Origin of the sequence: Thermoclostridium caenicola (assembly GCF_900142095.1) — a bacterium.
GTDB lineage: Bacteria > Bacillota > Clostridia > DSM-8532 > DSM-8532 > Thermoclostridium_A > Thermoclostridium_A caenicola.
Genome location: NZ_FQZP01000017.1, coordinates 1 through 43572 on the forward strand (window position 1 = coordinate 1; position 43572 = coordinate 43572).

Below are 43572 nucleotides of genomic sequence, written 5' to 3' on the forward strand. Positions count from 1 at the left end.
GCCCTTTATTTTATCGATTTTGGGCTATATTTTTGATATTTCAAAGAAAACAGGCATTCTCACCCACGTGAAAATGCCTGTTTTTCGACAATCTGAGGCCGCCTTTTCAGGCGGCCTTTTCAGATCCGGCCATATTATCCGCGCGTCCCTTTGCGGACATATACCCTGTACGCGGCGCCCATTGCCAGGCAGGCAAGAAACATGTATGCCGATACGCCCATCAGGACGCGGGATGCCATGAACTCCGGCATGACCACGGCAAAGACGCTGCAGAAGAGAATGCCATAACCGCCGAAGGCCAGGGAGAACAACGAATGAACGGTCGCACGGCCCTGCTCTTCGATCTTCTGCTGCAGCCAGTCTTCCACAAGGACCTCGGCCGATGCCATCATCAGGTAGAACAAACCGTAAAGGGGCAGCAGAAGCCATGAAGGCCGAAGGCCGAAAATGCCCATGCAGATTGCTGATACGATCGAAAGCGTCCATATGACCCCAAAGATGTCCCCGAAGCGAAGCCTGCCGGCCAGACCCTTCACGCGCCAGGCGATCCGGCTGCCCAACGCACCCAGCAGCAAGCGGCAGCCTTCCCATATGCCTATCCAGGTAAGATCCAGACGAAAGCTTTCGGCGATCAGCGGATCGTACTCATCAATAATGTTGGCAATGCCCACGATGAAGATGCCGGCCAGGGCCACCAGCAGGATTTTGTGCTGGCCTGTAAGGAACAGGGCAGCCTCTTTCAGGGTTTTCATCCCCTGCCTCAAACCCTGTTTCTTTCCGGTTTTGCTGTGATAGTAGTTGACTTCCTTCAGGAAAAAGGATACCAGGAAGCCTCCCATAACGCTCAGGACCGACAGCAGGAGGGCGTTGCCCATACCCAGCGCGGCGGACAGAAAGCCGCCGGTGAACATGGAAATAGCCATGCTGATACCGGCAAAGAAATTCGCCCTGCCATAGATCCGATCAAACTCATCCTCCTTGCCGCATGCTTTCAGGGTATCGAATAAAAGGCCCTCGAAGGTTCCCGAGAAAAACGACTCGCTGATGCCCCACAGGATAAAGCCCAGGGCGAAAAGGGCGAAACCTTCTGAAAAATACCACAGCATAAAGCCTGCGGCATTGAGCAAAAAGCCAAGGGTCAGCATATGCTTCCGGTTCCAGTTGTCGGCAAGGATGCCCGTGGGTATTTCCAGCACAACGGCGGGAACGGCCCAAATGGCAAGCAAAAGGGAAATTTCCCCCAGTGAAAGTCCCTTGGACTGGAACAGCAAAACATAAACCGGACAGATGGGTATCAGGTTTCTCAAAAAGTTCAGGATGTAAAAAAGCTTGATGTTTTTCATGCGGATCCTCCAATACTTGTGTTCTGATGAGTGACGGGCACGACGAGCGCAAGTATGGGGGACCTCGGGCAAGGATGTGTTACTGGCCTGTATCCCAGAAATCCAGGAAAACGAGCATTCCTGAGAACCTCCTTTTTATTTGGTCACATAATACCATCATTATAGCCGACGGCACGGGAGAATGAAAAGCCTTTTCAGGGGATTTTTTCCGTGGTTCCGGCCGCGGACAGGCATGCGCAATCAGCCCAAAAGCGTGATGATATGCAATTTCGCGGCCTTCGGGAAAATGGTTTTGAATAGTATATTGGGACAGGCTGCGGGAATACTTATGTAATGAGTACGGATATTGGAAAGTTGCGTGTGGATTTGGACACAAAAGGCTATTTCAGGTCAGATGATAAATTTGCCGCATTCAAGATAGCACGGGCGGTGTCCGAGCTGATGACCGCTGCCGGCTTGAAAAACAAAACGGAGCCTGGTCTTAAGCGGCCCGTGGTGGTGATGTGCATCGGCACCGACAGGTCAACGGGAGATTCCCTGGGTCCGCTGGTGGGCGACATGCTGAGCAGGTGGAGGCTGCCGGGGATCCATGTGCTGGGCACCCTTGACGAGCCGGTTCATGCCAAAAACCTGGAGGAAGTGCTGATCAAAACGGCCTACCAATATCCCTGCGCCTTTATTGTGGCGATCGATGCCTCGCTGGGCATCCTGGAGCATGTGGGCAGCATCTCGGTCGGGCGCGGCCCGCTCAAGCCGGGCGCAGGGCTGAAAAAGGATCTCCCGCCGGTGGGGGATATGCATATCACCGGCATCGTCAACACAGGCGGATTCATGGATTTCCTCGTGCTTCAGAGCACCAGGCTGTCGGTGGTCATGCGCATGGCCGACATCATTGCCCGCGGCATGTATATGGCCTTCAACGAGTTTATCACCTTGCCCATCCGCGATAACCTGACCCTGTCCAAATTTAATTGATCCCGTCGCTGGTTTTTCTTTTCCCGGAAAGGGTATATATTCATTGTTCAGGCAATACCATAATTGAGTATGCCGCCATTGGCGGAGCCGTTATTGTCAAATTGCCGTTTCAGAAAGGAGTATGGGTATGGAAAAATGGGTTTGCACGATCTGCGGTTATGTTTATGATCCTGAAGTGGGTGATCCCGATAACGGGATAGCGCCCGGAACACCTTTTGAAGAGCTTCCTGACGACTGGGTATGTCCCGACTGCGGTGTGGGCAAGGACATGTTTGAGAAGGAATAAAGCTTTATCAGGATGCAGCCCGTGCCTAACGGCGGGCGAGGAATGTTGCGGAAACCCCGGCTGGGCGCCTGACTGGGTTCAGCGCTTCAGCCGGGTTTTCGTGTTTCTTTGACATCATCCGCCGCCTGGGGGACGGGCACGGGCAGGGGGCAAAGGCCTTTTCCGGACGGCCTTCTGCCGGCGGAAACGTACAAGGGGAGCCAGGTTAGGATAAAAAAGGCTAAAAAATTTTTGATTTTCCGTATTGACAGGATGCCTAGGATTTTGTATACTGATAAAGCGCCGTCGGTGATACGAAAAAGTAACGGCGGAACCTTGAAAGATGGGAATATAGCTCAGCTGGGAGAGCACCTGCCTTACAAGCAGGGGGTCATAGGTTCGATCCCTATTGTTCCCACCATTATGGCCCGGTAGTTCAGATGGTTAGAACGCTAGCCTGTCACGCTAGAGGCCGAGGGTTCGAGTCCCTTCCGGGTCGCCACTCAATCCATAGAAGGCAGCGCTTTCTGTGGATGATTTGCCCAGATAGCTCAGTTGGTAGAGCAGAGGACTGAAAATCCTCGTGTCGCTGGTTCAATTCCGGCTCTGGGCACCAGGGATTTTTGTTGCAACAACAGAAATCCATACCTGCGGGATTAACTCAGTGGTAGAGTGTCACCTTGCCAAGGTGAAAGTCGCGAGTTCGAATCTCGTATCCCGCTCCAAAAGATAATTGCCGCAGAGAGTATATCGCGGGAGATGTATTTTCTGCGGCTTTTCATCATTAATAACTCGATCATGGCTGATGGCTGCAAAGCAGGCCGGATCGCATTTGGCGCCATAGCCAAGTGGTAAGGCAGAGGTCTGCAAAACCTTTATTCCCCGGTTCAAATCCGGGTGGCGCCTCCAAGGAAGAAATCCCTGAAAGCTTTGTGATATAGCTTTCAGGGATTTTTGCATGATTTGGGGGTCAGGCCGGACGTCCGGCGTTTGCCCTTCGGCCTTCAAATGCTGCCAAGCCTATTGCGGCGCAACAGAGGAGCTGTTTCAAGTGTACCTTGAGACAGCTCCTCTTTTCATGTAAAGCGCAGAAAGCTCGCCCGTCCTGTCTTATGGCGCCTATGTTTACGATGTCATGAGGAAGTTTGAGATTTTCAAAGAGGAATATTACAAAAGTCATGTCATTGTCATTACAGAAGGCAGGTGAAAATAAATGCCCGAAGGAATATGCTAAAGAAAAAAGGAGGGATCCGAATGAAAAGGTTACTTAGTGTGCTGCTGTGTACTGCATTGGTTCTCTGTTTACTGCTGACCGGCTGCGGTCAGTCGCAGCAGGCGACCGGAAGCAATGTCACCCCGACCCCCGCTCCGAGTGCGGGTACGACAGGCTCTTCACAAGAGCAAAAGCAGGCAGGGCCCCTTGGAGAGAGGCCGGCAGGCGGATGGACTTTCGGTTACACCTGTATGGATGGTACAAACCCGTTCTTTGTCATTCTTGAAGAAACCATCCGAAAAGAAGTGGAAGCAAGAGGGGATAAGCTGATCACCACTGACCCTGCCAATGATGTTACCCGTCAGATTACACAGATTGAGGACATGATCACGCAGGGAATCGACGCCATCTTCCTGAACCCCGCCGAAGCCGAAGGTATTCTGCCCGCCCTTGACATGCTGAAGGAAGCCGGAATACCCATCCTCAATTTTGACACGGAAGTGGCCGATCTGTCCTATTGCTTCTCATACGTTGGTTCGGACAACTATAATGCCGGTTACGTATGCGGCGAGGACCTCGTCAAGAAGGTGCCGGGCGGCGGCAAAATCATCATCCTCGATTCTCCCACAATGAACTCCATTAACGACAGGGAAAGAGGCTTCAAAGACGCCATTGCAGGAAAGGGCTTTGAAATTGTCGCAGAACAGGATGCCAAGGGTAACCTTGAAGTGGCAATGGGTATCGCGGAAGACCTGCTGCAGGCACACAGCGACGTAGTGGCAATCTTCGGCGGAAATGACCCGACCGCACTTGGTGCCCTGGCAGCAGCCAATGCCGCAGGACTTAAGGATGTGCTCATTTACGGTGTTGACGGTTCCCCTGACATCAAGGCCGAGCTTGCCCGCGGAGATTCCCTGATTGAAGGTACCGGCGCCCAGTCTCCCATCAATATAGCCAAGATCTCGGTAGAAGTGATGTATAAGTATCTGGCCGGTGAGAAAGTGGATGCCAGGTATCCTGTTCCAACCTTCCTTATCACATCTGAGAATGTGAAGGAGTTCGGCATAGACTCCTGGCAATAATTCCTCAATGTGGGCTGTTGCAAAACGTACTGCATATCCATTTACTGTCGGGCGTTTTGCAACGCCCTGTTTTTTAAAAAAGTCGGAGGAAAGTGGGTGATCGGTTGGCTAACGGTGTATTGCTGCAAATGAAGAACATACATAAAACCTTCCCCGGCGTTTATGCATTGAAAGCGGTCGATTTTGAGCTCAGAGCGGGCGAAGTTCATGCCATTCTTGGCGAAAACGGTGCCGGGAAATCCACGCTGATCAAAATATTGGGCGGCATCTATACCGCCGACCAGGGAGAAATATATATTGAAGGAAAGAAAGTGGACATCAGGGAAGTCCACGACGCGCAAAAATACGGGATATCCATTATCCACCAGGAACTGGTGCTGGTCCCTTACATGACAGTGGCTGAAAACATTTTTCTGGGCCGGGAACCCGTGAAGGGGGGGCTTGTGAATGCTGCCAGGATGTATGAGGAGGCGCAGCGGTTAATTGACAGCTATGGCGTCAACATCAGTGCCAAATCCATGATTCGGGATTTGACGATTGCGCAGCAGCAACTGGTGGAGATCATCAAAGCCATATCCTACAATTCAAAAATCCTTGTCATGGACGAACCGACCTCTTCCATTTCCGAAAAGGAAGTCAAGTTCCTTTTTGAAACCATGCGCAATCTTACCGCCAAGGGAGTAGGCATTATCTATATTTCACACAGAATGAGCGAACTTGCGGAAATCTGCGACCGGGTGACCGTCATGCGCGACGGTTCGTATATCGGAACAAAGGTGGTCAGGGAAACCACCAATGACGAGCTGATAGCCATGATGGTGGGCCGCGAGCTGAAGAATTACTATACCAGGGATTTCAAAAAAGACGGGGAAGTCATCTTAAAATGTGAAAACATCTCCGACCGTAAAATGGTCAAGGGTGTCAGCTTTGAAGTCAAAAAGGGAGAAATCGTCGGTTTTGCAGGACTGGTGGGCGCCGGAAGAAGCGAACTGATGAAATGCCTCTTTGGCCTTACCAGGGAATATACCGGAGATATTTATATCGATGGCAAAAAGGTGGTCATCCGATCGCCTGCCGACGCCATAAAACAGGGGATAGCCCTGGTGCCTGAGGATCGCAAACTTGAAGGGCTGTTCCACGTGCAGAGCGTCAGGTTTAATTCAACCATTGTGGTGCTTAAGGAGTTTATCAGGGGTATTGCGGTCAATCGCAGGAAAGAAGAAGAAATTACACAGGCATACATTGACCGGATGTCTACAAAAACGCCTTCCATGGAACAGGCGATAGGAAAGCTTTCGGGCGGAAATCAGCAGAAGGTGATGATTGGCAGATGGCTGGCCACTTCTCCCAAAATATTGATCCTGGATGAACCGACCAGGGGCGTGGACGTAGGCGCTAAATCGGAGATATACGCTATCATGAATGACCTTGCAAAATCGGGTATGGCCATTATCATGATATCTTCTGAAATGCCTGAGCTCATCAACATGAGCGACCGGATCTACGTGATGTGCGAGGGAAGGATAACAGGGTGCCTCAACCACGAAGAGGTGACGCAGGAAAAAATCATGAGGCTGGCGGCAAAATAGTCTGTTTAAGGAGGAGAGGTATGGAAAGAGCGGCAAGCAGCAAAAAAAGCAACGTTGCCTATTTGGCAAATGGTATTAAGCATTGGTTTAAAGACAATCTGGGAATCATTATCGCCCTTTTGGTGCTGTGCGTGGCGCTGTCCGTAAATCCGATTACTGCGAAAACATTCCTGACCGTAAAAAATATTTTTAACGTGCTGAGACAGATTTCAACAAACCTGTTTCTGGCTTGTGGGATGACAATGGTCATCATCCTGGGCGGAATCGATCTGTCGGTGGGTTCGATCATTGCCTTGTCAGGCTGCCTTGCTGCAGGTGCGGTTGTGCGATATAATCTGCCCCTTGGCGTTGCGCTGCTGATAGGCGTACTGGTAGGTTTAACCATCGGCCTCTTTAACGGCGTGGTCATTTCCAGGACAACAATTCCTCCTTTTATTGTCACATTGGCCACCATGAATATCGCCAAAGGCCTGGCCTATGTTTACACCGGGGGCTCACCCGTAAGGGTTGTCACGAAAGAATGGCAATTCCTCGGAGCAGGTTACATCGGTTCCGTTCCGACGCCGGTCATCATCCTGATAGTCGTTCTGATCGTAACGGCAATCATTATGAACAAGACCAGAATGGGCCGGTACATATATGCGGTGGGTGGCAACGCGCAGGCAGCCGAATTTTCGGGTATAAAAGTGTCGCGGGTCAAGTTCTTCGTCTATGCCTATTCCGGCTTGATGGCAGGGCTTGCGGGAATCGTCCTGGCCTCCAGAATGTACTCCGGTCAGCCAACTGCGGGCGAAGGTGCTGAAATGGATGCCATTGCTGCCGTTGTCGTCGGCGGAACCAGCATGGCAGGCGGTTACGGTAAAATTGGCGGTACTATCATCGGCGGCTTGATCATAGGCATACTCAATAACGGATTGAACCTTTTGAACGTGAACTCTTTCTGGCAATACGTTATCAAGGGTGCCGTCATCCTGCTGGCTGTATTCATTGATTACCTCAGGCAGGAAAATAAAGACAGAATCAAGGTCAGCGTAAAGTAATCTGTCGATAGATGCACCGTACATGTTATGATAAAGGTAGAGACGGCCATCGGAACAAGAGGTATGGACAGATGCTGAAAAAGGTTAGCGGGAAGCTTTTGCTGTTTATTGTGTTCATATCCGTTGCCCTCATCGCTTTACTGGGATATATCGAACTGTTCTATCGTGTCCAGAAATCAAGCAACACCCCAAGAAAATTCGGCGCAACCTACATGACCATGAACAATCCATACTTCTCGATACTTAACGGCGGCATCAACGAGGTGGTGGAGGCAAACGGGGATTTCTTAATCACCAGAGATCCTGCCCAGGATCAGGAAAAACAGAACAGCCAGATATATGAGATGATCGAGGAAGGGGTTGCGGCCATTTTTCTGAACCCCGTTGACTGGAAAAAAGTCGAACCTGCTCTGATTGCCTGCAAGGAAGCGGGTATTCCCGTATTTAACGTAGACACCATGGTTTACGACAAGGAATATGTCGTATCCATCATTGCATCGGACAACTATAATGCCGGAGTCCAGTGCGCCCTGGACATGATGTCAAAGCTGGACTCCGCGGAAATTGTCATATTGGACCAGCCCATCATCAACTCCATTACCCAAAGGGTGCAGGGGTTCCTGGATACCATTAAGGGGAATGACAATTACAAAGTCGTCGTCCAGAAAGCCGCCGGCGGGGAACTGGAGATTGCGATGGAAGTGATGGATGACATTATCGAATCCGGAGTATCCTTCAATGTGGTATTGGGAGGCAACGATCCGACGGCTTTGGGCGCGCTGGCTGCGCTGGCATCCCATCATATGACCGGCGATATTCTCATATACGGCATTGACGGCTCTCCCGACGGAAAAATGATGATCAAGGAAGGATACCTGGAAGGCACGAGCGCCCAGTATCCCCATCAAATGGGAAAGATTGCGGCGGAAGTGGCCTATGCGTATTTAAACGGGGAAGAAATCGAGACAAACATCGTTGTTCCGGTGACTCTGATAACAAAAGAAAACCTGGATGAGTTTTCAATTGACGGATGGCAATAAGGCGATTTGATCGAAGGGCGGTTTATGCAGGCGAAAAAGTTTACATATTTTAAAGTATTGCTGATAGCCATCAACTTAATAGCTGTACTGTTTGTAACCGCATTCATCTATATCACCACCCAGAAGATATGCAATAACTTTATTGCAAGGGAATTTCTCGGCAGTGTCAGTGCTTTGCCGTGGAAGCCGTACGTCAATATTTACCTGTCGGTCGGCTTGTTCGGCATACTGATATTGACTTTTATTGTCCGTGAATTCATCTATCCGAACAACGGCAGGATAGTATACCTTACACTGCTTATCGATTTTATCCTCAGTATTGTCATTGTCTCTGTTCTGAATTTTAACTATAACGGAATACTTTTCCTTGTCATTGCCAATATCATCGCCTATACAAAGGGGACAAGGGGAAAGTATGTCCTGATGTTTATCTCGGTTCTGAGTATTGTTATTACTGATTATGAGATGCTCTCAATCAATTTCAGGCTGTACTCCATCAACGATTATATCAGCTTTTATGATGCCATGACGCAGCAGTACCTGCTGGGATTCTACAACATCGTTGTTTCTACCAATATACTGATTTTTATTGTCTATTGCATCTATGTGATCCAAAACCAGAGAGGAACCATCGATGAGGTCAACAGCCTGTACGAGCAGCTGAGAAAGGCCAATGAGGACCTGCAGAAAGCCAATGAGCAGCTCAAGGAGTATTCCAGGCTCATGGAAAAGATGGGTGAAACAAAGGAACGCAACCGCCTTGCAAGGGAAATCCATGACACCATAGGGCATACCCTCACCGGCATATCGGCGGGGATTGACGCATGCATTACCATGGTTGAAAAAAATCCTCAGGAAACCAAAAAGCAGCTTGAGATGATCTCAAAAGTGACAAGGGAAGGCATCAATGAAATACGCCGATCGGTGAATAAGCTTAGGCCCGACGCCCTGGAAAGGCTGAATCTGGAGTCGGCCATTCATCAGATGATCATTGAAACCGAATTGATGACAAACACCCATGTGTACTTTGAAACCGATGTCAATCTGCATTTTGCCCCGGATGAAGAAGATGCCATATACCGGGTCATACAGGAAAGCCTGACCAACGCCATCCGCCATGGCAAAGCCTCTCAGATATGGGTAAACATCAAAAGCGGGGAAGGTGAAATAATACTTACAGTCAGGGACAACGGCATCGGCTGTAAGGATATGAAAAAAGGATTTGGTACAAGGCATATCATGGAAAGAATAAAAATGCTCAATGGTACTGTTGAATTTGACGGTACGAATGGTTTCACGGTAACTGCGCGGATACCGATAAGGTGGGGTGAGGAATATGATTAAAGTATTGGTTGCTGATGACCAGGAACTCATTCGTACAAGCCTGCAGATTGTCCTGAATAACCAGGAGAACATCGTGGTCACCGATGTTGTTGCAAACGGGCAGGAAGTTATCCAAAGCATACGTAAAAAAAGACCCGATGTCATCCTGATGGATATCCGCATGCCCAAGATGGACGGCGTGCAGTGCACCAAGATCATCAAAGAAAACTATCCCGATATCAAAATCATCATATTGACGACCTTTGATGACGACGAATATGTCTATAACGCCTTGAAATACGGCGCGAGCGGCTATCTTCTGAAAGGCGCTTCAATAGATGAACTGGTAAAAGCAATCCATACGGTATACAGCGGCAGGGCGATGATCAATCCCGACATCGCAACCAAGGTGGTCAAATTATTCTCTCAGATGGCCAAGGGCTATTATCCCATTGAGGTAGGCAAACAGGACATAGAGGAATTGACAAAGACCGAATGGAAGATCATTGAACAGGTTGTTTACGGGCTTTCCAACAAGGAAATCGCCGATACGCTCAACTTGTCCGAGGGAACGGTTAGAAATTACCTCAGCACCATATTGAGCAAACTGAAATTAAGGGACAGGACCCAGCTTGCCATCTGGGCGATCCAGTCAGGCGTTGGGAAAGTAAAGATGGAGCATCACTATGAGTAGGCGCAAATACATAATCATAACAGCCATATTGGCTGTGCTGGCACTTGCTTCAGGTTTATATTTCCATGCCGGGACCCGGACCATTGTTCTTGAATTCGGGATGTTTGCCGGCAGCAATTGGGATGTGGCCAATGCCAACAGCTATGTCATTATTGACAAGGCCATCCAGCTGTTCGAGCAGAAGCATAAAAATGTGAAAATTCATTATTACAGCGGCATTCTCAAGGACGATTACTCGGAATGGCTTTCCAAGCAGGTGCTGCTTGGGAAAACCCCAGATGTCTTTATGATACTGTCGGACGATTTCAACCAGTTTGCTTCGCTGGGAATATTAAAGAGCCTGGATGAACTGATAGAAAAAGATGCATCCTTTGACAGAGACAAATATTTCAAAACGGCCCTGATATCGGGCGAATACCATGGCATTCAATATGCGCTTCCCTATGAAACGGTTCCCACCCTGATGTTTGTCAACAAGACGCTGCTTGAAAAGGAAGGAATCGGTGTGCCAAGCAGCGACTGGACATGGGATGATCTGTACGATATATGCCAAAAAGTCACAAAGGATATCGACGGCGACGGGATTCTGGACCAGTTCGGCATCTATAATTACGATTGGCTGGATGCGGCATGCACCAACGGAGCCGCCCTGTTTGATGAAGATGACATGAAAATCGATCTTTCCGATGATAAAGTGGTGGATGCCGTAAAGTTTATCAAAATGCTGTATGATCTGAACAATAAACAGAATGTTACGCAGGAGGACTTCGACAAGGGAAATGTCGTGTTTATGCCCCTTTCCTTTGCGGAGTACCGGACGTACAAGACCTATCCGTACAAGATCAAGAAGTATCTTAATTTCCAATGGGACTGCATCACGTTTCCGGCCGGCAAGGACGGCGGGAACATCTCCGAAGTCAATACGCTCTTGATGGGGATAAGCAGCAAAACGGCCCATGAAGAGCTGGCCTGGGAGTTTCTGAAGCTCCTGACCTATGATGAGGAAATCCAGATGGATATCTTCCGGTATTCCCAGGGCGCATCGGTATTGAAAAAGGTGACCAGCTCAAGGGAAGCCGAGTTGATCCTGCAGGAAGACATGGAAGAAAGCGAAAAGGTTATCGACAAAGTCCTGCTGAGCAGGGTGATCGAGGAAGGGACCGTCGCTCCCAAAATCCTGAAATACAACGAGGCCATTGCCATAGCCAACGGGGGCATCCAGGAGATCATCCGATATGATAAGAATGTCGAAAGTTCCCTGAAGATACTGGAAAGAAGGATCAATCAATATCTGAAACAATAAAAAGCAGGAGGAGGTGGGGGCTATGGAAAGGGGCATTTCAATAGCAGGCACCATAACGGTGGACTATAACAAAGTCATCGATCGCTATGCCGAGAAGGGCATGTTAAGCAATATCCTGTCATGCACAAGAAGTGTGGGCGGCTGTGTGCCCAACACCCTTATCAACCTTTCAAGGATGGATCCTGCCATTCCGCTTTATGCCTACGGCGGCATCGGCAACGATGAAAACGGTGAGTTCGTATTAAGCGTTCTTAAGGCACACGGGATTCACACAGAGGGCATCAAAGTATTTGACGGGGAACTGACCGCGTTTACTGACTGCATGACCGTCGAATCTACGGGGGAGAGGACCTTCTTTTTTGCCAGGGGCGTGAGCAGGCGTTTTTCCATGGAAGATATGGATTTTGACGCCATTGAAACGGATATGTTCCATATGGGATATGCGCTGCTGATGGAACCTTTTGACAGGGAAGAGGGTGAGGAATTATGCTGGTCAATTTACAGGCAGTTATGGCTTATGCCGAAAAAAATCGCTGCGCGGTCGCAGCCTTCAATACCCCTAATCTGGAAAGCATTATGGCCGTCTTGCAGAATGCTGAAACTTATCAGGTTCCGGTGATCATTGCCCATGCACAGGTCCATGAAAGCGTGATGCCCCTGGAAACCATTGGCCCCATCATGGTGCTTTGCGCCCAAAAAGCCAGGGTTCCGGTATGCGTTCACCTGGATCACGGGGAATCGCTGGATTATATCGAAAAAGCTTTGGAGCTGGGATTTACTTCGGTGATGTATGACGGTTCAAGGCTTGCTTTTGATGAAAATGTGGAGAATACCCTGAAGGTGGTCAGGATGGTCAGAAAATGCGGCGCAGGCATCGAAGCTGAAATCGGGGTAATGGGTTCGGGTTCCCACAGCAGTGAAGGTGCCGGTGAAAAAAAGGGGGTTTATACCGAGCCCGAAGTGGCAAAAAGGTTTGTGGAAATGACGCATATCGATGCCCTTGCCGCTTCTTTCGGGACAGTCCATGGCATCTATACGGAAAAACCCAACCTGGATTTTGAGCGGATCGGGAAAATCAAGGAACTGACCCGAATTCCCCTGGTCATGCACGGCGGTTCGGGCCTGAGCCGTGAAGATTACATGGCGGCAATCAACAAGGGCATCCGCAAGATCAACTACTACACTTATATGTCAAAAGCGGCTGTGCATGCGGCCAGGGAACTGCTTGACGGAAAGGAAAGCGTACTGTTCCACGATGTTGCCCTCGCCGCGCTGGAAGCCATGAAAAAGGATTCCGAAAAAGCGATGAAAGTCTTCTATGGCAATGTTCTGGGCTGAATTGTCCGGGAAAGCCTGAGTCCCGAATCGAAATGGCATGAAAGAAAGGGTGTGTGATCCATGAAACGTTCGGAGATCAACAGGATTATTCAGGACGGCATCGAATTTTTCAAGGCACACCATTTTGCATTGCCTCCCTTTGCTTTCTGGTCTCCCGAAGAATGGCGCTCCAGGGGGAAGGAGTATGACGAAATCAGGGATAACCACCTGGGATGGGATATCACCGATTTCGGAAGCGGGGATTATCAGCATACGGGTTTGTTCCTTTTCACCTTGCGAAACGGAAATATCAACATACCCAAATACCGGAAGACCTATGCCGAAAAAATCATGATTGTAGGTGAAAGCCAGGTTACCCCGTTCCATTTCCACTGGAAAAAGACCGAGGATATCATCAACCGTGGCGGCGGGAACCTGATGATTCGGCTGTTTAACGCAACAAGTGACGGGGAATTTGCAAATACTCCGGTAACGGTACATAGCGATGGAAGGGAATACCAGGTACCGGCAGGTGCAACCATAAAACTGGTGCCCGGAGAAAGCATCACCCTCTATCCCGGCCAATACCATTCGTTCTGGGGAGAACCCGGCAAGGGCCGCGTACTGGTTGGCGAAGTTTCGGAGTGCAATGACGATTACACCGACAACCGCTTCCATGAGGAAATCGGAAGGTTCCCGACCATTGAGGAAGACGAGCCGCCCCTGTATTATCTTGTGAATGATTATCCGGAAGCATCCGAATAGGACTTCATTCTGACATAAAAAAGGGTTGCCCCGAAAGCAGCATAACTCCGGGATAGCCTTTTTTGGTTTTGCATACGTCGATGTCCTTATACCCTGAACACCGACACAGCCTCCATGAGCTTGTCTGCGCTTTCCTTCACCGTCTTGACCTGCTCCAGCACTTCGCTTGCCCTGGAGGCCACCAGGTTTGCTTCATTGGCCATATCCATGGTATCGGAAGCACCGTCCACGGCCGCCTGCGAAACATCGTTGATGGCCTTGAGGATGCTCTGGACCGAAGCGTAAAGCTGTTCGGAAGTGGCGCTGAATTCGGTAACCATATCGTCAATCATGCGGGCATCCCTGTTGTACTGCTCGCCCGTCTGTACCAGCATGTCATAGTCTTTCGCAACCTTATTGTCCAGGAATTGCAACACTTGCTCGGAGCATTCGGACAGGTGCTGCACCGACTCCAGGACCTGCTGGGTCACGTTTTGGATCTCTGTGGCGGTTTCCTTGGAATTCTCGGCCAGTTTCCGGATCTCTTCAGCCACAACCGCAAAGCCCCTGCCCGATTCGCCTGCCTGCGCGGCTTCTATGGAAGCGTTCAGGGCCAGCAGGTTGGTTTGGGTGGCTATCTCCAGGATGGCGTCCGAGAGCAGGTGGATGCGCTCAACGGCCCTGGATTTCTCGATGGCCTCCCTGAGCTTGGCCGAATTGTTCCTGCGGATGTCCTGGGCGCTTCTCTGGGATTCCTCTGCGTTGTGCTTCAACTCCTGTGCCCTGTGGCTCACTTCGCTGGCTGATTCCGCCCCTTCCTGGGCTTTATGGGCAATTGATTCTATGGCGGCCTCGATTTCGGTAGTGGTGGCGTTCATCTCTTCAGCCATGGCCGATGTTTCCTGCATTTTTGAAGACAGGGCCTGTGTGATGGAGGCGATGACATGGATTTCCTCGGTCAGTTTGGCCATGTTTTCGCCGGTTACCGAATTGGCGTGATCCACGCTCCTGGCTTCCTGGACAACTTTCCGGATGATTTCGGCCACATTGTCGTTAATCTTTTTGAATCCCCTGGCCAGGGCGCCTATCTCATCGCGCCGGCTGGCATATTTATCATTTGTCATGGGCGTAAAGTTACCTTCGGACATGGTCAGGCACTGATTTGTTAAATCTGTAACAGGCTTGGATATATTTTTTCCCATGAAGAAGGCTACCAATATGCCGGCGATCAGGAAGAAACCGGATATACCCAGGGTTGCGCTTTTCAGCTTACCCAGTGAGGCCATGAATTCATCCTGGTCTACCGATATGGCAATAGACCAGCCATAGCCTGGAATGGGCGCAAAACCGGTCAGTTTGGTGATGCCGTTGTACTTGTATGTATCAAAGCCTGTTTGCCCTTCGGTCATTTTTTTCTGCACATCGGCAAAATTCTCGAATCCCAGATCATTGCCGTCCAGTTCCCTGATGGTTGCGGAGGTCATGCTGTCCACATCATCTGATGAAAGAACCTGGGTGGCTCCGGTTGTGGCGTCTGCCGAACGGTTTGTGATGATGCCCAGCAAAAGTTGTGTATCCGCATGGGCGATGGTTCGCCCCTGCCTGTTGATGATGAAGGCTTCGCCCGTCTGTCCAAATTCGATCCGCCGGGCGAACTCGCTGAGTTCCAGTCCGTCACGGATGGCCATCAGCACGCCTGAAACAGCATTATTGGCCATCACCGGAACAGCGTAGGTCATCACGATATCGGTTCCGCCGCTTTCGCGGTGCGGATCGGAGACGACGCTCCTTCCCGAGAGCGCTGCCTGGAACAGGGGATCGTCTTTCATGTCCAGGATATCGCCGGTGTTAGTGACAGCCTTTCCGTTCCTGTCGATCAGGATCATCCGGAGATGTCCTGCCCTCTTGGATTCCTCATCCAATGCTGATATAATGTTGCTGTAATCGTCATCGGATAATGCTTTGCTGATTGTATCCAATGAGGCTACCAGACTCAGTACATTGAGATGGCTATGGATGCTGTCTTCAATGGTTAATGCTGCTTCGGTTGCGAATTTGGGCATGGTTTCGTCAAGAACGCTGTTCAGCGCCCTGGCCGACGTTATATAGGATGCCGACCCAAGGCCCATGCCGATAAACAGGATCAGGATGCTGAACGATACGATGATACGTGAGCTGATACTTCTCACAGAGCCGTTCCCCCCTTCGCAGGTACATGAATGGTGTAAGTCTGTTGCAATACCATTTTTAAATACGAGTACAATCAAATACAATTATAATTGATATAATAAGTTCGACGCAATTAAAGAATATCCTTGTTGCAGTTTTAAGGTTTTTGTCATAATATTTATGATATTGTTTTTCAGCGAAGAGGCCGATATTATCTATAGTTTAGCTGAGTCCTTGCCATATACATAAAGATAAAAGGGTTCATTCAAGGTGAGACCGACATGAAGCTTGCTGTACAGAAGGCAAAGTCATTCATGGCGCTGCGAACGATCATGAGCCTCATCGGGCTTTTGTCCTTTATCGCCCTTATGGCGACAAGCATCGCCATGACCGCTGAAGTAGATAATGCTGCGCTTTGCAGAATTGTGATCATCGTTTGCGCCATATTGTATGTCGCAAGCTTCTGCTTTGAATTTGCCATGTCACGAAAAACGGCCAGGGAGCTGGAGGATCTGGCGAGAATCCTTTCGGACATCGGGGGCGAGATCGGGGTATCCCTTGAACGGGACGAAGGGACACAGGCTGTCACGGTTTTGTCGGACATGCTCAACCGGTCGCTGAAGTTCCTGGATGAGAAAAACCTCCGGCTGGAATCGGAGCTCAAACGGAACGAGCGGCTTTCGGAAAGCATCTCTGATTTTTACAGCCAGATGAGAACCCTTAAGGAGACCGGGGTAAGGATTGACTTTTTCGAATATGATTATGTCCATCGGATCTTTGTCTTCGCCACCGGGTTGTTTACCTTCCTTGAGGATAATGAGGACATTTTCGAAATCACCGCCGATGATCTGTTCGAGCGGTTCAGTTTCAGCATCTCCAAAGAGACATTCGAACAGCTGGTCAACAGGTGCGTCAGCCATCAGGAGCCGCTGGATCTTGAATTCAGCGTGGCGCGGGAGGATGGGAAAATCCGCTGGCTGAAGCTCTGGGGGCGGTTGAGCGCCGATGGCGCCCGCATTACAGGAGCCATTATGGACATCACCCGCGAGGTGGTTCAGCGCAACCTGGAAAAGGAACGGGCCATCCGCGACAATATGACCGGGTTCTACAACCGGAACGCCCTCACCGAGGTGGCGGGCAAAGCCATGGCCGAGTGTGCGGATGGGGAAATGGTGGCCTTCGTCTATATCGGACTGACGGGCTACCAGGAGTTCCAGGAAAGATACGGCATGATCGCCGGCAACTCCTATATCCGGGTCTGTGCCGAGGTGCTCAGGAAATTCCTGACCCCTTGCCTGATTCCGTTCAGATGGCTGGGGGCCGATTTCCTGCTGCTGGCTACCCATGTCAGAAGCCTGGAATCCTTCCGGGAAGAGATGGAGGGGATCATCCAGAAGGTTCAGAAGTACATGGGCGATGTGGACGGCATTGCGGTGAGCTTCCAGCTTGCCGTGGGATATGCCCTCTCGGGCATCGACGGGGATGTGCCGGCGGACCTTTTGGAGTACGCGTCCTTTGCCGAGAATGAGGTCTTAAGGGGGGAAAGGGAAAGCCCCAACCCGTTCAACCGGGAGCGCTACGAGGAAGCCAAGCGGGCAGCCCTGCGCCGCACGTTCATCAAGGATATCATCGACAGAAACCAATTGAGCATTGTCTTCCAGCCCATTGTTTCCCTTAAGACCGGTGAATTGTACGGTTTTGAGGCCCTCTCCAGGCCGACAAATCCCATATACCGGAACATCGAGGAGCTCATCGAGGATGCCGAGGCGACGGGCCATTATGCCATCCTTGAAAAACGGATGGTGTACAATGCGCTGGATGCCTATATGCTGCGCGATGAACACTTCCGTGACCATTATCTTTTCATCAACACCGCGCCTTTTGCCACCCTGGAGGAGCAGGACTACAACGACATCCGCGATCGCTATTTCGGCCATATGAAGGTTGTTTTCGAGGTCATGGAAAGAAAGCGGATGGATCCGGACGCGATCAACCTGAGAAAGTCCATCGTGATCAAAGCGGGCGCAAAATTCGCCCTGGACGATTTCGGCTCAGGCTATTCCAATCACCTGGCCCTGCTGGCCCTTGAGCCCGATATCATCAAGATCGACAAGGAACTCGTGCGCGGAGTCAATTCAGATCTACGCAAGCAGCATATGATAGAGGACATCATCAGCTATGCCCGCTACAGGGGAACGCGGGTCCTGGCCGAGGGCATTGAAACCAGGGAAGAACTGGAGACCCTGTGCAGGATGGGAATTGACTATGCCCAGGGCTATTTCCTGGGCATGCCCTCCAGTGAGCTGACAGAGCCCTACGAACAGGCCCGGGAGATCATCCGGGCTATGGGGAAGCACCAGTTGGTGGGTCTGGGGAACCTGCTCATTCTGCTCAGGGAATCCATGGCCGGCGTTGACTCTGAAATGGCGTGCCATGCGGCCGTAACTGCCTATCTGGTCCTGAAGATGGGCCTGAAACTCAGGATCAGGGGAGAAAGGCTGGCAGGCCTCATTACGGCGGCCATGCTGCGCGATATGGGAACCCTTTCCGGCGAATCCGATGGGTGGAGGAACCCGGGCAGGCGGGGAATACCCGGTCACAGCCTGTATGCCTGCCTGGTCATGAAGGAATATTATCCGTACGACCGGTGCCCCGAGGCGGTCCTGTACCACCACCTGCCCTGGTCTGAAAGGGGTGCCGCCCTTGAAGCCATGGATTATCCCGACGAGGCGGATATTTTGTCGCTTGCGGACGAAGCGGCATGTCTCATCCTTGACGATCCCGGAACCTGCATGGAAGAGGAAATGGTACAACGGCTGGAAAGTTCGGGACATGACAGCCGCAACGTATCCGTGTTTGCGGAGCTCTGCAGGGCGGGTATTCTGAAAAAAGCGGCTTCCGGCGATTTCATGCAGAACCTTCTGAACGTATCGGGCAGGCTCCATGTGGGCAGGTCCGAGATCGAAGGCATCATCAGGACCTATGTCTATACCCTGCTTTTCCGAATGCCCCATCTCTATGCCCATGCGCGGGTGATGGAGACCCTGGCCCGTTTCCTGGCAAGGCTGACCAAGCAGAACTGGAAGCTGGTGGATATGCTGGGCCTTGCGTCGCTGATCTATAATCTGGGCAGGCTGCCCCGGCCAGGTGAAGGCCCGGTAACGGCGGATAACGCCTATGAGGAGCACCTCTTGATCCGCAGCAGGCTGAAAACCGTTGCGCATATCCTGAAGGAAGCCGGGCTGGGCGATATCATGAACATGATGCATGCGGCCTGCGGGACCGAAGGCGAGGTATCCGGAAACCACATGCTCATGGTCAGGGATATCGCGAGCGGGGCCAGGATTCTCAATATAGCCGACATTTTCGCCAGCCTCCTGGAAGAACGGCCGGGGAGGCCGGCCATGAACTGCACGGAGGCGGTTTACGAACTGGCCGGACTGGTCAGGGCGGAAGAGGGATACCTTCCCATCGTGGAAACCATGCAGGAATACGTGGATGACATCGAAAGCCGGATCCAGACAGCCAAGGCTGAGATTGAAAAGCGTTACCGCAGCATCATGGATACCTGGGCAAGGCTCCAGGCCGAATAGGCCTGCTGCCTGGCGCGCCGCCTGCTGGTATGATTTTCTGACCGGTGGGATAAAATAGTAGTGTCCCGCGGGAACCCCTGATGCAAACTACTGGTACAGCATGCTGTTTTTGACTTTTGAAAGGCCATATAGTATACTATACCTAAGGCCTATTCATGGAATGGCACAAATGCATGCATGGGCGCTTTCATACATAATATTGCGCCTGCTTCCCGCGTGTCGGGCATGAGCAGGCGGATGATGTATGAAAAAGGAGCTGTTGATCTATGTTCGCAATAGGGGATAAGATTGTTTACCCTATGCATGGCGCGGGTATCATTGAGGCCATTGAGGAGAAGGAAATCCTCGGAGAACGCAAACAGTATTACGTGATGAGAATACCCGTAGGAGACATGAAGGTCATGATACCCATCAACAACGCGAGCTGTATCGGAATCAGGGGCATCATCAACCGTAAAGACGCCGATGCTGTATTCAAATCTCTCGAAACCAAGTCTCACGAAGAAAACACCAACTGGAACAAGCGATACCGCGAAAACATGAACAAAATCAAGAGCGGTAATGTTTTTGAAGTAGCTGATGTCGTCAAGAGCCTCATGTTAAGGGAAAAAACAAAGGGCCTTTCCACCGGGGAAAGAAAAATGCTCAACAGCGCCAAGCAGATACTCATCAGCGAACTGGTGCTGGCGAAGAACATGAGCCCGATGGATGTGGAAGCTCTCATCAATACCATGATTTCAACCTGATTCATTGAAAATGAGACTGCTGGATCAGCAGCTTTCCATAGAACTCCGATAATACGCTTTTCTGGGGAGTTTGCATGCTGGACAAGATTATAAAATGCGCGTTCGGGCTGACCGGCGCACTGACGGGCATGACGCTCGTCCGATTTCTTTTCATACAAAACGGCATGACCGAATATCTCACCTCGGTATCGGGCATCGGGATCATTGTGTTCGCATCCCTTGCGTTCGGCATCTTCCTCTATGTGATCGGCGGAAAGATTATACGCATCACCCTTGCTACGGTGGAACGCCTGGAACGCGCGCTGCAGAACCTTACCCTCTACGAGCTGCTGATCGGCGCGGCGGGCCTCATCGTCGGGCTGATCATCGCCAACCTCATTTCCATTCCCATCGTCAAGATCCCGGTCATCGGTGTTCTCCTGTCCATCATGATCAACATCTTCTTCGGGATATGCGGCGTCTACTTTGCTTTGCTCAAAAGGCACGACAGCATTTTCCCGATTCCTTTCAGGGGGGACGGGACGGATCGGTCAAGGATTAAAATCCTTGACACAAGCGCCATCATAGACGGCCGTATCCTGGACATCAGCCGTACCGGTTTCCTGGAAGGCGAAATCGTGGTCCCGGGGTTTGTCCTGGAGGAACTCCGCCACCTGGCCGATTCCCATGATGATATTGTGCGGGCCAAGGGCAGGCGCGGCCTGGATGTTCTGAACACCATGAAATCCGATCAGAAGTTCCCCATAAGAATCGGCAAGGAGAACAGGGATCCCAACCTTGAGGTGGATGAGCAGCTTTTGAACCGGGCCAGGGAGCTCAAGGCCAAGATCATCACCAACGATTTCAACCTGGGCAAGGTAGCCCGGCTCAAGGGGATTCCCGTGCTGAACATCAATGATCTGGCAAACGCCTTGAAACCATTGGCGGTTTCCGGCGAGGAAATGACCATCCGGGTGGTCAAGGAGGGCAAGGAAAACGGACAGGGCATAGGCTATCTGGAAGACGGCACCATGGTCGTGGTGGAGGGCGGCAACAAGTTCAGGAACCAGCTTATCGACGTGGTGGTGACCAGCGTTCTCCAGACATCTGCCGGCCGCATGATCTTTGCCCGCTTTAAAACCGTCCATTTTCCCGTGGCCAAGATCAACTGACCAACAGGACGGGCATGACTTAAATAAAGGAAAGGATACATATGCAAAGAAATAGGGACATGAACAATGAAGGCGCTGTAAGCGCCATTATTGTTGCCGCCGGCAGGGGAAGCCGGACCGGCCTGGGATACAACAAGGTACTGGCCGAACTGGGCGGCATCCCCATGCTGGAAAGGACCATCCGCGCTTTTATCGGGAGCGGCCTGATCCATCATATCATCCTGGTGATCGGAAAGGATGACGAGGAGCAGGTGAAGGCGATCATTCAGAAGCTCCCATGGGACATCCGATGGACCTATGGCGGAAGCGAGCGCCAGGAATCGGTGTATAACGGCCTGAAGCTGCTTTCGGAGGATACGGCGATCGTCCTGATTCATGACGCGGCCAGGCCCTTTGTGGATGAAGCCATCATCAGAAGGAGCATCGAGGGCGCAAGGGAATACGGTGCCGCCTGTGTGGGCATGCCGGTAAAGGATACCATCAAGCAGGCGGACCAGGAAGGCTACATCCTCCAGACCCCGGATCGCACGCTGCTCTGGAGCGCCCAAACCCCCCAGGCCTTCAGAAAGGAGATCATCCTTAAGGCCCATGAGCATGCCAGGCAAAGCGGTATCATGGGAACCGACGACGCCATGCTGGCTGAACGCATCGGCATAAGGGTGAAGATGGTTGAGGGCAGCAGCAGGAATATCAAGATCACCTCGAAAGAAGACCTTTTGTGGGCTGAAGCCATCCTGAGGAACCCGGACTGAGGGCCGGGAGGAAGGCCCGGGTCGCGTAAAAACCGGTCTTGCCCGGTTGGTGGCGTGCGTTTTGCAGTGCCAGTTTTATGGCTTGACAGCATCGATCTTTGTCAAGCAATACGATTTTCGCGGCGGGATTGCCATAAAAATTTGTGTACTTGGACTAAAATCTGATATAATAGAACTTGCTTTGATCGCGTTAGGGCAACCCGTGTTTTTTCAGGCATTTTAAAGCAAAACCATGCTGCTTGCGGACACACCTGTTTAGGGAAATAAATCAACTGGGCAGGAGATGTCGAGTCAGCTACCAAAAGGGGGAATGTGTATATGAAAGACTATAGTGCGGACAAAGTGCGCAATGTCTGCCTGCTGGGCCATGGAGGCTCGGGAAAGACAACACTGGCCGAGGCGATGCTTTTCATTTCCGGCGGCACCGACAGGTTTGGCAGTGTTGTGGACGGTAACACGGTCATGGACTTCGACGCTGAGGAAATCAAAAGAAAAATCTCCATTTCAACCGCATTGGCGCCTGTTGAATGGAAGGGCATGAAGATCAATGTCATCGATACGCCCGGCTATTTTGACTTCGCCGGGGAAATGCTTGAGGGGCTCGCGGTTGCAGATGGCGCGGCCATTCTGGTTGGCGCAAAGGACGGTTTGCAGGTCGGAACCGAAAAGGCATGGGAAGCCGTAGAGCAGAAAAAGCTGCCCAGAATGTTTGTTATCAGCAAGCTTGACGAAGAAAACTCAGACTTTTCCAAAGTCTTTGATCAGCTTAAGGATAAATTCGGAAAGAGCGTCATTGCACTCCAGATACCCTATGTTGAAAACGGCAAGGTTGCCGGTATCATCAATGTTCCCAAGATGAAGGTCGTCACCTTCAACGGCAAGGAATATCAGGAAAAGGATGTTCCCGACAATCTGAAGGGCGAAGTGGAGTCATACAAGGAAGGCATTTTCGAGGCCGTTGCGGAAACCAGCGAGGAATTGATGGAAAAATACTTTGCCGGTGAGCCTTTCACCGACGAAGAAGTCGCTCAGGGGATCAAGCTGGGTGTCAAGGCCGGCGAAATTACGCCCGTCCTGTGCACCACCGCCGTTCAGAAGCTGGGTGTCCGCCTCTTCCTTGATGCCGTGCTGGACTATATCCCGGCTCATATCGAAAAGGAAACCGTATCGGCAAGGAACGCCAACAATGAGGCTGTTACCCTCAAGACCAGCGAATCGGAAGCCCTGGCGGTCCAGGTCTTCAAGACCATTGTCGATCCGTTCGTCGGCAAGATCTCCTTCCTGAAGGTTATTTCCGGTACGCTTTCCGCCGATACCACCGTATACAATCCCAAGAAGGACAAGACCGAAAAGATCGGAAACCTGTTCGTCATGAAGGGCAAACAGCAGCTGAATGTGAGCAAACTGGCCTGCGGTGATATCGGTGCGGTGGCCAAGCTGACCGTGACCGAGACCAACGATACCCTCTGCACCAAGGAAAAGCCGGTCATCCTCGAGGAGATCAAGTTCCCGCAGCCCATGCTGGGTATGGCTGTCATGCCCAAGGCAAAGGGCGATGAAGAGAAGATCGGCAGCGGTCTGCAGCGCCTGCTGGAAGAAGATCCGACCTTCAAGATGGAACTGAACGCGGAGACTAAGCAGACCCTGATCTATGGTCTCGGTGATCAGCACCTGGATGTGATCACCAGCAAGCTTAAGAATAAATTCAAGGTTGATGTTGAGCTTGTCACGCCCAAGACGCCTTACCGCGAAACCATCCGCAAGAAGGTCAGAGTGGAAGGCAAGCACAAGAAACAGAGCGGCGGCCATGGCCAGTTCGGCGTTGTCGTGATCGAGTTTGAACCCGGCGAATCCGAGGATCTGACCTTTGAAGAAAAGATCTTCGGCGGTGCCGTTCCCAAGCAGTACTTCCCGGCCGTTGAAAAAGGTCTCCGTGAAAGCATGCAGAAGGGCGTGCTGGCAGGCTATCCCGTGGTGAACCTGAAGGCGACCCTCGTGGACGGTAAGTACCATGAAGTCGACTCTTCGGAAATGGCCTTCAAGATCGCAGCCAGCCTTGCCTACAAGGAAGGCATGAAGCAGGCCAATCCGGTGCTGCTCGAACCCATCTGCCATGTGGAGGTTGTGGTTCCCGACAGCTACATGGGCGATATCATCGGCGACCTGAACAAGCGCCGCGGCCGTGTGCTGGGTATGAATCCGTATGGCAACGGGCTCCAGCAGGTGGTTGCCGAGGTACCCCAGGCCGAGATGCTCCGCTACGCCACCGACTTAAGGTCCATTACCCAGGGCAGGGGCAGCTACACCATGAAGTTTGAGCGTTATGAAGAAGCGCCTCCCCACGTGGCCGAGAAGGTCATTGCCGAGGCTGCCCGGGAGAATGCGGATGAAGAATGATCATGGCATGGATGATGCATTCATATCCTGCTTATCCATAAGGTTGTCCTGAAGATACCCCGCTATAACCAGCGGGGTATCTTTGCCTGGACGGCAAAGTCGGGCATGGCGCGGACCTGCCTGAATAAACGGCGCGGGAGTTGGCCATACTTGAAAAGATCAAGGGGATGCGTTATAATAGTCAGAGATAGTCAAATTGATACAAAGGGGTGATGGAATGGCAAGGCTCAGTGATCTCATTGAAGAATTTATCAAGTCAATGATAAACGATATGGACGGTGCGATTGAAATACAGCGCAACGAGCTTGCCAGCCGGTTTAACTGCGTGCCCTCCCAGATAAATTATGTCATATCCACACGGTTTACCAACGAGAAAGGCTATTATGTCGAGAGCCGACGCGGAGGCGGCGGGTATATCAGCATCCGCAGGCTGAATACCAATTCTGCCGCAGATTATATCATGCATATTATTACATCGATAGGGGATAAGATTTCACAGCATACCTGTGAGGTTTTCATCAACAACTTCGTGGACTACAACATCATCAGCAACAGGGAGGCCATGCTCATGCGGGCTGCAACATCGGACAAGGCTCTCATGGAGGTCCCGATGGATAGAAGGGATGATGTCAGGGCCATGATATTGAAGAATATGCTCACGAGTCTGACGGTGATATAGGGTTCTGTATCACCGGCGCGTCGCTAGAAGGGAATGGTGGTTATGCCGATTTGTCAGGTTTGCAAAAAAAGGGAAGCAACGGTTTTCCTGACACAGATCATCAATGGCAAGAAAACCGACATGTACATGTGCCGCCAGTGCGCCGGAGAGGGATACAAGATTGATTTGAACACGCTGATATCAGGCCTTTTGGGCCTCAGCTGGGGAGACGAGGAGATAGGAACCGCCACCCAGGTTGCCTGCGACCGCTGCGGGATGACGGTGGAGGAATTCAACAGAACGGGAAAGATGGGCTGCAGCCATTGCTACGATGTCTTCCGCGAGCCCATGAAGGTTCTGCTGAAACGCATCCAGGGAAATACGAGACACCAGGGAAAGGTTCCCGAAAGCTATGCGGCGGCCCACGCTGCCGAACTGGAGGTTGAAAAGCTGCAGCGGGAGCTTAGGGAATGCATCAGGGTGGAAAACTATGAAAGGGCCGCAGAGATCAGGGACAGAATCCGCCAGTTGCAATCAAGAAGGGGTGGACGGCAATGAAGCGGTGGTATATCGATAAGGGACCTGATTCCGATGTGGTGGTGAGCACCAGGGTCCGGCTGGCGCGCAATTTCGAGGAGTATCCGTTCCCTTCCAGATGCAGCCGGGAACAGCAGCGGGAGATCATCCGAAAGACCGTGGAGGCCTTAACGGGGGATGACGCGGAGTTCAGAAGAGGCTTCACGGTGATAGATTTCAAGAACATGGACCTGAACGAGCGGCTGGTCTATGTGGAAAAGCGCCTTGTCAGCAAGGAGCTGGCTGCCTCGGACCAGGAAGTGGGGCTGATCCTGAGCAACGATGAACAGATCAGCATCATGATCAATGAGGAGGATCACCTGAGGATACAGTGCCTGGCTGCGGGCATGCAGCTGGAAAAGGCCTCCGAGATATGCAACTATATCGACAACCTGTTGTCCCAGAAGATTGACTTCGCTTTCGACGACACCTTCGGTTTTCTCACCAGTTGTCCCACCAATATCGGTACGGCCATCCGGGCATCCCTGATGCTGCATCTTCCCGCCCTCACCATGACGGGGCATATCAACGCCCTGCTGGAGAATTGCGGGAAACTGGGCCTTTCGGTGAGAGGGCTGTATGGGGAGAATACGGAGGCACGCGGGTGCCTGTACCAGCTGTCAAACCAGATCACCCTGGGCAAGAGCGAGCAGGATATCGTGATGAGCATGAAGACCATCGCATACCAGGTTACTGAGCAGGAGCGGCTTTTGCGCAGGGAGATGATGCAGCGGAACGGCCTGCAGATGGAAGACAAGATCATGCGATCCTACGGCATTTTGAAGTATGCCCGCACGCTGAGTTCCGAAGAAGCCATGGAAAGGCTTTCGGATGTGCGGTTCGGGATTTTTGCCGGATTGATCACCAACCTGGATGAGACCGATGTGAACGAAATGATGCTCCGGATTCAGGCGGGCAGCCTTCAGAAGTTCGCCGGGAGATCCCTGCGATCCGATGAAATGGAAGCTGTTCGCGCAAGTTATATCCGAAACCATATAGCCAAGAAGGATAAACGGTTTGATTGATATTTACAAAGAGGTGAAATCATGATTTTCGGAAAATATACGAAAAAGGCGGAAACCGCGCTCATGCTGGCAAGGGAATGCGCTCTGTCCCTTGGCCATTCCTATGTGGGAACCGAACATGTCCTGTGGGGACTGGCCAAGGAAGGGACCGGCATAGCCGCCAGCGTGCTGAGCCTCAATAATGTGACCCCCGAGGGCATCGGCCAGAAGATCCTGGAGCTCATAGGCCGGGGGGACGGTTCGACTGGTCCGGTTACCTACACGCCGAGGACCAAGAGGGTGCTGGAACTCAGTTATGCCGAGGCCAGGCGCATGGGTCAGAATTTCATCGGCACCGAGCATATCCTTATCGGGATCATGCGCGAGGGGGAGAGCGTGGCCGTCAGGATTCTCAATGAGCTGGGTGTGGATATCCGCAAGCTCTACGAGAGCATTATCTCCATGCTGACCGAGGACACTCCGGCAGCGGTCAATGCCAACAGACCGAAGGCCGTGGATGTGGAAACGCCCACCCTGGATCAGTTCGGAAGGGATCTCACCGTCCTGGCCAGGGAAGGAAAGGTGGATCCGGTCATCGGCAGGGACAAGGAGATTGAACGGGTTATCCAGATCCTAAGCCGCAGGACCAAGAACAACCCCTGCCTCATCGGCGAGCCCGGCGTGGGCAAAACGGCCATCTGTGAAGGCCTTGCCCAGAAGATCGTGGAGGGCAATGTGCCGGAGACCTTGAAGAACAAGCGGGTTGTGACCCTTGACCTTTCCTCCATGGTGGCCGGCGCAAAATACCGGGGTGAGTTCGAGGATCGCCTGAAGAAATCCATTGAGGAGATACGCAATGCCGGAAACGTGATCCTGTTTATCGATGAGCTGCATACCATTGTGGGTGCCGGCGCGGCGGAAGGCGCCATCGATGCCGCCAATATCCTCAAGCCCCTTCTGGCAAGGGGTGAAATCCAGATCATCGGCGCCACCACGCTGGATGAATATCGTAAGCATATCGAGAAGGATGCGGCCCTGGAGAGAAGGTTCCAGCCCATCACCGTCGGGGAGCCCACCGAGGAGGAAGCCATCGAAATCCTCAAGGGCATCCGCGACAAGTATGAAGCCCACCATTCGGTGAAGATAACCGACAAGGCCATTGAGGCGGCCGTCAGATTGTCTGCACGGTATATCAGCGATCGTTTCCTGCCGGACAAGGCCATTGATTTGATCGATGAGGCTGCGTCCAAGGTAAGGCTCCGCTCCTTTACCGCACCGCCTGAGCTTAAGGAACTGGAAAGAAAGATGGAAGAGATCCACCAGATGAAGGAGGACGCCATCATCAGCCAGGAATTCGAGAAGGCGGCAGCCCTGAGGGATGAGGAAAACAAGCTGAAGGACGAGCTCAATTCCCGCATGGAAGCCTGGAAGATGAAGAACCAGCGGGATACCCAGGTGGTGACCGAGGACGAGATCGCCGAAATCATTGGTTCCTGGACCGGCATTCCGGTGGCCAAGCTCGCCCAGCAGGAGAGCGAACGGCTGAAGAACCTGGAAAGCGTCCTCCACCAGCGGGTGATCGGCCAGGAAGAGGCCGTGCGCGCCGTAGCCCGGGCAATCCGGCGGGGGCGTGTGGGATTGAAGGATCCCAAGCGTCCTGTGGGTTCCTTTATCTTCTGCGGACCCACCGGTGTGGGTAAGACCGAGCTGTCCAAGGCCCTGGCGGAAGCCCTGTTCGGGGACGAAAACCAGATGATCCGGATCGATATGTCCGAGTACATGGAAAAGCACAGCGTCTCGCGCCTGGTCGGTTCGCCGCCGGGTTATGTGGGCTATGACGAGGGCGGACAGCTCACTGAAAAGGTGAGAAGAAAGCCCTACACGGTGGTCCTGTTTGATGAGATTGAAAAAGCCCATCCCGATGTTTTCAACATGCTCCTGCAGATCCTGGATGACGGCAGGCTTACCGATTCAACCGGCAGGACCGTTGACTTCAAGAACACGGTCATCATCATGACCTCCAATGTGGGTGCCAGGGATATTGTGGAGCCCAAGAAGGTGGGCTTCGGCGCAGCAGAGGAGAATGCTGCCAAGGACTATGAGGACATGAAGAAGAATGTGATGGGCGAGCTCAAGAAGACCTTCCGTCCGGAGTTTTTGAACCGCGTGGACGAGATCATCGTCTTCCATCCGCTGAACCGCGATGAAATCAAGCGGATTGCCCAATTGATGCTGGATGAAGTCGCCAAGCGGATGAAGGGCAGAAACATCACGGTCACCTATACCGAAGCCGCGAAGGATTATATTGCGGAAAAAGGCTATGACAAGACATATGGTGCCCGCCCGCTGAAGCGGACCATCCAGGAGATGGTGGAGGATAAGCTGGCCGAGGAGATCCTGGACGGCAAGGTCAAGGAAGGCGATACGGTGAACCTGGATTTCGAGAATGGCCAGTTGGTCTTCAGAATTCCGGGGGCAGCGACCTTCTGATGTTATCCTGTAACGACTGGTTTGAAAAATGAAAGGACGGTTTCCGCCGTTCACAGCAACAGCGGGAACCGTCTTTTTTTATTTGCATGTCATTGCCGGCGTGTCAGCGCAGCGCGGCAATCTCATTACGCCCGCAAGCCGTACCTTTGTTGTCATTGCGAGTCATGCGTAAGCGATGCGAGGTAATCTCTGTGGCCGGGAGCCCGTAAAGCCCGGCCGCTGTGCTGCACGGCTGCAAAACATCTGCTGTTCGAATGGGGGTCGGCTGAACTCGCTTCGCTCAAACAGCAGCCGCCCTGATCCCATTCTCACAGGATGTTTTGGCGCCTTATCGCAATGCGTCCTTAACCTTTACGGGCTCCCTTCGATCAGGTGTCATTGCGAGCAAGCAAAGCAAGCGTGGCAATCTCATGACACCCGCAAAAGTCATACCTGTTCTGTCATTGCGAGCACCGCGCAAGCGGGGCGTGGCAATCTCTATATGCCTATGGTTAGCCCAGGAAGCCACTTGGATTGCTTTGTCGCTGGCGCTCCTCGCAATGACTCAAAAGCCATAGCCCAGCGGGATTATACCATGGCATTGCGAGTGGAGCGTCAACGCAGCGGTAATCCTGCGGGCAATGGCATAGGATAGGACGGAGGTGATGACATGTACAAGCCCAAATACCAGGAGGAATATGAGAAGGAAATGGATCGGGAATACGCCCGGGCAGCGGCCAGGGATGCCATAGAGGCGGAGAAAAGCAGAAAGAAGCAGGAAAAGCAGACAAAACTGGCTCTCATTCAGACCGTTGTGTTCGGGATCTGCCTGCTCATCGGTTATCTCGTGATAAGGAGCTTCTTCTGATAGGGCCTGAAACGAAAAATGGAACGGCAAACGAAATCGGGAGAGAATAACAGAAAAAAAGAGATATTGAGTGAGCTAGAGAGAGATATATGAAAATTAACGGGTATAGTTCTTGACAAGCTGGAACCGCCTGTATAAAATATAAAACGCCGCCTGTTGCGGCGGTTTTTTTGCGTAAATGACGGGCAGATCCCCTGGTGTTATCGTTAAACGAGCGGGATAACCCGAAAATATAGGAATAGGGAGGGTAACTCATGAAGACATTTATGGCAAAAGCGGGAGAGGTCGAGAAGAAATGGTATGTAGTCGATGTCCAGGGCAAGGTTCTCGGCCGCGCTGCCAGCGAGGTTGCGAAGATTCTTCGCGGAAAGCATAAGCCGCAGTATACGCCCCATGTTGATACGGGTGATTATGTCATCGTGATCAATGCAGACAAAGTGGTATTGACAGGAAAGAAACTGGATCAGAAGGTCTACAGGCGCCATACCGGCTGGATAGGCAATCTGAAGGAAATCAAATACAGACGTTTTCTGGAAACCAGGCCTGAACGCGTATTTGAACTGGCAGTCAAGAGAATGCTTCCCAGCAACAGCCTGGGGCGGAAAATGTTCAAGAAACTCAAGGTTTATGCCGGAGACAAGCACAACCACCAGGCTCAGAAACCCGAAGTGCTTGAGCTCAACATATAATGGATGAGGGGAGGATTCTTTAATGGCTAAAGTACAGTATTACGGCACAGGCAGAAGAAAGAAGTCCGTTGCCAGGGTCAGGCTTGTTCCGGGCAATGGTAATTTCACCATAAATGACAGAAACATTGATGATTACTTCGGACTGGAGACCCTTAAGGTTATCTGCAACCAGCCCCTGGTTCTGACCGAAACCGTTGGCAAGTTCGATGTGCTGGTTAACGTTAAGGGTGGTGGATTCACCGGTCAGGCCGGCGCAATCCGTCATGGTGTTGCCAGAGCTCTGCTCAAGGTGGATGAAGCCTACAGGTCGGCGCTCAAGAAGGCCGGTTTCCTGACCCGCGATCCGAGAATGAAGGAAAGAAAGAAGTACGGTCTCAAAAAGGCCCGTCGCGCTCCCCAGTTCTCCAAGAGATAACGGGTATTCAGGCAAATATGCATGGAAGAGCTGCAGAAATGCGGCTCTTTTTAGTTTTATATCAAATTCTTCAATAAATGTTGGGATGCCGAAGGATGAAAGCTTCGGATTCCAACATTTTTTTATCAGACAAGAATGCCTGGTATTTGAATCCAACCGTCATAGGTTCAAGTACCTTTGGTGGTTTTCATAGGTGCAAAAATCAATGGCAAACGCTGGAAAGAGAATGCCTTTCCGTTGTATAATATGTCTGATCCCATGAAACAAGCTTCAGGAGCGGGTTTAATGGAAATTCATAAAATTTTATGACAAGGAAGTGAGTCTATGCATCTGAGGAAAATTGCAGCTGTTTTGCTTGGTTTATCCATGTTGCTGACGGGCTGTTCGGAAGAACCCGCGGCAAAGGCTGATTCCATGGAGGAAGCGTCTGCAGGTGTCCAGACCGAAGCCCAGGAGCAGGAATCAACCGCAGAACCCGTCACTGACGGCGTTTCCGACGGGGGCAATATTTCTGAAAATGCGGATGATACGCCTGTACCGGAGATTGCTGCCGAAGCGGCCGGAGAAGAGGCGGGCAGCGGTGTGATAGAGTTTATCCCGATGGCCCAGCTGCCGGATCTCAATATGGACCCACAAACGCCGTTTACCGTAAACGACATTTATTACACCAGCATCCTCACCCCGGTTTATCATGAGAACTACAGGTATCAGATCCGGGAGTTTACCAAGCGCCCGGCCAGGCTGGTCATCGACATCGGCAACACGGGAAGCACCGATCTTGTCATAACCGATGAAAACATGTTCTACTCCATTTTGGATGAAGAAGGCAATGAGGCTGCCGGATCCAAGGTGCAGGGAGCCCCTGTCACCATTGCCCCCGGCGAGATCAGGCGCGTGGTTGTAACCGCTCAACACCCGGATGCGGGCCTTGTATTCCTGGATTTCGGCGGCATGTCCCACACCGTCGGCCATCCCTTCTATTTCCCCACCCTGGATGATGCCGTGGATGTGACCGACACCACCCCATACTACAAGTACGGATACATCTTGGAAGATGAAAACGGCAATCCTTTCCGCATAGCCCAGCATTTCAAGCAGGTCATTGGTAACGGGAAAGCCAAGATGACAGCCTGTAACCTGATGATCCTGGAAAACGGGAAGATTGGCCCTATCGACAAGGGTGACGGTTTCCTGGCGGCGGTCAAGGTCAAGATAGCCAATACCTCCGATGAGGTTATGACCATCGACCAGCTGCTCGTCTCCGGGGGCGGGCTCTCCGGCGTGGAGTTCACTGAGAAGGATATGGCCCTTCTGGGTGACAGAGCCCTGCCTTATACCATCGAGCCCAGAACTATTGTGGAAGGATGGATTCCCTTCAGGGTCAGGGATGGACGGGATCCTTACGGCATCGTCTTCCGCACCAGCCACGGCGGTTTCGTTCTGGAAGCCATGCATAGTTACCCTGTTTACTATTAAACGGGCATTCAGCTTCCCGCTCGCCCAAATCCCATACGTTTCTGTTACCAGGACGATGCTCCAGGCCAGCGGGCAGGGTTCATATCATGCATGCGCATGTTTTGGCTGGACGGGAAGGATAAGCGCTCATTAATGGCGTAAAGGCAGAATTTGAAAGCCGCTTGCCGGAAAAGGCAAGCGGCTTTTCATTAATATTCCGAGTTATTTGATGCGGCAGGAAATGGCTTTACAGGCTACCGGAAATGGATGCGCGCGGCTCACGCGATCTCCAGGGTTTCACCCGGGCCTATCTCATAGAGCCTGCCGTCGCATTCAAACCAGAGCCTTCTTGCGCCGGGATTCCTGACGCGTGTGCTCTCCACACTGAACTGGAGCCGGTTGAAATCATCCACATAGTCATATACCTCGATATTGGTAGCGTACCAGATGTCCTCCCGGCCGCCCATGTAGGAAGCGAACTCCTCTATGACATGCCAGTTGTTGTTGGCCTCAAACTCATAGCTGTGTCCCCACAGGTAAAAGAGCCAGGGGGCATGGCGGGGACTTTCTTCGGCAAACTGCTTCGCCAGGGGCATCAGCGCTTCGGAATCATGGTGGCAGGTTGGTTTAAGCCGCAGCCAGTCCGTTGGCAGATTGAAACTGTGGGAAGATTCCACGGTCCTGGCATAGACGATGCCGCATGCTTTAATGGTTTCCACCACGCTGTCGCTGTATGTACCGTAGGGATAGGCCATGCCGCGGACAATGGTACCAAACTGCCTTTCCAGATTTTCCCTGTCCTTGATGATCTCCCTGGCCACCATGGCCGGAGGCAGCTGCTCGAGAAAGGGATGGGTCAGGGCATGGACCGCTATCTCTTGCCCGGAATTCAGGAATGTTTCGGTGACCTGCCTTTCTGTCATCCTGCGATGGATCTGGCCTTTGGGATAGACTGTGCCTTCCGGGGCATACAGTCCGCTGTTGAGGTTAAAGGTGCCCTTAAGTCCGTGCCTGTTCATGATTTCAACCAGGCGCATATCCTGCTCCACGCCGTCGTCATAGCTAAGGGTAAGAGCCTTTGCCCTGCCCTGAGGGAACCTGAGAAAAATGCTGGCCATCTGTCATTACCCCCTTTATGCCAACTCTGTTATATCAATTGCTTTTTAGCCATGTCAAGCAGGGCCGAACAGATATCCGGCACCGGATGCGACAATATTCGACAAAGATACTCAGGAAACGACATTGCCTGTATTGTGGGGCCATAGGTGTTATCGTATAATGGAAACATCAAGTTGCTTCACAGTTACAGCAAGCCAAGGGGGGGCTGATATGAAACTGAAAGGCAAGCTCATGACCATTTTTCTTGTTACACTTCTCATCTTCTCGACGCTTGTTTCTCTTCTCATGACGGACGGCATGCGAAAAGCCTTTGAAAAGCAGATGCTTGAAAGTGCCGCAGAATTGAACCGGTTGGGTCTTTTGATGTTTGATGCCAAACATCCCGGACCATGGAGAGTGGAGGGGGACGCTCTCTATAAGGGTGATACCCCGGTTAATGATTACCTGGATTTGCTCGATTCACTCATCGCGAGTAAAGACTTTACTGCCACGCTGTTCCGCGGTAACACAGGTGTTGTGACCACTTTTACGGATGAGCATGGCAACCGGATTGTCGGCATCGAAGCTTCGCCGGAGGTTTCACAGGCTGTCCTTGGAAGAGGAGAAACCTACTCCGGGGAGGCCAAAGTGGCGGGGAGAACATACATCGCCTATTATACCCCGCTGCTGGATGAAGCAGGGCAGCCTGTTGGCATGTGGTATGTAGGCTATGACAAGGAAAAATTACGGAGCATGGTAAACGCCAATCTGGTGAGTACCTGGGTACACCAGACCATAGCGTTGTTGGTCGCATCTGCCGTCGTTTACCTTTTTGGTTCACGTTTTGTCAGGCCTTTGAACGCTGTGACCACACATCTTGTCAGGATTTCAGAAGGCCGTTTTGATCTGGAGATACCGGATACCCGGCTGAAGGATGAGATTGGAGATATCGTCAAGGCTTCAAAAACCATGCAGCAATCCACGCGCAGCATGGTAAAAACCATTCTTGAAGAGTCAAAAAATATTGAAGATGTCCTCGTGGAGACCGTAAAAGATATGGAGGCACTCAAGGGGGATATGGAAGATGCCTCCGCAACCACCCAGGAACTTTCTGCCGGTATGCAGGAAACCGCTGCTTCCCTTGAGGAAATGAATGCGACATCGACCCAGATCGAAGCGGCTGTGGCGCATATGGCCAAGCGCGCTGAAGAAGGAAGCAGGACAGCGGATAAAATCAAAAAGCGTGCGGCTGACCTCAGGCAGAAAGCCATCGCGTCAAAACAGTCCGCCCTTGAGCTTCTGGGTCAGAGCCAGAAACAGCTGGAAGCGGCCATTGAGCGTTCCAGATCCATCGGTCAGATCCAGATACTGTCCGATGCGATCCTGGAAATAGCCGCCCAGACCAACCTGCTTTCCCTGAATGCCGCCATAGAAGCATCACGGGCAGGCGAATACGGCGCCGGATTTGCGGTGGTGGCCGATGAGATCAGAAAGCTCGCGGAAGACTCCAGGCGAACCGTGGAAGAAATCCAGACGGTAACCGGTTCGGTAACCGAGGCTGTCAGCAACCTGGCCAGAAGCTCGGAAAACATCCTGGATTTCATCAGCGGCAGGGTGGTCCACGACTACGACAACCAGGTAAAAATCGGTGAGCAATATGATCTGGATGCCCAGTACGTTAACAATATGATGCAGGAGATCAGCGCCACATCCGAACAGCTCATGGCCTCCATCAGCAATCTGATGCAGGCGATTAATGATGTGTCCAGGGCAGCCAACGAAGGCGCTTCAGGTGCGTCATCCCTCGCGGAAATGGCCACCCGCGTATCCGACAAGAGCAATCTTGTTCTTGAAATGGCGGAAAAGGCCAACAGAAGCGTTGTGACCCTGAAGGAATATGTCCAGAAATTCACCATATAAAGGGCCGGTTCAGGCCGGGGGATGCTGACACCGGCACCTGACGGTTCAGAAAGCATGCCATGGACGCGTGAATGGTCCTGCGCAGCCATCCTGTCCATGGACATGCCGGCTTTTTCAAGGCACATGGCAGATCATCCCATGTGCCGTTTTTTGATCTGTTGATTTCCGTACATATGTTCGGTATAATGGGTATGGTTTATGGAAGGACCGAAAGGATGCATAATAAACCTAAAGCGATATAAAGGAAGAATGCGCCATGGAAAACTGCATCAGAATTAAAGGTGCCTGTGAGCATAATCTGAAAAACATAGATCTGGAGATACCCCGGGACAAGCTGGTTGTGATCACCGGGCTCAGCGGTTCGGGAAAATCGTCCCTGGCCTTCGACACCATCTACGCGGAAGGCCAGAGGCGTTATATGGAATCCCTTTCGTCCTATGCCCGACAGTTCCTGGGCCTGATGGAAAAACCCGACGTGGAGTCCATAGAAGGCCTGTCGCCGGCCATCTCCATCGATCAGAAGACCACCTCCAGGAATCCCCGATCCACAGTAGGAACGGTTACCGAGATCTACGACTATTTCAGGCTCATGTTTGCCAGGATAGGCGTACCCCATTGTCCCGAATGCGGCAGGGAGATCGCCCAGCAGACGGTGGACCAGATGGTGGACGCGGTAATGGCCCTGGAGCAAGGCACGCGCATTCAGGTCCTGGCCCCCGTTGTCCGGGGAAGAAAGGGCGAGTACACAAAGCTCATCCAGGATGCCAGGAAGAAGGGCTTTGTCCGTGTCCGCATCGACGGGGAAGTCATGGAGATCCAGGATGACATCCGCCTGGACAAGAACAAAAAGCATACCATTGAAATTGTTGTGGACAGGCTCATCATCCGTGAAGATATTCAAAAACGCCTGACCGATTCCATAGAAAGCGCCCTGAACCTGGCCGGCGGCCTTTTGGTCATCGATGTCATCGGCAAGGAAGAAATGCTGTTCAGCCAGAACTATGCCTGCCCCGATTGCGGGATCAGCATTCCGGAGCTGACACCGCGGATGTTTTCTTTCAATAATCCTTATGGGGCATGTCCCGAATGCAGCGGTCTGGGCGTGCTGTTCAAGATGGACCCGGACCTGATCATTCCTGATAAAACCAAATCCCTGGCTGAAGGCGCCGTTACGGCAGCCGGCTTCAATTTTTCCAGCGAGGATGCCTACGGGAGAATGTACCTGGACGCCATGGCCAGGCATTATGGCTTCAGCGTGGACACGCCCGTAAAGGATCTGCCTGAGGACATACTCGACAAAATCCTTTATGGCACCCGTGGAGAGAAGATCAAGGTCGAGTATAACAAGGAATATGGCAGCGGCACCTTCATGAGCTCCTTCGAAGGCATCATCAACAGCCTGGAGAGGCGCTACCGGGAAACCAAGTCCAACGGCATGAAGGAGTATTACGAATCCTTCATGAGCCAGACGCCCTGCCCGGTGTGCCAGGGCAAGCGCCTGAAGAAGGAAAGCCTGGCTGTTACCGTGGGCGGGAAGAATATCCATGAAATATGCCTCATGTCGGTGCGGGAGTGCATGGCATTCTTCCACAACCTGGAGCTTAAGCCCAGGGATGCGGCCATTGCCGCGCAGATCCTTAAAGAGATCCGTGCACGGCTGAAGTTCCTGATGGATGTGGGGCTGGACTACCTGACCCTGTCCCGGGCTGCAGGCACGCTGTCCGGCGGTGAAGCGCAGCGGATCCGGCTGGCCACCCAGATAGGCTCGGGGCTCATGGGTGTCCTGTACATCCTCGACGAGCCAAGCATAGGCCTCCACCAGCGGGACAACGAGCGCCTCCTCGCAACCCTAAAGCGGCTGCGGGATCTGGGGAATACGCTCCTGGTGGTGGAACATGATGAGGACACCATGTATGCGGCGGACCACATCATCGATATGGGCCCGGGCGCAGGCGAACAGGGCGGAAGAGTGGTGGCCCAGGGCACCGTTGAGGACATCAAGAAGAACCCCAATTCCATTACGGGAAAATACCTAAGCGGCGCTATCCGCATCGAGGTGCCCGAAAAGAGAAGGGAATACAATGGCAAGGTTATCCGGATCCTGGGGGCCCGGGAAAACAACCTGAAGGATATCGATGTGGATATCCCGCTGGGCGTCTTTACCTGCGTGACAGGGGTATCGGGTTCCGGCAAGAGTACCCTGGTGAATGAGATCCTCTATAAAAAGCTTGCCGGCAAGCTGAACCATGCCAAGACCAAGGCCGGCCTGCATCGCGACATGCTGGGCCTTGAGCATCTGGACAAGGTGATCAACATCGATCAGTCCCCCATCGGCCGGACCCCGCGATCCAACCCGGCCACCTATACCGGTGTGTTCGACCTGATCCGAAGCCTGTTCGCCGAAACGACGGATGCCAAGATGAAGGGGTATTCCGCGGGACGGTTCAGCTTCAACGTGCGCGGCGGAAGATGCGAGGCCTGTGCCGGTGACGGCATCATCAAGATCGAGATGCACTTCCTCCCCGATGTTTATGTTCCCTGCGAGGTCTGCAAGGGACGGCGTTACAACCGCGAAACGCTGGATGTCAAATACAAGGGTAAGAACATTGCCGATGTGCTGGACATGACGGTGGATGAGGCCCTGAAATTCTTCGAGAACATACCCAGGATCCAGAAAAAGCTGCAGACCCTGCATGAGGTGGGCCTGGGTTATATCCGCCTGGGACAGCCGGCCACCACCCTTTCGGGCGGCGAGGCCCAGCGGGTCAAGCTGGCCACCGAGCTGTCCAGAAAGGCCACCGGCAGGACCATGTATATCCTGGACGAGCCCACCACCGGCCTTCATATGGCCGATGTCCACAAGCTCATCGAGGTCCTGCACCGGCTGGTGGATGCCGGCAACACGGTGGTGGTCATAGAGCATAACCTGGACGTGATCAAAACAGCCGATCACATCATCGATCTGGGTCCGGAAGGCGGTGACCGCGGCGGACAGATCGTGGCCTGCGGAAGACCGGAAGAGGTCGCCCAGGTTAAGGAATCCTATACGGGCCAATTCCTGAAAAAACTTTTGCCCGGCTGCTGAAGCGCGGAAATGTTTTCTGATTTGCCTTTGGATTGATACAGTCAGAAATACGCTTTTGAAAGCCTTGACCGGCTTGCCATGCACCTTTGAAGGGATATTTGGCAGGCCGGTTTTTTGCAGGCTTTTGTGCCATGCAGGAGGGTACCTGATATATAAAGTGATCATATCCTTTCTTTGGCATGGATCTTTATGGTACAATCAGTTCATATATTTGACGCCCTGGCCGACTTGCCGTGTGCCTGCAGGCCGGCTTTTCTTAAGCGGGGGAAAAGCTATGAAGCGCGGATCATACGCTATTTTGGTTTTTTTATTGGTCATGGCTCTGACATTTGCGGGATGCGGAAGGTATGAAGTGCCTGATAATGTGCCCGTAAATGCAGAGCAAACAGACACTGTCACACCGGTGCCGAGTGCCGAAACACCTGAGCCTGCGGACGGGTCCGGGACGGCCGGGGATTTGCTCCCCTTTTCCGAAAGCCGGGGCTTTCAACGGCTTTACGGTTATATGGATCAGGACGGCAACGTTGTGATCGAGCCCCGGTTCGGCAGTGCAGAACCCTTCCATGCATGCGGTCTGGCTGTTGTGAAGGACACCAACGGCAAAGCGGGGCTTATTGACAGGACCGGGAAGTTCCTGGTGAAACCCGAGGCTGACAGCATCAGTTACAGCGATGGTGTTTTCATTGTGCTGATCCACGGCGAGGAGACCGTTTCACGCGCCTATGATGAAAACGGCACGCTGCTTTTTGAGCACGATTATATTTATCCGTTCAGCGAGGGCCTTTCCCGGCGGTATTCAGACGTAACCGCGGGCTATATCGACAAAACGGGAAAACTGGTGCTGGAGGTCCCCTACAAGAGCATAGACAATTTCTATGACGGCATCGCCCTGGTGTCCATGAGATATGACGGGCCTTCCCTTTACATTGACAAGCAGGGAAACGATCTGACCGATACCATCTCTTCAGGGCTGCGCATGTTTAAGGATGAAACGTCCGGCCTTTTCGGCTATGAGGACAAGGACGGCAACAGGGTGATTGAACCGCAGTATTACAGCGCCACCCCCTTCAGGGACGGGCTGGCCATTGTGTGTGTGAACGACAGCGGCGACCTGTTATACGGTATCATCGATACGCGGGGGAATTACGTGCTGGCACCTGAATACTGCGATATCAGGAGGATGCGGAACGGTTCCTTTGCCGTGGGCGAGAAAATACCCGAAGATGTCTTTGTCTCGTCCATGTATGCGAATTACAGCCGAAAAGCCCTCTTCAGCAAGGACCTGAAAAAACATACCGAATGGATTTATTTCGAACTGGACAATTTTGATGCAAACTACACCTGTGCCAGTGACGGGACGAAGATCATCTATCTGGACGCCCAGCTGAATCCGGCAACCGATCTGCCGCAATTTGAGGGCCGAGGGCTCATGTTGGCTGACGGCTCCCTGCTGAGGGGAAAGATAAACGGTCAGCTGACGGTGGCCGATCGGCAGGGCAACATCCTGGTGAGGGATGAAAAGCTGACATTGTTGGGAAACGGCGTGACAGCCCGGTCGGTCACCCGTTATCCCCATGACTATACCACTGTCATGTACCCGGTCCTGGATGGACTGGAGGATGTCTGGATTGAGGATCAGCTGAACCGGTTTATCCGGGAGCAGGCGGAAAGTTACGTGAGCTTTGACGGGACATATGCCGAAGAGGACCATTATTTCTTCCCTATAACCGATATCCAGTGCTCGGTGAACATCATCAAGAACCTCTTGCACATCGAACTGTCGGTGGATGAATACTGGATAGGCGCAGCCCATCCGGGGTATGACTGGAGCAACGAATACATCAGCCTCATCGATGGCAGGCGATACGCCATCGACGACCTCTTCAAATCGCCCGATGAAGCGCGGCAACGCCTGTGTGAAAAGGTGAACGACCAAATTGCGGAGCTGGCTGAAGAATTCTATGATTTCTATGACAAGGTGGTGCCAGAACAGATACAGCGTTTCCACCTGGAGGATGACGGGCTCACCATCTACTTTGCCCAGTATGAAATTGCCCCATATGCTGCCGGAATGCCCATGTTCCATATTCCCTATTCGGAGATCATGGATCTGATCGATACGGAAGGTAATTTCTGGAAAGCATTCAATTAATCCCGGTAATTCAAATCCTCTCGGAGAGGTTAAGGGTATAATCGGCTTGCCGCGCCGGAGCAGGCCGGTATTTGCATCAAGGAGGTAGACATCTATGCTGCGAAGAGCAAAAAATCTTGCAGGGTTAATGCTGGCATTCACCCTGATCGTATCGGGCTGCGGCCGGTACGCAGAGACTGTGGAAAAGCCTGCTGGCGAAAAACCTGTTGCCACGGAAACTCCGAAGCTTTCTGTTGAGACCCCTGCTCCCCAAAAGGAGCCGGAACCCAGGGAACTGGTTCCTTTTGCTGAGAGCCGGGACTTTGAACGGCTCTACGGGTATATGGACCAGGCCGGGAATATAGTGATTGAACCCCGGTTTGGCAGCGCTGAGCCTTTCTATGCATGCGGCCTGGCCATAGCGGGTGATGCAAACGGCAAGCTGGGGCTTATCGACAGGAGCGGGAAATTTGTGGTCAGCCCCGAGGCCAACATCATCACATACAGCGATGGGGTGTTCATCGCGCTGATCTATGACGGGAACAGACGTGCCCGTGCCTACGACGAAAACGGCGCATTTCTGTTTGAGCAGGCGGACTGGATTTACCAGTTCAGCGATGGGCTGTCCAAAATCTCTGCAAACGGAAAAAGCGGTTATATTGATAAAACCGGAAAGATAGTGCTGGAGGTTCCCTATAAGAATACAGGCGAATTCTGCGACGGCATTGCAGAGGTTGCCATGGAATACGGCGGGCCTTCCGTGCTCATCGACAAACAGGGGAATGATCTGACCGAGAAGGTTTCCTCAGGCCTTCGCATGATAAAGGATGCACAAACCGGCCTTTTCGGCTATGAGGACACCAGCGGGAAAAGGGTGATTGAACCCAGATTCATTACGGCTTCTCCCTTCAGGGATGGCCTGGCCATTGTGGGGGTTGAGGGCGGCACATACGACGAATACCTGGTTTATGGCATCATCGATACCCAGGGCAGTTACGTGCTGGAGCCTGAATACATCAGTATCAGAAGGATGCGCAACGGCTCCTTTGCTGTGGGAGAGAAACTGCCTGAAGATGCCTTTTTCCCTTCGATGTATGTGGAATACTGCAAGAAGGCACTTTTCAGCAAGGATCTGAAACAGCATACCGATTGGGTCTTCCTGGAGCTGGACGATCTTGACGCGAGCTACACCTGTGTCAGCGATGGAAAGAAGATTTACTATTTGGATTCCCGGCTGAACAGGGCGACGGATCTGCCGGAATTCGAGGGCCGCGGGCTCATGCTGGCAGACGGTTCCCTGCTCAGGGGAACCATTAACGAGCAACTGACGGTTGCCGAGCGGTCAGGCAAGATCCTTTCAAAGGATGAAAAACTGACCCTGCTGGAAGGCGGCATAAAGGCCCGGTTTGTCACCCAATATCCCCACGATTACACCACCATCATCTATCCGATCCTGGAAGGCCTGGAGGATGCCTGGATTGAGGAACAGCTGAACCGGTTCATTCAGCAGGAGGCTGAAAGCTATGTGAGCTTTGACGGTACATATGCCGAGGTGGATCACTATTTCTTCCCGGATACGAGAATCAACTGCTCTGTGAACATCATAAAGGATTTATTGCATATCGAACTGAATGTCAGCGATTATTGGCTGGGTGCAGCTCACCCGGGATATTACTGGATCAATCTGTACGTCAATATCCAGGATGGCAGAAATTTTGAAATTGACCACCTTTTCAAATCACCGGAGGATGCCCGCAGGCGCCTGAGCGAAAAAGTGAACGAAGCTGCCCGTAAGCTTAACGAGGAGTCCTACGATTATTATGATACCGTCGAGCCGCATCAAATCAGGAATTTCCAACTGGGAATGGACGGGCTTACCGTTTACTTCAGCCTTTATGAAATTGCCCCCTATGCGGCCGGAATCCCCGAGTTTTATATCCCCTATTCCGAGATCATGGACCTGATCGATACCGAGGGCGATTTCTGGAAGTCCTTCCACTAAGGCAAACCAACGAGACCGGAAGCTCAGCTTCCGGTTTTTTTGGGTTCTATAATAAATGTTGGGGTGCCGAGGGACAGAAACTTCGGAACTCCAACATTTTTTGCAAATAAAGAGAGCATGGAGTGAAATCTCTAGTAAAATGTAGTTACTCACACCATCATTTTAAAGGAGAATCAACCATGCTCTACAAAGATTATACGCGAGAATTTATTGGATTTGAAGATGTAACCGTTACCTTCGCAGAAAGAAAGGACAATCAGTTCCACATTTATATGAGAATGAAGCGAAAAGCCCATGAGTGTCCCCGCTGTGGTCGGACTACGGACAAGATTCACGATTACAGAGAACAACAAATTAAGGATATATCTTCGTTTGGAAGCTATACTTTCATACATCTGCGGAAACGACGCTATGTATGTCCTTCATGCAATAAAAGGTTTTATGAAGAGGTACCTTTCCTGCCAAG

General features: G+C 52.0%; 33 protein-coding genes and 5 tRNA genes. 35 read left to right on the top strand and 3 right to left on the bottom strand.

Annotation, left to right across the window (positions count from 1 at the left end; genetic code table 11):
• Nucleotides 1–134 precede the first annotated feature (134 nt).
• A complete protein-coding gene (locus tag F3H12_RS06265; protein WP_149678490.1) occupies nt 135–1343 on the bottom strand; it encodes an MFS transporter in 1209 nt (402 codons plus the stop codon).
• 333 nt (nt 1344–1676) lie between these two features.
• On the opposite strand from F3H12_RS06265, the gene yyaC reads away from it, so the two are divergent.
• The 17 genes from yyaC (at nt 1677) to F3H12_RS06350 (ending at nt 13949) form a co-directional block, all read left to right on the top strand.
• Nucleotides 1677–2318, top strand: coding sequence for a spore protease YyaC (yyaC, locus tag F3H12_RS06270; protein ID WP_243133212.1), 642 nt, complete (start codon nt 1677–1679; stop codon nt 2316–2318).
• Between the two features lie 127 nt (nt 2319–2445).
• On the top strand, nt 2446–2604 hold the full coding sequence (rd, locus tag F3H12_RS06275; RefSeq protein WP_149678491.1) for a rubredoxin: 159 nt from the start codon (nt 2446–2448) through the stop codon (nt 2602–2604).
• 324 nt (nt 2605–2928) lie between these two features.
• Nucleotides 2929–3004, top strand: a tRNA-Val gene (locus F3H12_RS06280).
• 4 nt (nt 3005–3008) lie between these two features.
• Nucleotides 3009–3085: transfer RNA gene (locus F3H12_RS06285), tRNA-Asp, on the top strand.
• A 38-nt stretch (nt 3086–3123) separates the two neighbouring features.
• Nucleotides 3124–3199: transfer RNA gene (locus tag F3H12_RS06290), tRNA-Phe, on the top strand.
• Between the two features lie 34 nt (nt 3200–3233).
• Nucleotides 3234–3308: transfer RNA gene (locus F3H12_RS06295), tRNA-Gly, on the top strand.
• 109 nt (nt 3309–3417) lie between these two features.
• Nucleotides 3418–3492: transfer RNA gene (locus F3H12_RS06300), tRNA-Cys, on the top strand.
• 345 nt (nt 3493–3837) lie between these two features.
• Entirely contained in the window at nt 3838–4878 is a 1041-nt protein-coding gene (locus tag F3H12_RS06305) for a sugar ABC transporter substrate-binding protein (RefSeq protein WP_243133213.1), read from the top strand.
• A 128-nt stretch (nt 4879–5006) separates the two neighbouring features.
• Nucleotides 5007–6467: a sugar ABC transporter ATP-binding protein gene (locus F3H12_RS06310; RefSeq protein WP_340162575.1), complete on the top strand. Its 1461-nt coding sequence runs from the start codon at nt 5007–5009 to the stop codon at nt 6465–6467.
• Between the two features lie 20 nt (nt 6468–6487).
• Nucleotides 6488–7507, top strand: a complete 1020-nt coding sequence (locus F3H12_RS06315) for an ABC transporter permease (protein WP_149678492.1) — start codon at nt 6488–6490, stop codon at nt 7505–7507.
• 71 nt (nt 7508–7578) lie between these two features.
• Entirely contained in the window at nt 7579–8547 is a 969-nt protein-coding gene (locus tag F3H12_RS06320) for a sugar ABC transporter substrate-binding protein (protein WP_149678493.1), read from the top strand.
• Between the two features lie 24 nt (nt 8548–8571).
• Nucleotides 8572–9891 (top strand): sensor histidine kinase, encoded by a 1320-nt coding sequence (locus F3H12_RS06325; RefSeq protein ID WP_149678494.1) that lies wholly within the window; start codon nt 8572–8574, stop codon nt 9889–9891.
• Nucleotides 9884–10564, top strand: a complete 681-nt coding sequence (locus tag F3H12_RS06330) for a response regulator transcription factor (protein ID WP_149678495.1) — start codon at nt 9884–9886, stop codon at nt 10562–10564. The genes F3H12_RS06325 and F3H12_RS06330 overlap by 8 nt, the downstream gene beginning before the upstream one ends.
• A complete protein-coding gene (locus tag F3H12_RS06335) occupies nt 10557–11867 on the top strand; it encodes an ABC transporter substrate-binding protein (RefSeq protein ID WP_149678496.1) in 1311 nt (436 codons plus the stop codon). The genes F3H12_RS06330 and F3H12_RS06335 overlap by 8 nt, the downstream gene beginning before the upstream one ends.
• A gap of 22 nt (nt 11868–11889) precedes the next feature.
• Nucleotides 11890–12486: a carbohydrate kinase family protein gene (locus F3H12_RS13475; protein WP_149678497.1), complete on the top strand. Its 597-nt coding sequence runs from the start codon at nt 11890–11892 to the stop codon at nt 12484–12486.
• Nucleotides 12378–13205 carry a class II fructose-bisphosphate aldolase gene (locus tag F3H12_RS06345; RefSeq protein ID WP_243133215.1) on the top strand — a complete coding sequence of 276 codons (828 nt, stop codon included), beginning with the start codon at nt 12378–12380 and terminating at the stop codon, nt 13203–13205. The genes F3H12_RS13475 and F3H12_RS06345 overlap by 109 nt, the downstream gene beginning before the upstream one ends.
• Nucleotides 13206–13265: 60 nt before the next feature.
• Entirely contained in the window at nt 13266–13949 is a 684-nt protein-coding gene (locus F3H12_RS06350; RefSeq protein ID WP_149678499.1) for a D-lyxose/D-mannose family sugar isomerase, read from the top strand.
• Between the two features lie 86 nt (nt 13950–14035).
• Here F3H12_RS06350 and F3H12_RS06355 read toward each other — a convergent pair whose 3' ends face one another.
• The gene (locus tag F3H12_RS06355; protein WP_149678500.1) at nt 14036–16117 is read right to left on the bottom strand and encodes a methyl-accepting chemotaxis protein; all 2082 of its coding nucleotides are present in this window, start codon (nt 16115–16117) and stop codon (nt 14036–14038) included.
• 261 nt (nt 16118–16378) lie between these two features.
• Between F3H12_RS06355 and F3H12_RS06360 the strand changes: the two genes are divergently transcribed.
• The 13 genes from F3H12_RS06360 (at nt 16379) to F3H12_RS06420 (ending at nt 32891) form a co-directional block, all read left to right on the top strand.
• Nucleotides 16379–19690 carry an EAL domain-containing protein gene (locus F3H12_RS06360; protein WP_149678501.1) on the top strand — a complete coding sequence of 1104 codons (3312 nt, stop codon included), beginning with the start codon at nt 16379–16381 and terminating at the stop codon, nt 19688–19690.
• A 266-nt stretch (nt 19691–19956) separates the two neighbouring features.
• Nucleotides 19957–20436, top strand: coding sequence for a CarD family transcriptional regulator (locus tag F3H12_RS06365; RefSeq protein WP_149678502.1), 480 nt, complete (start codon nt 19957–19959; stop codon nt 20434–20436).
• Nucleotides 20437–20510: 74 nt separating this feature from the next.
• A complete protein-coding gene (locus F3H12_RS06370) occupies nt 20511–21587 on the top strand; it encodes a PIN/TRAM domain-containing protein (RefSeq protein ID WP_149678503.1) in 1077 nt (358 codons plus the stop codon).
• Nucleotides 21588–21628: 41 nt separating this feature from the next.
• Nucleotides 21629–22339 (top strand): 2-C-methyl-D-erythritol 4-phosphate cytidylyltransferase, encoded by a 711-nt coding sequence (ispD, locus tag F3H12_RS06375; protein WP_243133214.1) that lies wholly within the window; start codon nt 21629–21631, stop codon nt 22337–22339.
• Between the two features lie 318 nt (nt 22340–22657).
• Nucleotides 22658–24736: an elongation factor G gene (gene fusA / locus F3H12_RS06380; protein WP_149678504.1), complete on the top strand. Its 2079-nt coding sequence runs from the start codon at nt 22658–22660 to the stop codon at nt 24734–24736.
• Between the two features lie 217 nt (nt 24737–24953).
• Complete coding sequence (locus F3H12_RS06385) at nt 24954–25415, top strand: CtsR family transcriptional regulator (protein ID WP_149678505.1); 462 nt, start codon at nt 24954–24956, stop codon at nt 25413–25415.
• Between the two features lie 42 nt (nt 25416–25457).
• Nucleotides 25458–25952: a UvrB/UvrC motif-containing protein gene (locus F3H12_RS06390; protein WP_188118410.1), complete on the top strand. Its 495-nt coding sequence runs from the start codon at nt 25458–25460 to the stop codon at nt 25950–25952.
• Nucleotides 25949–26995: a protein arginine kinase gene (locus tag F3H12_RS06395; protein WP_149678507.1), complete on the top strand. Its 1047-nt coding sequence runs from the start codon at nt 25949–25951 to the stop codon at nt 26993–26995. Before F3H12_RS06390 ends, F3H12_RS06395 begins: the two co-directional genes overlap by 4 nt.
• A 21-nt stretch (nt 26996–27016) precedes the next feature.
• On the top strand, nt 27017–29464 hold the full coding sequence (locus F3H12_RS06400) for an ATP-dependent Clp protease ATP-binding subunit (RefSeq protein WP_149678508.1): 2448 nt from the start codon (nt 27017–27019) through the stop codon (nt 29462–29464).
• A 649-nt stretch (nt 29465–30113) separates the two neighbouring features.
• On the top strand, nt 30114–30311 hold the full coding sequence (locus F3H12_RS06405; protein ID WP_149678509.1) for a hypothetical protein: 198 nt from the start codon (nt 30114–30116) through the stop codon (nt 30309–30311).
• A 254-nt stretch (nt 30312–30565) separates the two neighbouring features.
• Nucleotides 30566–31000, top strand: a complete 435-nt coding sequence (rplM, locus tag F3H12_RS06410) for a 50S ribosomal protein L13 (RefSeq protein WP_149678510.1) — start codon at nt 30566–30568, stop codon at nt 30998–31000.
• 22 nt (nt 31001–31022) lie between these two features.
• Entirely contained in the window at nt 31023–31415 is a 393-nt protein-coding gene (rpsI, locus tag F3H12_RS06415) for a 30S ribosomal protein S9 (RefSeq protein WP_149678511.1), read from the top strand.
• A 324-nt stretch (nt 31416–31739) separates the two neighbouring features.
• Nucleotides 31740–32891: a hypothetical protein gene (locus tag F3H12_RS06420; RefSeq protein WP_149678512.1), complete on the top strand. Its 1152-nt coding sequence runs from the start codon at nt 31740–31742 to the stop codon at nt 32889–32891.
• A gap of 257 nt (nt 32892–33148) precedes the next feature.
• Here the strand turns inward: F3H12_RS06420 and F3H12_RS06425 are convergent, their stop codons facing one another.
• Nucleotides 33149–33988 (bottom strand): polysaccharide deacetylase family protein, encoded by an 840-nt coding sequence (locus F3H12_RS06425; RefSeq protein WP_149678513.1) that lies wholly within the window; start codon nt 33986–33988, stop codon nt 33149–33151.
• Nucleotides 33989–34199: 211 nt separating this feature from the next.
• Here F3H12_RS06425 and F3H12_RS06430 point away from each other — a divergent pair, with 211 nt between their 5' ends.
• The 5 genes from F3H12_RS06430 to F3H12_RS06450 all read left to right on the top strand — a co-directional run.
• Entirely contained in the window at nt 34200–35888 is a 1689-nt protein-coding gene (locus F3H12_RS06430) for a methyl-accepting chemotaxis protein (protein WP_188118411.1), read from the top strand.
• Between the two features lie 256 nt (nt 35889–36144).
• Nucleotides 36145–38973, top strand: a complete 2829-nt coding sequence (uvrA, locus tag F3H12_RS06435; RefSeq protein WP_149678515.1) for an excinuclease ABC subunit UvrA — start codon at nt 36145–36147, stop codon at nt 38971–38973.
• A 274-nt stretch (nt 38974–39247) separates the two neighbouring features.
• Nucleotides 39248–41125: a WG repeat-containing protein gene (locus F3H12_RS06440; RefSeq protein ID WP_149678516.1), complete on the top strand. Its 1878-nt coding sequence runs from the start codon at nt 39248–39250 to the stop codon at nt 41123–41125.
• Nucleotides 41126–41219: 94 nt separating this feature from the next.
• A complete protein-coding gene (locus tag F3H12_RS06445) occupies nt 41220–43106 on the top strand; it encodes a WG repeat-containing protein (protein WP_149678517.1) in 1887 nt (628 codons plus the stop codon).
• Nucleotides 43107–43285: 179 nt separating this feature from the next.
• Nucleotides 43286–43572 (top strand): transposase family protein (locus F3H12_RS06450; RefSeq protein ID WP_149677676.1); only part of this gene is annotated, 287 nt, incomplete at its 3' end.

Coding starts and splice junctions, on each gene's coding strand:
- F3H12_RS06325 (WP_149678494.1), top strand. CDS start 8,572: ATGCAGGCGAAAAAGTTTACATATTTTAAAGTATTGCTGATAGCCATC.
- F3H12_RS06315 (WP_149678492.1), top strand. CDS start 6,488: ATGGAAAGAGCGGCAAGCAGCAAAAAAAGCAACGTTGCCTATTTGGCA.
- F3H12_RS06385 (WP_149678505.1), top strand. CDS start 24,954: ATGGCAAGGCTCAGTGATCTCATTGAAGAATTTATCAAGTCAATGATA.
- rpsI (WP_149678511.1), top strand. CDS start 31,023: ATGGCTAAAGTACAGTATTACGGCACAGGCAGAAGAAAGAAGTCCGTT.
- rplM (WP_149678510.1), top strand. CDS start 30,566: ATGAAGACATTTATGGCAAAAGCGGGAGAGGTCGAGAAGAAATGGTAT.
- F3H12_RS06390 (WP_188118410.1), top strand. CDS start 25,458: ATGCCGATTTGTCAGGTTTGCAAAAAAAGGGAAGCAACGGTTTTCCTG.
- F3H12_RS13475 (WP_149678497.1), top strand. CDS start 11,890: ATGGAAAGGGGCATTTCAATAGCAGGCACCATAACGGTGGACTATAAC.
- F3H12_RS06370 (WP_149678503.1), top strand. CDS start 20,511: ATGCTGGACAAGATTATAAAATGCGCGTTCGGGCTGACCGGCGCACTG.
- F3H12_RS06365 (WP_149678502.1), top strand. CDS start 19,957: ATGTTCGCAATAGGGGATAAGATTGTTTACCCTATGCATGGCGCGGGT.
- F3H12_RS06305 (WP_243133213.1), top strand. CDS start 3,838: ATGAAAAGGTTACTTAGTGTGCTGCTGTGTACTGCATTGGTTCTCTGT.
- F3H12_RS06445 (WP_149678517.1), top strand. CDS start 41,220: ATGCTGCGAAGAGCAAAAAATCTTGCAGGGTTAATGCTGGCATTCACC.
- F3H12_RS06430 (WP_188118411.1), top strand. CDS start 34,200: ATGAAACTGAAAGGCAAGCTCATGACCATTTTTCTTGTTACACTTCTC.
- F3H12_RS06405 (WP_149678509.1), top strand. CDS start 30,114: ATGTACAAGCCCAAATACCAGGAGGAATATGAGAAGGAAATGGATCGG.
- F3H12_RS06400 (WP_149678508.1), top strand. CDS start 27,017: ATGATTTTCGGAAAATATACGAAAAAGGCGGAAACCGCGCTCATGCTG.
- F3H12_RS06310 (WP_340162575.1), top strand. CDS start 5,007: ATGAAGAACATACATAAAACCTTCCCCGGCGTTTATGCATTGAAAGCG.
- F3H12_RS06345 (WP_243133215.1), top strand. CDS start 12,378: ATGGCTTATGCCGAAAAAAATCGCTGCGCGGTCGCAGCCTTCAATACC.
- F3H12_RS06425 (WP_149678513.1), bottom strand. CDS start 33,988: ATGGCCAGCATTTTTCTCAGGTTCCCTCAGGGCAGGGCAAAGGCTCTT.
- F3H12_RS06440 (WP_149678516.1), top strand. CDS start 39,248: ATGAAGCGCGGATCATACGCTATTTTGGTTTTTTTATTGGTCATGGCT.
- F3H12_RS06420 (WP_149678512.1), top strand. CDS start 31,740: ATGCATCTGAGGAAAATTGCAGCTGTTTTGCTTGGTTTATCCATGTTG.
- F3H12_RS06350 (WP_149678499.1), top strand. CDS start 13,266: ATGAAACGTTCGGAGATCAACAGGATTATTCAGGACGGCATCGAATTT.
- ispD (WP_243133214.1), top strand. CDS start 21,629: ATGCAAAGAAATAGGGACATGAACAATGAAGGCGCTGTAAGCGCCATT.
- F3H12_RS06320 (WP_149678493.1), top strand. CDS start 7,579: ATGCTGAAAAAGGTTAGCGGGAAGCTTTTGCTGTTTATTGTGTTCATA.
- F3H12_RS06335 (WP_149678496.1), top strand. CDS start 10,557: ATGAGTAGGCGCAAATACATAATCATAACAGCCATATTGGCTGTGCTG.
- F3H12_RS06360 (WP_149678501.1), top strand. CDS start 16,379: ATGAAGCTTGCTGTACAGAAGGCAAAGTCATTCATGGCGCTGCGAACG.
- F3H12_RS06265 (WP_149678490.1), bottom strand. CDS start 1,343: ATGAAAAACATCAAGCTTTTTTACATCCTGAACTTTTTGAGAAACCTG.
- uvrA (WP_149678515.1), top strand. CDS start 36,145: ATGGAAAACTGCATCAGAATTAAAGGTGCCTGTGAGCATAATCTGAAA.
- F3H12_RS06330 (WP_149678495.1), top strand. CDS start 9,884: ATGATTAAAGTATTGGTTGCTGATGACCAGGAACTCATTCGTACAAGC.
- F3H12_RS06395 (WP_149678507.1), top strand. CDS start 25,949: ATGAAGCGGTGGTATATCGATAAGGGACCTGATTCCGATGTGGTGGTG.
- rd (WP_149678491.1), top strand. CDS start 2,446: ATGGAAAAATGGGTTTGCACGATCTGCGGTTATGTTTATGATCCTGAA.
- yyaC (WP_243133212.1), top strand. CDS start 1,677: ATGAGTACGGATATTGGAAAGTTGCGTGTGGATTTGGACACAAAAGGC.
- fusA (WP_149678504.1), top strand. CDS start 22,658: ATGAAAGACTATAGTGCGGACAAAGTGCGCAATGTCTGCCTGCTGGGC.